The organism is Streptomyces sp. NPDC051677 (assembly GCF_044453465.1).
Taxonomy (GTDB): Bacteria; Actinomycetota; Actinomycetes; order Streptomycetales; family Streptomycetaceae; genus Streptomyces.
On the sequence record NZ_JBITCT010000017.1, the window covers coordinates 1 to 54,266 of the forward strand.

Annotated in this window: 67 protein-coding genes and 1 pseudogene; 22 read left to right on the forward strand and 46 right to left on the reverse strand. The window is 70.9% G+C overall.

Annotated features, from left to right (window positions below):
• Positions 1-636: 636 nt before the first annotated feature.
• The 19 genes from ACIBAF_RS21215 to ACIBAF_RS21305 form a co-directional block, all read right to left on the reverse strand.
• Positions 637-2,007: a DUF317 domain-containing protein gene (locus ACIBAF_RS21215; protein ID WP_399464779.1), complete on the reverse strand. Its 1,371-nt coding sequence runs from the start codon at positions 2,005-2,007 to the stop codon at positions 637-639.
• A gap of 64 nt (positions 2,008-2,071) precedes the next feature.
• Positions 2,072-3,211 carry a DnaB-like helicase N-terminal domain-containing protein gene (locus ACIBAF_RS21220; protein ID WP_399464781.1) on the reverse strand — a complete coding sequence of 380 codons (1,140 nt, stop codon included), beginning with the start codon at positions 3,209-3,211 and terminating at the stop codon, positions 2,072-2,074.
• On the reverse strand, positions 3,211-4,488 hold the full coding sequence (locus ACIBAF_RS21225) for a DNA cytosine methyltransferase (protein WP_399464979.1): 1,278 nt from the start codon (positions 4,486-4,488) through the stop codon (positions 3,211-3,213). Before ACIBAF_RS21225 ends, ACIBAF_RS21220 begins: the two co-directional genes overlap by 1 nt.
• A complete protein-coding gene (locus ACIBAF_RS21230) occupies positions 4,488-5,360 on the reverse strand; it encodes a hypothetical protein (RefSeq protein WP_399464782.1) in 873 nt (290 codons plus the stop codon). Before ACIBAF_RS21230 ends, ACIBAF_RS21225 begins: the two co-directional genes overlap by 1 nt.
• A 23-nt stretch (positions 5,361-5,383) precedes the next feature.
• Entirely contained in the window at positions 5,384-6,319 is a 936-nt protein-coding gene (locus ACIBAF_RS21235) for an alpha/beta fold hydrolase (RefSeq protein ID WP_399464783.1), read from the reverse strand.
• A gap of 165 nt (positions 6,320-6,484) precedes the next feature.
• Positions 6,485-6,958: a hypothetical protein gene (locus tag ACIBAF_RS21240; protein WP_399464785.1), complete on the reverse strand. Its 474-nt coding sequence runs from the start codon at positions 6,956-6,958 to the stop codon at positions 6,485-6,487.
• The gene (locus ACIBAF_RS21245) at positions 6,955-7,797 is read right to left on the reverse strand and encodes a hypothetical protein (RefSeq protein ID WP_399464787.1); all 843 of its coding nucleotides are present in this window, start codon (positions 7,795-7,797) and stop codon (positions 6,955-6,957) included. Before ACIBAF_RS21245 ends, ACIBAF_RS21240 begins: the two co-directional genes overlap by 4 nt.
• A 25-nt stretch (positions 7,798-7,822) precedes the next feature.
• Positions 7,823-8,422 (reverse strand): hypothetical protein, encoded by a 600-nt coding sequence (locus tag ACIBAF_RS21250; protein WP_399464788.1) that lies wholly within the window; start codon positions 8,420-8,422, stop codon positions 7,823-7,825.
• 19 nt (positions 8,423-8,441) lie between these two features.
• Positions 8,442-8,921 (reverse strand): hypothetical protein, encoded by a 480-nt coding sequence (locus ACIBAF_RS21255; protein ID WP_399464789.1) that lies wholly within the window; start codon positions 8,919-8,921, stop codon positions 8,442-8,444.
• Positions 8,922-9,013: 92 nt separating this feature from the next.
• Positions 9,014-10,807 (reverse strand): type IV secretory system conjugative DNA transfer family protein, encoded by a 1,794-nt coding sequence (locus ACIBAF_RS21260; RefSeq protein WP_399464790.1) that lies wholly within the window; start codon positions 10,805-10,807, stop codon positions 9,014-9,016.
• A gap of 35 nt (positions 10,808-10,842) precedes the next feature.
• Entirely contained in the window at positions 10,843-11,589 is a 747-nt protein-coding gene (locus ACIBAF_RS21265) for a DUF317 domain-containing protein (RefSeq protein WP_399464791.1), read from the reverse strand.
• Positions 11,590-11,607: 18 nt separating this feature from the next.
• A complete protein-coding gene (locus ACIBAF_RS21270) occupies positions 11,608-12,156 on the reverse strand; it encodes a hypothetical protein (protein WP_399464792.1) in 549 nt (182 codons plus the stop codon).
• Positions 12,157-12,232: 76 nt separating this feature from the next.
• A complete protein-coding gene (locus ACIBAF_RS21275) occupies positions 12,233-13,060 on the reverse strand; it encodes a DUF317 domain-containing protein (protein WP_399464793.1) in 828 nt (275 codons plus the stop codon).
• Positions 13,051-13,407 (reverse strand): hypothetical protein, encoded by a 357-nt coding sequence (locus ACIBAF_RS21280; RefSeq protein ID WP_399464794.1) that lies wholly within the window; start codon positions 13,405-13,407, stop codon positions 13,051-13,053. Before ACIBAF_RS21280 ends, ACIBAF_RS21275 begins: the two co-directional genes overlap by 10 nt.
• Before the next feature lie 31 nt (positions 13,408-13,438).
• A complete protein-coding gene (locus ACIBAF_RS21285) occupies positions 13,439-14,242 on the reverse strand; it encodes a DUF317 domain-containing protein (RefSeq protein WP_399464795.1) in 804 nt (267 codons plus the stop codon).
• Complete coding sequence (locus ACIBAF_RS21290) at positions 14,239-14,619, reverse strand: hypothetical protein (RefSeq protein WP_399464796.1); 381 nt, start codon at positions 14,617-14,619, stop codon at positions 14,239-14,241. The genes ACIBAF_RS21285 and ACIBAF_RS21290 overlap by 4 nt, the downstream gene beginning before the upstream one ends.
• Before the next feature lie 24 nt (positions 14,620-14,643).
• The gene (locus tag ACIBAF_RS21295; protein WP_399464797.1) at positions 14,644-14,805 is read right to left on the reverse strand and encodes a hypothetical protein; all 162 of its coding nucleotides are present in this window, start codon (positions 14,803-14,805) and stop codon (positions 14,644-14,646) included.
• 96 nt (positions 14,806-14,901) lie between these two features.
• Complete coding sequence (locus tag ACIBAF_RS21300) at positions 14,902-15,303, reverse strand: hypothetical protein (protein WP_399464798.1); 402 nt, start codon at positions 15,301-15,303, stop codon at positions 14,902-14,904.
• Complete coding sequence (locus ACIBAF_RS21305; protein ID WP_399464799.1) at positions 15,303-16,082, reverse strand: hypothetical protein; 780 nt, start codon at positions 16,080-16,082, stop codon at positions 15,303-15,305. Before ACIBAF_RS21305 ends, ACIBAF_RS21300 begins: the two co-directional genes overlap by 1 nt.
• 198 nt (positions 16,083-16,280) lie before the next feature.
• Here ACIBAF_RS21305 and ACIBAF_RS21310 point away from each other — a divergent pair, with 198 nt between their 5' ends.
• On the forward strand, positions 16,281-16,517 hold the full coding sequence (locus tag ACIBAF_RS21310; RefSeq protein WP_399464800.1) for a hypothetical protein: 237 nt from the start codon (positions 16,281-16,283) through the stop codon (positions 16,515-16,517).
• Here ACIBAF_RS21310 and ACIBAF_RS21315 read toward each other — a convergent pair.
• The 14 genes from ACIBAF_RS21315 to ACIBAF_RS21380 form a co-directional block, all read right to left on the reverse strand.
• A complete protein-coding gene (locus ACIBAF_RS21315) occupies positions 16,509-17,375 on the reverse strand; it encodes a relaxase/mobilization nuclease (protein WP_399464801.1) in 867 nt (288 codons plus the stop codon). The genes ACIBAF_RS21310 and ACIBAF_RS21315 overlap by 9 nt on opposite strands.
• Entirely contained in the window at positions 17,372-18,151 is a 780-nt protein-coding gene (locus ACIBAF_RS21320) for a hypothetical protein (protein ID WP_399464802.1), read from the reverse strand. Before ACIBAF_RS21320 ends, ACIBAF_RS21315 begins: the two co-directional genes overlap by 4 nt.
• Positions 18,148-18,585: a hypothetical protein gene (locus tag ACIBAF_RS21325; protein ID WP_399464803.1), complete on the reverse strand. Its 438-nt coding sequence runs from the start codon at positions 18,583-18,585 to the stop codon at positions 18,148-18,150. The genes ACIBAF_RS21320 and ACIBAF_RS21325 overlap by 4 nt, the downstream gene beginning before the upstream one ends.
• 102 nt (positions 18,586-18,687) lie before the next feature.
• Positions 18,688-19,188 (reverse strand): hypothetical protein, encoded by a 501-nt coding sequence (locus ACIBAF_RS21330; protein WP_399464804.1) that lies wholly within the window; start codon positions 19,186-19,188, stop codon positions 18,688-18,690.
• 52 nt (positions 19,189-19,240) lie between these two features.
• Positions 19,241-20,338, reverse strand: a complete 1,098-nt coding sequence (locus ACIBAF_RS21335) for a hypothetical protein (protein WP_399464805.1) — start codon at positions 20,336-20,338, stop codon at positions 19,241-19,243.
• Between the two features lie 88 nt (positions 20,339-20,426).
• Positions 20,427-20,768, reverse strand: coding sequence for a hypothetical protein (locus ACIBAF_RS21340; protein WP_399464806.1), 342 nt, complete (start codon positions 20,766-20,768; stop codon positions 20,427-20,429).
• A gap of 448 nt (positions 20,769-21,216) precedes the next feature.
• Complete coding sequence (locus tag ACIBAF_RS21345; RefSeq protein ID WP_399464808.1) at positions 21,217-21,750, reverse strand: hypothetical protein; 534 nt, start codon at positions 21,748-21,750, stop codon at positions 21,217-21,219.
• Positions 21,750-22,502 carry a glycosyltransferase family 2 protein gene (locus ACIBAF_RS21350; protein ID WP_399464980.1) on the reverse strand — a complete coding sequence of 251 codons (753 nt, stop codon included), beginning with the start codon at positions 22,500-22,502 and terminating at the stop codon, positions 21,750-21,752. Before ACIBAF_RS21350 ends, ACIBAF_RS21345 begins: the two co-directional genes overlap by 1 nt.
• Before the next feature lie 54 nt (positions 22,503-22,556).
• The gene (locus ACIBAF_RS21355; protein WP_399464981.1) at positions 22,557-23,072 is read right to left on the reverse strand and encodes a hypothetical protein; all 516 of its coding nucleotides are present in this window, start codon (positions 23,070-23,072) and stop codon (positions 22,557-22,559) included.
• A gap of 124 nt (positions 23,073-23,196) precedes the next feature.
• Entirely contained in the window at positions 23,197-23,733 is a 537-nt protein-coding gene (locus ACIBAF_RS21360) for a hypothetical protein (RefSeq protein ID WP_399464810.1), read from the reverse strand.
• Positions 23,730-24,461 (reverse strand): hypothetical protein, encoded by a 732-nt coding sequence (locus ACIBAF_RS21365; RefSeq protein ID WP_399464811.1) that lies wholly within the window; start codon positions 24,459-24,461, stop codon positions 23,730-23,732. The genes ACIBAF_RS21360 and ACIBAF_RS21365 overlap by 4 nt, the downstream gene beginning before the upstream one ends.
• A gap of 2 nt (positions 24,462-24,463) precedes the next feature.
• A complete protein-coding gene (locus tag ACIBAF_RS21370) occupies positions 24,464-25,462 on the reverse strand; it encodes a hypothetical protein (protein ID WP_399464813.1) in 999 nt (332 codons plus the stop codon).
• A 96-nt stretch (positions 25,463-25,558) separates the two neighbouring features.
• Complete coding sequence (locus ACIBAF_RS21375; protein WP_399464814.1) at positions 25,559-26,098, reverse strand: hypothetical protein; 540 nt, start codon at positions 26,096-26,098, stop codon at positions 25,559-25,561.
• 30 nt (positions 26,099-26,128) lie between these two features.
• Positions 26,129-26,917 carry a hypothetical protein gene (locus tag ACIBAF_RS21380; protein ID WP_399464815.1) on the reverse strand — a complete coding sequence of 263 codons (789 nt, stop codon included), beginning with the start codon at positions 26,915-26,917 and terminating at the stop codon, positions 26,129-26,131.
• A 70-nt stretch (positions 26,918-26,987) separates the two neighbouring features.
• Here ACIBAF_RS21380 and ACIBAF_RS21385 point away from each other — a divergent pair, with 70 nt between their 5' ends.
• Positions 26,988-27,386 (forward strand): hypothetical protein, encoded by a 399-nt coding sequence (locus ACIBAF_RS21385; protein ID WP_399464816.1) that lies wholly within the window; start codon positions 26,988-26,990, stop codon positions 27,384-27,386.
• 12 nt (positions 27,387-27,398) lie between these two features.
• Here the strand turns inward: ACIBAF_RS21385 and ACIBAF_RS21390 are convergent, their stop codons facing one another.
• The 12 genes and pseudogenes from ACIBAF_RS21390 to ACIBAF_RS21445 form a co-directional block, all read right to left on the reverse strand.
• The gene (locus ACIBAF_RS21390) at positions 27,399-27,803 is read right to left on the reverse strand and encodes a hypothetical protein (protein ID WP_399464817.1); all 405 of its coding nucleotides are present in this window, start codon (positions 27,801-27,803) and stop codon (positions 27,399-27,401) included.
• Between the two features lie 312 nt (positions 27,804-28,115).
• Positions 28,116-28,805: a hypothetical protein gene (locus ACIBAF_RS21395; protein WP_399464818.1), complete on the reverse strand. Its 690-nt coding sequence runs from the start codon at positions 28,803-28,805 to the stop codon at positions 28,116-28,118.
• 230 nt (positions 28,806-29,035) lie between these two features.
• Entirely contained in the window at positions 29,036-29,545 is a 510-nt protein-coding gene (locus tag ACIBAF_RS21400) for a hypothetical protein (protein WP_399464819.1), read from the reverse strand.
• The gene (locus ACIBAF_RS21405) at positions 29,542-29,964 is read right to left on the reverse strand and encodes a hypothetical protein (protein WP_399464820.1); all 423 of its coding nucleotides are present in this window, start codon (positions 29,962-29,964) and stop codon (positions 29,542-29,544) included. The genes ACIBAF_RS21400 and ACIBAF_RS21405 overlap by 4 nt, the downstream gene beginning before the upstream one ends.
• 264 nt (positions 29,965-30,228) lie before the next feature.
• Positions 30,229-30,354, reverse strand: a pseudogene (locus tag ACIBAF_RS21410) (hypothetical protein); the annotation flags it as partial.
• Positions 30,355-30,413: 59 nt separating this feature from the next.
• Positions 30,414-31,928 (reverse strand): VirB4 family type IV secretion system protein, encoded by a 1,515-nt coding sequence (locus tag ACIBAF_RS21415; RefSeq protein ID WP_399464821.1) that lies wholly within the window; start codon positions 31,926-31,928, stop codon positions 30,414-30,416.
• A gap of 28 nt (positions 31,929-31,956) precedes the next feature.
• A complete protein-coding gene (locus ACIBAF_RS21420; RefSeq protein WP_399464822.1) occupies positions 31,957-32,412 on the reverse strand; it encodes a DUF6238 family protein in 456 nt (151 codons plus the stop codon).
• A gap of 59 nt (positions 32,413-32,471) precedes the next feature.
• Entirely contained in the window at positions 32,472-33,944 is a 1,473-nt protein-coding gene (locus ACIBAF_RS21425; RefSeq protein WP_399464823.1) for an SCO6880 family protein, read from the reverse strand.
• Positions 33,945-34,027: 83 nt separating this feature from the next.
• Positions 34,028-35,407 (reverse strand): ATP-binding protein, encoded by a 1,380-nt coding sequence (locus ACIBAF_RS21430; RefSeq protein WP_399464824.1) that lies wholly within the window; start codon positions 35,405-35,407, stop codon positions 34,028-34,030.
• 15 nt (positions 35,408-35,422) lie between these two features.
• Positions 35,423-36,112 (reverse strand): hypothetical protein, encoded by a 690-nt coding sequence (locus ACIBAF_RS21435; RefSeq protein WP_399464825.1) that lies wholly within the window; start codon positions 36,110-36,112, stop codon positions 35,423-35,425.
• A complete protein-coding gene (locus tag ACIBAF_RS21440) occupies positions 36,112-36,423 on the reverse strand; it encodes a DUF6112 family protein (protein ID WP_362754260.1) in 312 nt (103 codons plus the stop codon). The genes ACIBAF_RS21435 and ACIBAF_RS21440 overlap by 1 nt, the downstream gene beginning before the upstream one ends.
• Before the next feature lie 95 nt (positions 36,424-36,518).
• A complete protein-coding gene (locus ACIBAF_RS21445; protein ID WP_399464826.1) occupies positions 36,519-37,637 on the reverse strand; it encodes a C40 family peptidase in 1,119 nt (372 codons plus the stop codon).
• Positions 37,638-38,149: 512 nt separating this feature from the next.
• Here ACIBAF_RS21445 and ACIBAF_RS21450 point away from each other — a divergent pair.
• From ACIBAF_RS21450 to ACIBAF_RS21545, 20 genes are all read left to right on the forward strand, one after another.
• Positions 38,150-38,905, forward strand: coding sequence for a DNA-methyltransferase (locus ACIBAF_RS21450; protein WP_399464828.1), 756 nt, complete (start codon positions 38,150-38,152; stop codon positions 38,903-38,905).
• Between the two features lie 236 nt (positions 38,906-39,141).
• Positions 39,142-39,699: a DUF4913 domain-containing protein gene (locus tag ACIBAF_RS21455; RefSeq protein WP_399464982.1), complete on the forward strand. Its 558-nt coding sequence runs from the start codon at positions 39,142-39,144 to the stop codon at positions 39,697-39,699.
• Positions 39,696-40,175, forward strand: coding sequence for a hypothetical protein (locus ACIBAF_RS21460; protein ID WP_399464829.1), 480 nt, complete (start codon positions 39,696-39,698; stop codon positions 40,173-40,175). Before ACIBAF_RS21455 ends, ACIBAF_RS21460 begins: the two co-directional genes overlap by 4 nt.
• A 199-nt stretch (positions 40,176-40,374) precedes the next feature.
• Positions 40,375-40,887, forward strand: a complete 513-nt coding sequence (locus ACIBAF_RS21465) for a hypothetical protein (RefSeq protein WP_399464831.1) — start codon at positions 40,375-40,377, stop codon at positions 40,885-40,887.
• 26 nt (positions 40,888-40,913) lie between these two features.
• Entirely contained in the window at positions 40,914-41,636 is a 723-nt protein-coding gene (locus ACIBAF_RS21470; protein ID WP_399464832.1) for a hypothetical protein, read from the forward strand.
• Between the two features lie 149 nt (positions 41,637-41,785).
• Positions 41,786-42,139, forward strand: coding sequence for an SH3 domain-containing protein (locus ACIBAF_RS21475; RefSeq protein WP_399464834.1), 354 nt, complete (start codon positions 41,786-41,788; stop codon positions 42,137-42,139).
• Between the two features lie 108 nt (positions 42,140-42,247).
• On the forward strand, positions 42,248-42,712 hold the full coding sequence (locus ACIBAF_RS21480) for a hypothetical protein (protein WP_399464835.1): 465 nt from the start codon (positions 42,248-42,250) through the stop codon (positions 42,710-42,712).
• Positions 42,709-43,158 (forward strand): hypothetical protein, encoded by a 450-nt coding sequence (locus ACIBAF_RS21485; RefSeq protein WP_399464836.1) that lies wholly within the window; start codon positions 42,709-42,711, stop codon positions 43,156-43,158. Before ACIBAF_RS21480 ends, ACIBAF_RS21485 begins: the two co-directional genes overlap by 4 nt.
• Before the next feature lie 13 nt (positions 43,159-43,171).
• A complete protein-coding gene (locus tag ACIBAF_RS21490; protein ID WP_399464838.1) occupies positions 43,172-43,585 on the forward strand; it encodes a hypothetical protein in 414 nt (137 codons plus the stop codon).
• A 42-nt stretch (positions 43,586-43,627) separates the two neighbouring features.
• A complete protein-coding gene (locus ACIBAF_RS21495) occupies positions 43,628-44,488 on the forward strand; it encodes a winged helix-turn-helix transcriptional regulator (RefSeq protein ID WP_399464840.1) in 861 nt (286 codons plus the stop codon).
• Positions 44,485-44,967: a hypothetical protein gene (locus tag ACIBAF_RS21500; protein ID WP_399464841.1), complete on the forward strand. Its 483-nt coding sequence runs from the start codon at positions 44,485-44,487 to the stop codon at positions 44,965-44,967. The genes ACIBAF_RS21495 and ACIBAF_RS21500 overlap by 4 nt, the downstream gene beginning before the upstream one ends.
• Positions 44,968-45,050: 83 nt before the next feature.
• Positions 45,051-46,190 (forward strand): MFS transporter, encoded by a 1,140-nt coding sequence (locus tag ACIBAF_RS21505; RefSeq protein WP_399464983.1) that lies wholly within the window; start codon positions 45,051-45,053, stop codon positions 46,188-46,190.
• Between the two features lie 32 nt (positions 46,191-46,222).
• Positions 46,223-46,399: a hypothetical protein gene (locus ACIBAF_RS21510; protein WP_399464842.1), complete on the forward strand. Its 177-nt coding sequence runs from the start codon at positions 46,223-46,225 to the stop codon at positions 46,397-46,399.
• Positions 46,396-46,548, forward strand: a complete 153-nt coding sequence (locus ACIBAF_RS21515) for a hypothetical protein (protein ID WP_399464843.1) — start codon at positions 46,396-46,398, stop codon at positions 46,546-46,548. The genes ACIBAF_RS21510 and ACIBAF_RS21515 overlap by 4 nt, the downstream gene beginning before the upstream one ends.
• Before the next feature lie 91 nt (positions 46,549-46,639).
• Entirely contained in the window at positions 46,640-47,863 is a 1,224-nt protein-coding gene (locus ACIBAF_RS21520) for an ATP-grasp domain-containing protein (RefSeq protein WP_399464985.1), read from the forward strand.
• Positions 47,860-49,017, forward strand: coding sequence for an MFS transporter (locus tag ACIBAF_RS21525; protein ID WP_399464844.1), 1,158 nt, complete (start codon positions 47,860-47,862; stop codon positions 49,015-49,017). The genes ACIBAF_RS21520 and ACIBAF_RS21525 overlap by 4 nt, the downstream gene beginning before the upstream one ends.
• Positions 49,014-49,646 carry an HAD-IA family hydrolase gene (locus tag ACIBAF_RS21530; RefSeq protein ID WP_399464845.1) on the forward strand — a complete coding sequence of 211 codons (633 nt, stop codon included), beginning with the start codon at positions 49,014-49,016 and terminating at the stop codon, positions 49,644-49,646. Before ACIBAF_RS21525 ends, ACIBAF_RS21530 begins: the two co-directional genes overlap by 4 nt.
• A gap of 33 nt (positions 49,647-49,679) precedes the next feature.
• Complete coding sequence (locus tag ACIBAF_RS21535; RefSeq protein ID WP_399464847.1) at positions 49,680-50,546, forward strand: DUF317 domain-containing protein; 867 nt, start codon at positions 49,680-49,682, stop codon at positions 50,544-50,546.
• Between the two features lie 37 nt (positions 50,547-50,583).
• The gene (locus ACIBAF_RS21540) at positions 50,584-51,078 is read left to right on the forward strand and encodes a hypothetical protein (protein WP_399464848.1); all 495 of its coding nucleotides are present in this window, start codon (positions 50,584-50,586) and stop codon (positions 51,076-51,078) included.
• 61 nt (positions 51,079-51,139) lie between these two features.
• Positions 51,140-52,174, forward strand: coding sequence for a SpaA isopeptide-forming pilin-related protein (locus ACIBAF_RS21545; protein ID WP_399464849.1), 1,035 nt, complete (start codon positions 51,140-51,142; stop codon positions 52,172-52,174).
• Positions 52,175-52,728: 554 nt separating this feature from the next.
• On the opposite strand, the gene ACIBAF_RS21550 is transcribed toward ACIBAF_RS21545, so the two are convergent.
• Entirely contained in the window at positions 52,729-54,012 is a 1,284-nt protein-coding gene (locus ACIBAF_RS21550) for an MFS transporter (RefSeq protein WP_399464851.1), read from the reverse strand.
• Between the last annotated feature and the right edge of the window lie 254 nt (positions 54,013-54,266).

Here is a 54,266-nt window from a genome sequence, read left to right on the forward strand (position 1 = left end):
GGCTCCCGGCTCCCGGCTCCCGGCTCCCGGCTCCCGGCTCCCGGCTCCCGGCTCCCGGCTCCCGGCTCCCGGCTCCCGGCTCCCGGCTCCCGGCTCCCGGCTCAAGTATTTATTATATCCTGCCCCATGGGGTGCGCCAATCAGCGGAAAACGAAGCTTGTGCAAGTCTCCGCCTCGATTTGTAGCGAGAGCGAGGTCGAAATTCTCCGCGACGGCGACCTGCCAAGGAATCGTCAGCATTCCCCGGCGGAGCAAGAAATCGGATACGCCTCCGTCCAAGGCGGAGGAATCTGTGCAGGAGAAGACAACCTGAATCCGATCGTCGCCGTCGAAGACCGCAAGAAGGTCCAGGAGCCGGGTGGCTGACGTGATGTTGTGCACAACACCGAGAACCCTCCGCTGCGGCGAGACGGTCATCCAAAGCCGCGCGTCCGGTCTGAGCGGCAACGGCAGCCGGTCAGCGTTTGCCACCTGTCAACTCCTGCCTCCCATCATTCTGCGGTGACGCCGTCGCGCCGCCACCGGTCTCACCATAGTCTCGCTCCCGAAGCCCGATCCCCTGCCCGTCGGTTTTCGATGACCGATGCCCGGCCAACTGTGCGCAGTGACCGAGGGCTGGGCACGGGTCAAACTCCCTCAGCGGGATCGGCTCGACTGCGCTGTTGTTGCTCTGTGGGGCGGTCCTGTGGGGGCGGTGGTGAGGTGCGCGGGGTGCTTCACCTCCACGGGGGTGTACGTCCGATGCCCGGTGCCGTGGGCGAGGTTCTCGGCGAGGTCGGCCAGCAGCACGCTGGGGGTGTAGCGGGATGCCGTGACGGTCCAGTTGGGGTGGTCGATGCTGGGGCCGGCCCAGATGGTCCAGGTGGCGAGCGTGCTGTGCGGCGTCTGGGCGGCGAAGGCGTCGAACTGGATACCGACGTCCCCGGACGGGGTTGTCCAGCGGATCCAGCGTCCGTCGACGGTGTGCTTCCATCCGGCGTCGGTGAGGGGTTTGGTGGCGGCGGTGACGGTCTTCTCGTCGACGGGGCTGCCGATGGCGGTGTCCCATGCGTCGCCTTCGGCGAGGTGGTGCAGCAGGGCCTGGAGCACGGGGGCGGGGGTGGTGCCGGTCGCGGTGAGGTGCCACATCCGGTCGGAGACGGGTGTCTCGTATGCGGCCACGGTCCAGGCGGCCTCACGCGGATCGGTTTCGTGGACGCGTTCGATGCGCAGAGTCTGTGATTCGTGGATCGCGTGGCTGGTGTCGTCGGTCCAGGTGCGCCACTTTTCCCAGTCGCCGTGTGCGGCGAGGAACTGGTCGAGGAGGACGTCGTGGTCGCCGGCATCGGCGGCATAGGCCGGCACGATCTCCGGTTTCTGGGCGGGCGGTTCGGCTGTTGTGGTCGGTGTGTCGAGCGTGGTGTGGGCTTCGGCGGCGGCGCGTTCGGTGTCGGTCATGGGCGCGGGGCCGGGGCGCATGGTGTCGTGGTGGAGGCGTTCGAAGGCGGTGAGGGCCTGGGCGGGCGAGTCGAAGGTGTCGGCGATCTGTCGCAGGTGGTTCTCGCCGTGGAGGTAGACGCTCTTGCCGTTGTCGCGGTAGGTGGCGACGGCGACGGTGGTGCCGTTGTCGTGGGCGTGGGCGTGGATGATGAGCCGGCCGTGGCGGATGTCGTCGTGGATCTTCTGGGCTTCGTTGGAGTTCTCTCGGATTTCCGCTCGGGTGTACCAGGGCATCGAGTGGTTGGCACAGGTCCACTCCTCATCGATCGCTTCACGGAGCCGGGGGGTGATCTCGGTGATGAAGCCGTCTGCGGCCAGGGCCTGTACGGCCTTCTCGGCCCAGTAGGGCTCCTCGTGGTCGATGCGGGCCATGACCAGGATTTCGTCGTCGAGACCCTCGAACCCGCGGGCGATCAGCGCAGCGCGGGCCGGCTCTCGTTGGGGGCCGGTGATTGTGGCGGTTACGGCGCTGGTGTGGGTGGGGTGCGTGTCGAGGCGGACGTGCGTCTCGGCGGAGGAGGTTGTCACGAAGGGGTGCTCGCTTCTGCCGGTGGCCGGATTGTTGAAGGGCCAGCCACCAGCGGGTTCGGGGTCAGCGGGAGATACGGGCGGGTGGCGCCGTCGTTCGTGGCGGGCCGGCCCGGGGCGGCGCGGCGGCCCTGGTGGGCGCGGGAGCGAGCGTGGTCGTGGGTGCGGGTGAGGTGGCGTGGTGCCAACGGGCGCGTGCGGCGGACAGTTCGGCGAGCGCGCGGCGGCTGCCGAGGATGAGCTGGTACGGCGTCATCGCCGGGTCATCGGTGAACGCCTCGATGCGCAGGCTCACGTGACGCGCGGTCGCGAGGACGGAGCGCTGGAGGATCCGCTCGCCCCAGTACTCAGCGGAACCGGCCGGTGCGCTGAGGAGGTCGAGCAGCTCTGCCGGTTCGGCCCCAGATGCGAGGAGACCGCGCTGCTGGGCCTCCCACAGGACGGTGACCGGGTCAACGGGGGCACGGCGCCGGGCCAGAGCGGTCAGGCACTGCCACAGCCCGGCGTGCAGAGGGTGGGCGAAATCGTCGGCGGTCAGCCACCGCATCTGCTCGACGTCAGCAGGGTGCGCCGTCGCGGTCGCGAGCAGCAGCCGCTCCTCCTCGACCGCTTCCTTATCGTTGTCGGAGTTGGTCGCCGACGGGGGTGCGGGGGTGCGGGGCAGGGAGCCGGAGTGCGACGGGAACCTGGCGGCGATGTCGTCCACGGCGCGGGCGAGGGCGTCGGCTTCGGCGAGGGTAGTGGGCACCGGGTGCGGGAGCGTGCCGTCCGTCGCGGTATGCGCGAGGCGCTCGGCGTGGGCGCGCAGGGTACGGAGGGCATGCTCGGTCTCGACCATCCGGGCGTACGCGGACGCGTGCCGGGGCAACGGGCAGATCTGGATGAGCGTGTGCAGGTAGGAGGCGGTCAGCCCGCGGGCGTGCTCGCGGGCGGCGGTGAGTACTGCGTTCAGCCAGGTGGTGTCCTTGGCGTGGTGGTTCGGGTCGGGGGCCGGCAGGGCGCGGATTGCGGCGAACAGGGCGCCGTGCGCGTAGTTAGAGAACGAGGCGGGCTCGATCCCGGCGATGTCAGTGAGGCGGTGGGGTTCGAGGAGGAGGGCGCCGAGGAGGGCCTGTTCGGCGTAGTACACGGGCTGGGGCGGATGCGTGTCGGGCAGGTCGTCGAGGTCGTCCTCGGGTTCGTCGGGGGCGGGGGTGAGGGGCATTAGGCGGCCAGGGTGAAGTCGTCGGGGTTGAGGGATACGCGCAGGTGCGGGGCGAGGAGGTGGCCGGCGAGCAGCGGGGGCACGGCGTTGCCGATCTGGGAGAACTGCTGGCCCTTGTTTCCCTGCCACGGGTAGTCGGCGGGGAAGGTCTGGAGGAGGCCGGCCTCGCGTGCGGTGATCCGGATCGGCTCCGGCGCGGGCGGCGTGGCCTCCGTCTCGTTCTCCGGCGGGGTGCCGACAGGCTCGGCGATCCAGGTGCACTCGTTCGCGCGGTGCCCGAAGAACAGCGTCCCGGCCGGCTCCTCGATCGATCTGACAGTGGCGTTGGCCTGGTTGTTGCTGCGCAGCGACCAGGACCAGCGGTGCGCCTCCGCGGTGAAGGTCGGAGCGGGGGCGTCGGCCAGCCGGTTGTCCCGGACTCCGTACCGGGTGACCCAGCCTGCTCCCTCCCGGCGGGACTGCAGGACGATCCCGTCAGCGCGGGGTGCCCAGGTGCCCCGGTCGCGGGCGTCGGAGAGGGTCTTGCGCGAGCCGGAAGGGAAGGGCTCGGGGCCGCCTCCTGGTCCACCGCCGGCACACACCGTGGGGACGGGCCGGTCGGTGGCACCCCAGCCGAGGGCCTCAGCCATGGACACCCAGCGGGAGCGGCCCGGCCCAAACAGCGACTCGGGCTCGGCGACCTGGGCATGGGTGGGCGCGGGCGGTTCGGCCGTACGGACCCGGGAGGCGAGCAGGATGGCGCGCTTTCGCGTCTGGGGTACGCCGTAGTCGGCGGCGTTGAGGATGCCGGTCCACACGGAGAATCCCCACCGACGGAGGATGGCCGCGTACTGGCGCCACAGCGGCAGCACGTCGGGGACCTCCTCCATGGCGACCCACTCCGGCTGGCCCACCGTGTTCAGGGCGTTTAGGTAGCGCATGGGCTCGGCGGCCAGCAGGCTGCGCTCGTCCTGGCAGGAGGCGAGCAGCTTGGCTCGGGTGTCGCGGCCGGCGGCGAGATCCGCGACAGCCTGGTGCACCAGCGGCTGGTCCACCAGGCCGAGGCGCTTGCCGGCCATCGACCACGCCTGACACGGCGGACTCGCGATCAGCCCGACGGTCCGTCCGAGGAAAGGCCAGACGGGATACATGGCCACGTCCGTGCGAATCGTCAACTGCCCTGCTGCCGCACGGGTCTTGCAGGCCCACTCGTCCCATTCCAGGCCCACGTCCCGGACGCCGAGGACGTTCAGTGCGTGGCTCCATCCACCCGGTCCCGCAAACAGGTCCAGGGTGATCAAGAGGCCAGTCCGAAGTCGTCCTGCACCGGCTCGACTTCACCGCGGCAGGCCCACGGTGAACAGCCATCGATGACGCCCTGCTCCAGCTCCTCAAGGTCCGGTCCGGTGTCGGTGAGTTCCTGCTGCATCGCTGCCCATTCGGCGGCGGTGACGTGGTCGATCGGGGCTTCGCTGAGAGGGACGCGGGAGCGGTGGAGAAACGCCTCACCGAGCAGCCTGCTGCCGGTGGCGTTGGCTCGGGCGTTTCCCTGGCGGATGGCCGCGTCGAACTCCACCACGTCCTCCCATTCCTCAGGGGAGTTGTCGCGGATATTTCGCCATTGGGCGTTTCCGTGGAACGGGCACCCGAGGCAGCTCGACTTCGGCGTGTCGGCCAGTCCGAGCGAGGTCAGGTAGCGCATGCAGTCGGAGCGCGACCAGCCCATGTCGATGAGCGGATGCCGGTTGCGCATGTACTGCACGTCGGCGTCCTTGGCCCGATGGAATTCATCGGTGGAAATGCCGACCCACTGCTCGACGAACACGCCCTTGGGAATGCGTGCCGGATAGGGAAAACCGAGTAGTTCCCGGACCTTCTTCTTGATCGGCTTTATTTTATATTCCCCGGTGCATTGGCGCCTGGTCATGCCGGGCCTGCCGTCCTTATTGAGGACGTAGAGCGGCATGGAGGCGAAACGGTGGTCCGGGTCCAGGGCGTCCTTGCGAATGTTTCCCGAGGAGACGCGCAGAAGGGGTATGCCTGCGGGCTCGGCTATTTCGCGTTGCAGGCGGTCCAGGTGTGCATAGACGGCCCTGGGTTCCCAGCCCGTGTCGGCGAAAATCGCGTAGTCGACCTTCGGGAGAACGCCTTCGGCTGACAGAGCGAGCATAGCGCTGGACTGAATCCCTGCGCCTAGTGAAATTGCTCGGAAAGCGGGAAGTTCGGAAATGACGGGTCCTTCGGGAGGTGAGAGTCAGAGTGCGGCCCGGCGGCGAGCTGGGCGATGCGGGCGCTGATGAGTGCCGGGTGGCGGATGGGCAGGGCATGCGTGGTGCGGGGCAGGATCTCCAGGCGGGCGCCGGACAGGCGGTCGGCCAGCTGTGCGCTGTGGGCGGCGGGGATGTGCTGGTCGTCTGCGCCGGCCATCAGCAGCAGCCGCCCGCCGAGCTGCTCCAGCGCGGGCAGGTGGCGGGCCCGATAGCGGCGCAGGGACTGCCAGAGCGCTGCGAGATCGGCCGTGGGGGTGTGGCGTACGCCGTGGCGGCACGGCGGCGGTCCATCAGGCGCGGTGCCGGGGCGGGGTGTGAGGGTGTAGCGGTGGGTGTCGGGCAGCAGGCGTCGCACCCGGTCCACGGCCTGGGGTGCGTGGGTGCAGGTCAGGGCGAACAGGCTGCGTCCGGCGGCCAGCAGCAGGGCGCGCGGGCTCCGGCCGGGCATAACGCTCGCGCCGTGGGCGGTGGCCGACAGCAGCACCATGCCCCGGAGCCGGGGCAGGAGCTGGGAGTGCAGGGCGGCGATTTCCTGCAGAATGAGGGCGCCCAGGGAGTGGCCGGCAAGCACCAGCGGTCCGGTGGGGGCGAGGGCGCGCAGGATGTGGTGCAGGTCGTCGGCGAGCTGCTCGATGGTCAGCGGTGCTTGGCCGCGCGGGGTGCGGCCGTGCGCGCGCTGGTCGTAGCGCAGCACGTTGAAGCCCAGGCTGGTCAGGTGCCGGGTGTGGAGGCGCCACAGGTCGGCGGTGACCGACGCGCCGTGCACCAGCACGATCGTCGCGCCGTCGGACCGCGGGCGGGCTGGGGTGTCGCGGTAGACGGACAGCGCAGTGCCGTCAGCGGCGGAGACCGACAACACCTCCGTGCAGAACGCGGATTGAGCACAGAGGGACTCCGGAAAGGGGGATTGGGGCCAGCCGTGCGCCGTCCACGCGGCGCTGTCGTGGGAAGTCGTCCGGCCCGCATGGCGGCTGGTCACGTGAAACGGGCGGGCGGAGAAGCGTGGCTTCTCGGGCCCGGCTGCTCAGCGGCGGCTGGCACTTGGTGTGCTGCCGTCCTGAGCGGTGGGGTGTGAGGTGAATTGCCGCGGCGGAGTGGGTGGCCACAGCCGGGTTGCAGAGGACGGGTAGGTGGCCTGGGCGTGGTAGTTGAGGACGGCCAGTCCCTTGTGGGTCAGGGCCAGGCGTTGGCTGAGGAGGGACGTGGGGTGGGCGGTGTGGTCGCGGTAGGCCAGGCCCTTGCGTTCCAGGATGTGCCACGTGGTGATCGCGATGTGCGACGAGGTCTGGGTGTCCACGTACGGCGAGCCGTTGGTCCGCTGCCGGACTCGACTGGGTGTCCGGGCGAGAACCCGCAGGGCGGCGCGCTGCTGCCACGTCATACGGCGTGCGATGGCGGACAACTCGGCGGCGGAGAAGGGCGGTTCGGCAGGACCGCAGGGCTGGGGGTCGCCGTGCCCGGTGGAAGGAGACGGCGGGTCAGGTGGGTTGGTTGTCATCGCGTACGTCCCGCCAACTGCTTCGCTGCTGGAGGCGTCACCGCCGCTGTTCGGGTGGGGGCCGTGGTGGGCTTGTGCTGAGCGAGGGCACGGTGGCCTTCGGCGGTGATGCGGAGGCGCTGGCCCTGGTGCAAAGGCGTCGTGGTGTCCACAGCGACGAGTCCTCGCTTGATCAGGGCGTTGAGGGTGGCGACGTTCACGGTGGCCCGGTCCTTGTCGATGGCCTTGGGCACGCCATATCGGCTGATCACATAACGGGTGCCGCCGCCTGCGGACAGCCGGGCGAGGACGGCGTACTGGCTGTCCGTGATCTTCGGCGGCGGGGTCGCCTGGCTCTGGTTCTGTTCGGCGTGTTGCTTCAGGTCCCGGGTGATGCCGCTGGCGAGGTAGTAGCAGCCGGTGTGGGCCAGGTCGAGCTGGTGGGCGGCATCCGCGAGGTGCCCTGCCATGGCCGGGACCGCCTCCGCGTGCCGTGCCTGGCGCACGGCCGCTTCATCGGTCGGCGGGCCGGGGAACGCGGCGCCCTCCAGCGGATTGGCCTCCAGCGCGCAGGCCAGGTCGGATGCGGCGATGCTGGCGGCCAAGGCGACGGAGGCAAGCGCCTCCAGAGTCGGGCGGCTGCCGGGGACCGCGGTGTACTGGCTGCCGTCGAGGGCACCGAGGCGTTCCATGGCCTGTTGGACCAGCTCGTGGGTGGCCACGATTTTCGACGTGAGCTGCTGCCGGGCGTCGGTGCCGGGTGTCAGGGTGAGCGAGCGGATCTCGCTGTGCAGGTCCTCGAAATCGCTGCCGAGCTGCCGCAGGCGGGCGATCTCGGCGTTCAGATCGATCTGTTGCATGGTGCTGTTCCGGGGGAAGAGGTGGTCAGCGGCGGCGCCGCTGGGCCTGGTCCAGGGAGGGCAGCGCCGGCGCGGACGGAGGGCGAGAGGGCGCGGGCGGGATGCCCTGGAGGGTTGGGATCCCGAGGTCGACGCGCACGCGGACGCCGTAGGAGTAGAGGTGGGTCTCTGCGCGGATGACCGCATTCACGGCGTCGGATTCGCTCAGCCCGGCAGGGAGTGTGTACTCCTGCGATGCCTTGGTGGGCGTGAAGCCGTTCTGGGCGAGGACATCGCCGGCGCGGTCCGTGAGGGCGGTGGCGGTGACTGTGCCGTCGCGGAAGCGGATGGTCGCCTCGGGTTCGGCACCGTTGGCGCCGCTGGGGTGGCGCGTGGTCCAGGCGAGGTCGACGAGGTCCAGGGTGTGGGCCATGAGCCCGTAGGCCGCGACACCGGCGCGTTCGTGCGCGTCCTCGCCCGTCTGGGGTGGCAGGAGGTAGAGCGTGCGGCCCTGGTGCTCGCGGGCGGTGAACCCCGCCCCGGTCAGCATGCGGGCGGCGTTGCGGATAGGGCGGTTGACGATGACGAAGGTCCATCCGTCGTCGGTCGAGCCGATGAAGACGTCGTGGTGGTCGGTGATGGCCATGGCAGTCCGGGTGGTCGGGTCAGCGGCGAGGCGGGCGTGGGGTGGTGCGCGCCGCTGTGGTGGGCGGTGGTGGAGTGGAAACGTTGGATTCAGGTGCGGGGTTGAGGCCGGTCAGTGAGGCGCGGGCCTCGTCCAGGGCCTGGTGGGCGTGGCTCAGGTGCACGTGCAGGTCCCTGTGGCGGTCGATCGCGTCGAGTTGCCAGTCGAGGGAGGCTCGGGCGCCGGGCTTGGCGCGTGCGGCGAGCGGGGTGAGGGCCAGGGTGTAGTGGGCCACGGCACGGCCGACATGTCCTGCGGTCTGGCTGAGGGTCTCGGCCGGATGCCGGGCGGAGGAGATCTGCTGGTCCTCGTTGAGGTGGCGGTGGGCGTCTCCGGCGAGGCGGATGGCGAGGTGGCCGAGCAGCTCGATGTGGCGCAGGGCGGTGAAGAACCCACCGGGGCCGCCAGCGATTTGGTGTTCGCGGATGTCGGCGATGACCGCGTCGAGCGCAGCGTGCACAGTCAGATCGTCGAGATCGCTGGGTTCATACGGGGCGATGAGCCGTCTCCTGACGGAAGTTGCGGAAGAACAGGACGCTCAGGACCGGGCTCCTAGGCCGCGGGCCCGAAGTCGCTCTGTTTCGGCGCTGCCTTGGCTACGGCGCGGGCGGTGATGGCCTTTGAGGCGCGGGCGGAGGCGGCGGCCAGCTCGTCGGCGCCGGGCTCCAGGTACCAGGGGCGCAGGTCGAGCATGGCGGCGCGCATGCCGGTGGCGAAGCACAGGGCGGTGCCCTTGGGCAGGGCGCGGATCGCGTCGGCGGGCAGGATCCGCTCCTGCCGCATCGACACGGAGGTCGACGGGCCGGACTCGGAGCGGGAGGTGGAGGTGGTCTCCACGTCGTGGTCGCCAATGAGCCGGCTCAGCTTGTCGGCGAAGTCCGGGTCGTCGATGCCGGAGCCGATGACCTTGATGGTGGAGGCGGACCACATGGCGTCCATGCCCGCGTCACCCCAGACTTTCTGGCCCTGGCGGTAGGACTGGAGGATGGTGATCGGGATGATGCCGCGCGAGCCCAAGTGGCTGTACAGGTCGGGGAGATCGCTGATCTTGCAGACGTTGGCGGCCTCGTCGAGGATCGCGAGCATCGGCGGGTCGAGACGCCCGCCGGCGCGTTCGGCCTGCGCGGTCGCCGCCCGCATCACGGAGTCCGCGCACGCGGCGATCAACGCTGATGCTCCTCCTCCGCCGTCCTTCGACAGCAGGTAGAGCGTGTCGGTGGAGGTGACGAACTGAGACGGGCGGAACTCCGGAAGATCTTTCTGTGGGGTGACCCACGCGGCGATCTCGCTGTTCAGCAGCGCGGCGGCGTACTGGCGGGCCGTCTCATAGATGCCGTCCCTGGTCTCCGGCGGGCCTTCCACGGTGCCCTTGAGCTGCGCGGAGACGGCCGTGAGGCGGTGGTCCCGGAGGATGTCCAGCGGTGTGCGGTCTGCGGGGAACGCCAGCCACTGCATCACGTCCGTGATCGGGCGGTCGTCGAGCGCGGCAGCGAGGAAGAGCTGGGACAGGATGTTCGATCCGGCCTTGGACCAGAAGTCGCCCTGCTGGCTCGCGTCCACGGAGGCGGCGAGGAAGTGGCCGGCCAGGCGTCCGGCCCCGTCCAGCGTCTTGGCGTCGGCGAGGGGGTTCCACCACATCTCGCGGGCGGCGTGTGCGATGTGCTGCGGATCCATCGACCAGACCCGGCCCACTCCGGCGCGGGCGTCGAGGGTGGCGGTATACGCGTCGCCGGCGGCCTTGTTGGAGGTCAGCAGAACCGGTCCTGGGGCGGCCAGGATGGACGGGATCGCGAGGCTGGTCGTCTTGCCGGAGCGCGGCGCCATGATCGCCACCGCGACGTCCTCGTACCCCATGCGGACCTCGTGCCGTGTGCCCTGCAGGTTGCCGAGGAGGATGCCGGTGTCCTTCGCATCGATGTGCTTGGCGGTCTTCAGACTCGGACGCAGGGAGCGGGCCTTGGCGGTGATCGCTTTGGCCATCAGGGGCTCGATGTCCTTCGGCTTCGCCATCCCGGCGATCTTCTTCTTCCGGCCGCCACCGCGGTTCTTGTGGCGGGAGAACAGCACGCCGGCCACGGCACCGAGCGCGAGCAGGGCTGTGATCGGGACGATGCGAGCGCCGATCAACAGGGACGTTTCTCCGGCCTGCGGCCAGAGCTGGTCGGGATGGAGGAGGGCCGTGGTCGGCTGGTAGGGCGCCCAGTCGTGTCCGGTGGCCCAGGCGGTGATGTTGCCGCTGAGCCAGGCGAGGTGAGACAGGGGTACGACGACGCCGAGCACTCCCAGAAGGAGGCGGAAGGCGACGTCGTACCCGTCGGTGGAGGAGCTGTTAGCGGGAGAAGGCAAAGGGAATGAGCGCTTCCGGGAGGCGGTGACGGCGATCAGCGGGTGTGGCCCGGGTTGGTCGGAGGACGTCGCGGGGCAGGCGGGGCGGCACGTCGGGCGGCTAGGGCGTGCACCCGGTCCTCCAGGGCCAAGGCGACCTGGACGGCAGGCAGTTCCCGGTACGTGCGGATGATGAGCTTGGTGCCGTAGCCGCGGATGCTGAGTGCGTTGCCGGTGTGTGGGAGGGGGCTGGGGTCGGCGAGCGCGCGGGTGAACGCGGTGACCAGGTGCAGTGGGGTGTGCTCACCGAAGCGGGCTTGCCACACCGGTCCCTGGCTCTCACTGAGTAGGGTGGTGGTCCACCAGCAGTTGGACGTTGCGCTGACGTAGTGCTCGACGTGGGCCTTGCCGTCGGGCGAGACGAGCCCGTCCTTGTCGGGAAGGGGCGTCCAGCCGGCCTTCATGAGCGGCTCGTAGGGGCCGACGTCGACGGCAGCGTCTGCGGCCGGGTCGGTCAGGGCGTCGGTCAGGGCTGCGATGCTTTCGACCGGGGTACGGGCCCCGAAGCTGGCGTACCAGGCCGGCCGGTCCCGCTCGGGCGCGTGATGCAGGGTCCACCACTGCCCGTCGGGATCGGGCTCCAGACGCAAGCGGGCCTTCTGGCCGGGGCTGGAGAGGATCACGCGCGGCTGCAGGGGGTCGTGGCCGTAGCTCCAGCCACAGGCGCGGTGCAGGGGGACGGTGACCCATGCGGGATCGCCGGCGCCGGCCAGGTGACGCGGGGCGACGAAGTCGACCTCCACAGGGCGTCTGAGGCACGGTCACCTGCGCACCGTGCCGGCGTGGCCGGTTGCGGGGGCCGCGGTCGTGGTCGGCGGCGGGGCCAAGGTGGAGGGGGCGTGCCGGGCGGCGGTGTTGATGTCGCCGATGGCGTGGCCGTGGGTGGCCCAGTCGTCGAGGGAGCTCCACGCTTCGGCGTAGTGAGCGGCGAGGACGTCATCGAACACCGGGGTGCCAGGGTGGGCGTCGGCGGGGAGGCTGTCGCGGGTCTGAAGCCACTTCTCGTGCAGGGCATCGAGGCGGTCGAGCGCTTCGTGCAGAACACCGAGTTGCCACACCCAGCGGCTTTGCACCGTACGGGCAGGCAGGTGCGTGAGCTGGATCTGGGCGGTGGCCAGGAGATGGTGCGCGCCGTCGCGGACGCTCTCGAACGCCTCGGCGGTCGCTGCGTCGCGCAGGCTCGCGCGCCGGCCGTAGGCGTCCTCGTCGTAGGGCCAGCCGTCGAGGTCGGTGTGCTCGTCGGAGTACGCGTCCCAGGAGTCGAGGATCTTCTGGCTGTCGCGCAGGAAGCGGCCGAGCTGTTTGAGCAACGCGCGGTGGGCATTGGAGGGTGCGGGAATGGCGGTTTCCTTGGGAGGTGACGGGGTTCGGAGTACGGCCGGTGGGTCAGCGCCGGACGGGAGGTGCTGCGGCCTTGGGTGGCGGCCCGAGGGGCTGGGTAGTGGCCGGCCGCTGGCGGCGGCGCGCGGCGCGTGCCTGGATGCGCAGGGCATCGAGGCGGGCGGTGTGCGCGTCGACCACCTGCTGCGGGCTGAGCGGGCTCAGCTCCTTGACGGCGCTGTAGTGGGCGGTGCGCTCGAACATGCCGCGCTGGAGCGGGGCGGTGTCGGTGAGTGTGGTGACGAACACGCTGACCAGGTGGGAGGGCGTGTGATGGTCGAACCAGGCGTGCCAGATCCGGGGGCCCACGGGATGGCCGTGTCCGTGCTCACGCGTCTCGATGTGCCAGGACGGCGTATCGCGGTCGCCGAGGGAACGCAGCTCGATGTGGCACATGCCGTCCGGCGAGTGGGCGCTGTTCTGTTGGTCGAGCTTCCAGGCGGCCGAGGACAGTGCCTGCCAGGGGCCCGGGGGCTCGGCGCGCGGCGGGCAGAGGAGGGCGTCGGTGACGCTGGCCAGGATCTCGGCGGGGACGAGTTCGCCGAACTCGGCGTACCAGTCCGGTTCGGTGTCGGTGGGCTCGGCCCGCAGCCGCCACCAGGCGGAGGTGGCGGACTGCGGGTCGAGCTGCAGGCTGTGACGGCCATCGGGGCTGCGCAGGACGATTTCCGCGCTCAGCGGGTCGGATGTGCGGGTCCATCCGACGGCTGCGAGGCCGTGGGTGACGTGGCGGGCGTCGCCGGGGCCGGCGAGGTGGCGTGGACTGGTGTCGAAGGGGATCTGCCAGGCGCGCTTGTCGGCGAACTCGGCGAGCTGCCGCTCGCTCACCGGCATCGGCTGCACTCCGGCGTGTTCGGGGAGTCGTTGTCGAGCAGGGTGCGCAGGTCGTCGAGGACGTAGTGGAGGGTGTGCTGGTCGGTCTGCTCCCACGCGGCGGTGCGCAGCTCCGCGATCAGGAGGTGCGTCTCGGGTGTGCGCGGGGTGTTCGGGTGGTCGAGTACGGCGCGGGCGAGGGCGCGCAGGGTGTCGCCGAGCTGGACGGGGACGCCGGTGTACTCATCCAGCAGCGGCTCGACAAGGGCGAGTGCCTCGGCGGGGTTGGGGGCGTCGTGCAGGTACTCGGTGAGCCGGGACAGGGTTTCGGTGGCGGTGTGGATGTCGTCCGGGGTGAGTGCGGGCACAGGGCTCCTTGAAAAGGGAGAAGGGGGCCGGTCAGCGGCGGGCGCGGGGGCGGCCGGCGCTGGCGTGGGGGCGGGTCGTGGTGCGGGGCTGGCTGGCAGCCCAGGAGTTGCGGGCCCAGGTGGCGGCGCGGCCGGCGTGGACGCGGGCCTGCTGCCAGGCGCTGAGCTGGGAGGGGAGAACGGAGACGGAGGTGGTGCGGATCCGCGTGCTGTGCGGGACACGGCCCCGCGGGCGCATCACGGGGTCGGGGCTGGCGAGCGCTTCGGAGAAGGCTTGGACCAGATGCATGGGGGTGGAGGCGGTGAAGCTGGCTGTCCAGCCGTTGCCCTGCTCATCCTGTGCCCCAGACCACCAGATGGCCTGGCCGCTGCGGTCGTGGTGGAACTGCATCCAGGCTGCCCCGTCGGGGCTCGTGGCGATGAAGTGTTCGTCGCCGCGGTCGGTCTTCCAGTGTTGCTCCTGGAGCGGCGCCCAGACGTTGGGGGCGTGCGCGCTGCGGGGGCGGGTGAGGGCGTCGGTGAGTCCGGCGACGATCTCCACCGGCGTCTGCCGGCCCAAGGACACCGTCCATTCGTCCTGGTGAGCGGTGGCCTTGCTGTGGATCGTCCAACCGCCTGGCAGCATGTAGGGGTTGTAGCCGATCCGGATCGTGCGGTCGGGGCTGTCGAGAACGAGCGGGCCGTTGCGCTTGGACTTGTCCTGCCACCCGCAGGCGCGCAGGAACTCCGAGACGTGCCTGAGGTCGCCGCCCCCGGCGAGGGCACGGGGCTGGACGAGGTAGTGCTGCTCTGCTTGCTCGCCCGGCCCCCAGCCCTGCCACTGTTTTCGCTTCACCGGCGCCGCCGTACGACGAGCGGCGCAGCGGTCGGGGGCTTGGCCGTCACGGCGGGGCGGGCGTGGAGGCGCTGGAGGGTGTCGGTGTGCTCGTCGAGATCCAGGCCGATGTCATGCAGTTCGTTGGCGGCCCGGCCGAGGGCGAGCCACACCTCCGCGGGCAGGGAGCCGCGTTCGGTCTGAGTTTTGGCGAAGACGCTGCCGGTGGCCACGAGGTGGGTGAAACGGCCGAGGACTCCGTCTTCGGGGTTAAGGACACGTGCGATGACGCGGGTGGCCTCACCTGCCGGGAGTAGTACGAGGTGGTCGGAGAGTTGGCCGAGCTGACGGGCGATCTCGTCGGCCAGCCGGTCCGGGTTCGGGGCGGGGTGGGGCATAGCCCTCCGGGGCGGGATTGAGGGTCAGTGGTGGTGGCGGTGGCCGATCCGCCGGGCTTCGTCGAGGCTGGCCTCGGGGTGTGCGCCGGTCGGCGGAACGATCCGGCGGGGGCCGGTGGGAATGCAGGCGCGCAGATAGCGGCGGAACAGGGCGGTGGCGAGGCGGGGTGTGAGGCGGCGGGACATCGGCGGTGGTGTGCGGGGTGCTACGGGCTTCTCCGGTCGGTGCTGCGGCGGCCCCGGGGCGGCCCCGGCACGTGCCAGGGCCGCCGTTCGGGCCTATTAGGGGGCACGCCGAGGCGAAGCGGTGACTGCGGCTGCTGGAGCAGGTTTCGGGGGCTGGGGCCGTACCTGGCGGGTGCATATGTCGTGCACGGCCTGTTGATAAACGACGGGGTCGAAGAGGTAGTCAGGAAGGAAGACCTCGTATCCGGCCGTGATCAGTGCGGGGACGGCTCGGGTTGCGAGCTGCTTCTTCTCGTCCTCGGTGAGGTGCGCCGGCGCCTCGTGCCAGATGTAGACGGGCCCGGCCGTCACTGCGGTCTTGCGCTCGAAACCGAGACGGTCGAGCAGGGCGAGGAGCTCCTCGGGCGCACCGGTGGGGGTGTCGGCGTGAACGGTGTCGGTCAAGGGCTTGCAGTAGATCTCGACGTCGGTACCTTCGTCGTCGGCGCGGTTGCCCATCACCGGGTCCGCAGGGTCGAGGTGCGTCTCTGGGGCGGCGGGGCCGCCGGCGCGGTGGACGTGGGCGCGGGCCGCGCCGCAGGGTGCTGGAGCGCGGTGGTGAGGCCCTGGGCGGCGAGCTGCTCGCCCATCTTGCGGACGGCTCGGGCCTGGACGGCGGTGTCGTCCCCGTTCAGCCGGTAGGTGCCGGTCTGCTCGTCGTGGACGAAGCCGTTGGCGACCAGGACGGCGGCGACCATGTTGCTGGTGGGGGCCGTGGCGAGGCTGCCGTCGGCCTGCCAGGTGAGCACGACCCGCTCCGCCTGGGACGGCTGGGTAGCGTCGGGCTGGCGGGCCAGGCCAATGGAGTTGTGCCGGACCTGGGTGAGCGCGGCGTCGTAGCGGGCCAGCAGGTCACCGGCGACCGTCTCGGCGCTCAGGAACGGGTCGTCGCTCAGCGCGATGCCGTCCGGCTCGCGCATCCCGCCAAACGCCTGCCCGGGGATGTCACGGGGGGCGACGGCGGCGACGAGGAAGCCGTCCCGCTCGTCGTGCCGGTCGATGACAACCAGCTGGGCGCCGTCCTTGCGGGTCAGCACGGCCGCGTGCCGGATCGGGTGCGCGGCGAGGGATTCGGCGACGAGGTCCATGTCCCAGATGTGGTCGGCCAGTTCGGCGAGATCGTCCTTGCGCTCGGGCGGGTGGTAGGTACTGCTCCAGGTGCCGGGCAGTTCGCCGGCGAGGACGTCGGCGAACGAGGCGAGGCGGCCGGGATCGGAGTCGTGGTCGTGGTCGTGCAATGTCTTCCTTAGTAATGGAGCGGGCGGGGGTGAGGGGCGCAGGCCCGCGATGCCGGAGGCGGGGTCGGCACGTGCGCTGCCGTGGCGGGTGGAAGCATCCAGCGGACGCTTCGCGCTCTGCGCCGGGCACCTGCCCGGTGCAGGTGCTGCGGGCGGGCCGATCGGCGAGCTGGGCGACCTGGGCACCGAGCGGGGCAGGTGCTGGTCGGTATCGAACGCCTCGTCGCAGTCGATGTGATAGCCGACGGCCACAGCCGGGCCACGGCGTTGGTGGCAGGTCTCGTGGACGCGGACGACGGGCCCGAAGCCGCAGCGCTGCAGGATGCTGTGGGCTTCGGGGTCTGCGCCGCGAGCGAGGACCTCACCGGAGTGGGGATTCGGCGGAAACCCGGGAAGCGGACGGCACGCAGCAAGAGCGGGGGCCTACTACGGTGATCGTCGCGTGTGCCGCCCATCCGGTGGTGCGGTGGCGATGCCGTGCCGAGAGACGGCGCCCGGTGGGCGAGCCGCGAGGTGGGCGGTGGTGGCGTCGAGGTCCTGCTGGATGTCGTAAAGCCGGTGAGCGATCAGCTCCAGGCGGTGCGCCGTGCCGGGGCTGCCGGCACCCGGCTGGCGTGCGACCCGATAGGCGGTGTGCTCGATGAGGCCGCGCACGGTGGCCAGCGGCCCGGACTGCTCGTCGGTGAGCTGCGCCAGGACCGTCGCGAGCTGAGTCGACGCGCTCGGGACGGGCCGGGCGACGGCCTGGCGCTCAGGGGCTGTGCGTACGGGGGTGAGGTGCAGCTCGTTCTCGATGCGGCGGGCTTCATCCGAGAGCCGTCGGAGCAGGCTGGTGGGCTGCGGCTGCCAGGTGCCGTCGAGCCGGATCAGGTTGGCGATCAGGTCGAGGCGGCCGGGTTGGGCCTGGACGCCGATCCAGCGGCAGCCGCCTTCGTCGCCGGGGATCTCGATCCCGGCGGCACGGGCGAGGCGGTGGGCGGCCTCAGCCCACTCCGGACCGGTCAGATCACGGTCGTCGGGGTGGAGACGGACGTCGAGGTGGAAGATCGCCCGCCGATCGCCCCGCGGGCCGACGGCGAACGGGTGCTCCACCAGCGGGTCGTCGAGGTGCTCGGCCCACTGGGCGGACGTCCAGATCGCCTGCTCGTCGTCCAGGGTGTAAAAGTCCAGGCCCGGCCAGTAGGCGATGACAGTGTGCTCGGTCAGGCCCTCCTCCGCCGAAACGTTCCGGTCCAGCGCCTGGCTGAGCGGGTGCTGGGCGGAGATGCTGCGCTCGTTGAGGCGTGGGATCACGTCTGTGTGCCTCCGCTGGTTCGTGCGGACAGCGACACCTCACCGACGGCGGCGATCAGGGAACGCTCGCGCACCAGATCCGCGTGCACCGACACATCACCCGGCGGCAGCAGGTCCAGCGCGCGGTCGATCGCCGCAAGCCCCTCCTCGTACCGGCCGAGCTGACGCAACGCGCCGGCCTTTCTGAAGAGCACGATCGGATCGGTCCGTGCGGCGAACGGCGGCCGGGCGGCGAGGTCGAGAATGCGCTCGGCGCGCTGGGGCAGGTGCTGACCGAGCCACAGGCCGTGCAGCAGCACGTGCAGGGTCTTGGCGTGCTCGTCGGCCTGGTCGAGGACCTCGTCCAAGAGGGCCAGGCCCTCGGGCCGTGACTGGCCCAGCAGCGCGAAGGCGTACAGGGCGCGGCTGTAGCAGTCCAGCCCCGCGCGTGCGGCTGCGGGGAGTCGCTCGACGAGCGACTGCAGACTGGGGCATCGGAAGTCGTAGCGCAGGCCGCTCAGGTACAGGTGCCGGTACGTGCGGGCGGTGACCGGGTCGGGGCCGGCGGCGGTGACCTGCTCGGGCAGTAGCAGGCCAAGGGCGCTGTGTCCTGCAGCGCGGGCCGCCCAGGCGGCATCCGCGCACACCTCGGCCGATTCCCGCCAGTCGGCGTCGAGTTCGCGCAGATCGGCTGCCAGACGGGCGGGCCAGCGTGCGTCTGCCGGCGTCAGGGTGGCCCGGGTGCGGGCGTACGCGAGGGCCAGGGTTCGGCCGGGGTGGCGGACGGGAAGACTCACCGGCCGTCCCGGGCGTCGTTGACGTGCACGAGCTGGCCGAGGGCCGTGGTGGTGTACCAGCCGCAGTCGATCAGCTCGTTGCGGGAGGCGTACTTCGGCAGGAGGTAGTCCTCCATGGCGCGAAGGTAGATCAGGCAGTCCGGGCACCGGCGCTTCAGGTGGACCATGTAGCGGGGGTGGGCGGTGAGGTACGACTGCTGGCCGCCGGTCGCGTCGCGCAGCCGCCATCCGTCCTCGTCGGTCGGGGTGTGCCACGAGGAGGCGACCACGCGCATGGCGTCTCCCCACAGTTCCCCGCCAGCCACGCCCTTGAGGACGACGACCTGGTCGCCGGCGTGGAAGTGCCGGTGGGTGATGTCCCGGGCGGGAGTGAGCGGATCGGGCGTCGGCGTGAAGGCCGGAGTCGGCGGAGGGGTCCAAGAGGGCGGGAGCATGCAGGTCCTTCCACGCGGTGCGGGGTGGCGGTGGGAGGATCAATGGTCCGCAGGATCGCCGGTTTGGCTAACCGGCGATGGTCGGCTATGTTCCCGCCGTCGTCAGCGGTACGGGTTCTCCGTCCCGCGGTCGGACTCGCTGGCGGCGTCGAGGAGTTCGACCAGGTCAGAGCCCTCTGCGTCCCGCTGGTCGATCCACCAGCCTGCCCTCGTGATGGTGCGGGCCTTCTCTTCCAGCACCGCCCAGTCCGCCTCGCCCCAGGTGCCTTCGACGACAAGGGCGGTGTGCGCGGCGCTCATCAGCTGGTGGCGGGAGCGCTCGCCCCAGTCCAGCGCCCTCTCGGGTCCTTCCAGCGGCGGCATGTCGAACTTCTCGGCCCACTCGGCCGCGGCCTGCTGTTCCTCGGCGCGCTTGGCCGCGAGCCACTGCTCCTTGGACTCGGTGTCGGCGTCGCGGGCGGCCTTCCAGCAGTCAGAGCATTCCCGTCCAGCGAGCCAGCGGGCGAACCCCGCCCGCCGGTCGGCCGGGCGGTCGGACAGGTCATGGACGACCTCATGGCCGCAAGGAGCATGCTCGATCGTCCATCTCGTACGGACTGCCATGGTTTGGATCTCCTCAAGTAGGTGGATGTGGAGTCGGGTTGGGGTCGTGGCTCTAGCGGTGGCGCGCGGGCGACGGGCCACGGGCGGGAGGCGCTGGCGGCGTTGTGTCCAGGGCCGGGCGCGGGCGGACCTGTGGCCTGGGAGTGCGATGGGGCGGCAGGACGGCGACACTCGCGCCGAGGTCCTCGGCCGTCTCGTGCACTTCGCGGGTGAGGAAGTCGAGGTGTCGGCCGAGGGCGGCGAGCCGGGCGGCGATCTGCTGGCCCCGCACGGTGTCCAGGGCGTGGGCGAACTGGCCTGCGGTCTCCAGGAGTTCCTGGAGTCGGACCAGCGGGCCCGCGTTGTAGCCGTGCTGGGTGGCGGTGAGCAGGACCTCGGCAACGTCACCTGCCGCTCGGGCTTCGGTGACGTCCCGGATCAGTTCCTGCAGGGACACCTCGGGCGCGGCCTCCGGGCGGTTGAATCGGGAGACGTCCGGCCGTAGCACGCCGGGCGGGACCGCGGACGGCAGTGCCTGCCCGGCGATGTATTCGTTGGCGTAGTGCCCGATCACCTGCCAGCCCGGCGCATCCGGATCGCCGGACAGTGCGATCACGGTCGAGGTGTCATCCTCGATCAGGTGGGCGATGGTGATGAGTCGGCCGTCGGCGGCGTACCACGACTCGATCAGATCCAGCTCGCCCCGCCGCTGCGCCGCGTGGGCCATATCGGTCCACATCTGCTGTTCCTCGTCGGTCAGCGGGATTTCGCGCTGCTGGTGCTGGTCGGCGAGTTCGGTGGCGAGATAGCTGTGGTCCGCCCAGAAGGCGAGGTGCGGCCACACGGCCGTGTGCTGCGCGCGCTCGGCGGTAGAGCCGGGTTCGGCAGGCTGGTCGAGGACCTTCGCGATCTCGCTGTGGGAGGCGGCGAGGCTGTCGAGCAGGATCCGCCATGCGGCGGTGTGGCGGGCGGGCGGCAGCGCGTCGAGGGCGCGGCGGGCCGCGGCGAGCAGTTCGCCTGCGTGCGGGACCAGGTAGGTGGCGTATGCCTGGAGGGCTGCCTGGTCGCGGTGGGCGCGGGCTGCTGCTTCGGCGTTGTGGTGGACGGTCTGCCCGTGGCGGTCCCGGGTGGCATCGAGCGCGGTCTCGACCTCACGGCCGATGCGAATCATGCGAATTCGGAAGTCCCGTGCTTTCCAGGCCAGTTCGCTCGCGGTGGGAGTGGGCGGGTTGGGGATCGGTTGCTCCTGGCGGTTGCGGTCAGTGGCGTGTCCGGCGTCCTGCCGGCGGTGCCTGTGCGGTCATCGCCGGCCGGTGCGTCGGGGCGGACGGGGTGGACTGGCCGGGGCGCGAAACGCGCAGGTCGGGGTCGAGGTGAACCGAGTAGCGGGCGGCCACCAGCATCTCGGCGGCCCAGCTGGCGTGTTCGTTCTCCCAGGTGCGCCCGAGGTCGAAGGGCAGCCGGATCCACTGCCCGCGCAGCGTCGGATAGGTCTCGAATCCGGCGCGGGCCAGGATGCTCGCGGCGAACGCGTCGTACGGTCCTTCGACTTCGACCTCGCCGCCTTCGCCCCGGGTGATGCGGATCGGCTCGCTGGTCATGTTCACCGGCTCCGTCCTTGACCGGCAGTCGGGGCGTGGCTGGCGGCGGCAGGCGGTGCCGCCGGCGCGGTGTTGGCCAAGGCGGAGATGCGGGAGGGGCGAACGGTGGCGGCCTGCGCGATGCGGGAGCGCCGTTCAGCCAGGCTGTTGCTGGTCGTCGGCCGGGCAGGAGCCGATGCACGGGCGGGGTCGAGCGCGCTGTCGTCCCGCACGCGGTAGCCGAGGCTGCGCAGGTCGTGGACGGCTTGGCGGGTACGGCGCAGCCCGTCGCGTTCTGGCTCGGTGAGCCGGTACAGGCCAGGAGAGAAGGGGATGGGCTCGAACTGCTCGCGGAGGAGGAACCATTCGGCGAGGTGGGGGGTGAAGTTCGCGTCGGCGGAGGCGACGAAGCCGTGTTCGGGATGGGCGCGGAAGTGGAAGTGGTCGGACAGAGAGGGATCCTTATCGGTCAGTGGCGGTTCTGCTGCCGTGTCTGCGGGACGGCAGCCGGCTGGGTTCGCAGGCCGGTCGTTCGCGGTGTGGACGGCCCAGCCGGTGCCGGTGTGGAGGGCGCGCGCAGGGCGGCGGCGGTGTGCCGCAGACGGGCGCGGGCCGCGACGTATTTCTCGGCCGTCATGATCCGCAGGACCTCAGGGTCGTTACGCAGAGGCGAGTGGGCGAGGTCCTCCACGGCCTCGCGCTGGAAGCCGGTCGTGGCGTAGGTCAGGGCCTCGGCGAGTGTGTCCAGAGCTCGGGCGATACCTGCGGCGGCCCGGGCGAGCCGGGTCAGGGCGGCGCGTTCGGGCGGGTAGACCGTCTGCGGTGTGGTGAACCGTTCCTGCGCGCGTTCGATGGCGTGCTGCAGATGGTGGGCCAGCACGCCGATGTCGTCGGTGAGCGTGACCAGGTCGACGGTGTCGGGGCTGGTGGGGAATTGGGCGGCCAGCTCGTCCAGACGCCGGGCCAGGTAATCGAGCGTGGCCGGGGTGACGGAGGACGACATCAGACAACCCCGGCCACACTGCTTGTCTCTGGGGCGCAGAGGGCGGCTCGCAGGCTGCGTCCGTAGTTCCACGCATGCCGCCGAGCCTGCGGCTCCAGGACGTCATAGACGTCCTGGTGAGTCATCTGGCCGGGGTGTTTGCGGTACCGGTAGACCGGCAGGCGCAGCAGGATCCCGGGGGCGAGGCTGGTGACGCCGACGGCGGCCATGTAGTCCTCGCCCTGGACCAGGCCGCCCATCGGCGCCGCACGCACGAGGTCGGTGCGGGCCAGGAGGGTGGTCGGCCCGATGGGGATGGTGTCGGACGGGGACTTCCAGTACGTCCACACGTCGCCGGCCTCGTGCCGGCCGGGCGGCGTCGGGCAGCGCCACAGCGTTGTCGTTCCGTCCGGGTGGAGGTCCTGGCTGTATCCGGCACACCAGCCCACCCCGGTCGCTTCCAGGGTGTGCAGCCGTACGGCCATGGCGTCGTCGGTGAACTCGTCATCGTCATCGGCCCAGTTGACGTAGGGGGTGCGGACGTCGTTCAGGGCGAGGTTGCGGGCGCAGGCCGCGCCGACCGGGCGGGGCAGCACGAGGGTGCGGACACGCGGGTCACTCGCGAGCGGCGCGGGCAGAAGCTTGGGGTCGGCGCCGTCGATGGCGATCACGGCTTCCCAGGGCACGCTCTGCCGGGTGAGGCTGGCGTGCATGGCTTCCAGGTAGCCGAGCCGGTCCTCGCGCAGGCGGGTGGCGATGACGACCGTGATCAGGGGCGATGCGGGAGTGGGCAGGGCAATTCCTCCGGGAAGGCGGGCGAGGAGCGTTTAGCGGCGAGCGGCGGGGCGGGCCGGGGAGCCGATCGCTGGGCGCGTGGTGGGGGTGGCCTGGGGCGGGGCGGCGCGCAGGGGAGTGAGGACGGGGGCGTGTGCGGTGGAGGACCAGTGGGCGGGGCTGTCGCTGAAGACAGTGCGCGGGTCGGTGTTCCAGTCCACGACCGGGCCTGCGTCCTCGTGGAGCAGGCTGATCACTCCGATCCCGTGCGGGCGCAGGATGTAGCCCCACTGCAGGTCCTGCTCGATGGCGGTCGCATCGGTGACCGTCATCCGTACCGGCGGGGAGCCGTCCGGGGTGATCAGGTTGTCCAGGGTGCGGCTGGGCCAGTGTTCGCCGCCGGTCAGCGCGGCGACGAGCGCGGGCGGGGCGCCGTCGAGGAGATCGGTGCCCAGCTCCTCCCAGCCGACGGCGACATCGTCCGCGAGAAACCGGGACATGGCTTCCAGGTCGCGGCGGAAGCGGTGCTGGAACGCGGTCAGGAGCAGGGGCAGGTGGTGGCTCGGCACGCCGTCGAGATGGACGTAGATGCCGCTGTAGCCCAGGCCGGTGGGGCGGGCGACGAAAGAGCGGGTCGACAAAGGCGGGTCTCCCAGTGGGCACGGGCGGATGCGGCGGGGTGTTCGCTGAGACTCAGGGACGCCGACGGGTAGGGTGCGGACCACCGGTGTCGGGGGCGCGGCCGTGCTCTGCTGCCAGCACTGGCAGGGGTACCGCGCCAGCCCGGGGGGCGTCGGGTGTGGTGACGGCGTGCAGGGCCCGGTTGAGGCTGCGCAGGGCGGCGGCGTGGCCGAGTGTCGCGTTCAGCCGGTTCTCCACAGGTTCGTCTCCCCTGGCGTGGGAGGTGAGCCGGTGGGCGTCGGCAAGACCGGTCACGGCCGTGCCAAGGTGCGTGGCGGCGCGGCTGCTGTGCGCAAGCGCGGCGGCCAGACGGGACAGGTACTGACATCCGACGTCGGTGCCGGCGAGGGAACTCTCGGCAGTCTGGCGCAGGTCGGAGACGAGACCGGACGTCAGGTTGTGCACGGCGACGAGCTGGTCGAGCACGGGCACCAAGTCCGCCTGGGCAGTGCCCGCCTCCGGCAGGACCACAAGCCCCGCAGTCTCCTTTACACGGCGCTGCCACAGACACAGGCGTGCGGACACGAAGTCGGCGTGGGGACGGCTCATCGGCTCGGTCCCTTCGGCAGATTCGCCGCCGGGACGGGCTCGGTCGAGGGGGCGCCGAGGGCGAGGCTGGACCGTACGGATACGTGGAAGCCCAGGTGCCGGAGGCGTTCAAGGCTCTTGATGAGCTGGCGGCGGGTCTGCGCCTCGGTGAGGGTGTCCGGCAGATGGCATTCGCCCGTGGCGGCATCGAGCAGGAAGCCGCCCCGCGCGAGCAGCTCGATCAGAGCACGGATGTAAGTGGTGCGAATGCGCGGACTGCGCTCGGCATCGAAGGTGACCTGCACCTGAAGGTGGCCCGGGCTGCCCGCACGCAGTGCGGGCAGCGAGGCGAAGCGGTACTCCAGCAGCATCCGCCGGTGCACCGCCGCCGCAGCCCGGACGGGATCGGCCGATACCGCGATGCCGCGGGGACCGGGCAGGCCCATCACGTGCTCCTGCTGGCAGCCAGCGGGCAGCAGCGGCAGCACGAGGAACTGCTCGGCTCGGTGCGGCCGGGGCAGGACGTACAGCTGCAGGCCGTACGGGGAGGTGAGCACGCACCGCTGGACATCGGCCGCGTCGAAAGCGGCGTACGCCAGCGGGCCGCTGTGCCAGATCCGGTGGCTGCCGGCCTCCTGCGCCACGAGGCTGGTGGGTTCTCCAGCCTGCCAGCGGCCGGGCAGGTGCTCGGCGAGCGAGGCGGCGAAGCCTGACACGGGCGGGAGCGGTTGCTGATGCGCGTGGCTCATGCTCACGCTGCCGAGGAAGTGGACAGGCCCTCGGCATCGGTGCGGCGGCAGGTGTAGCCGATCAGCTTCGACTTGTCCGGCGTCGTCGGGACACTGGCGACGTCGGAGCAAGTGAAGGTGTAGGTGAAGTACGGACTCGGCTTGTCCCCCAGCCAGGCCCGGTCGTCCTTCCCCGGAACGATCTGCAGCCCGGAATGGGCGACAGCATCGCGCTGGGTGTGCGTGTGCGCGAAGACGACCAGGGCTCCACCGTCGGCGGTCCTGAGAGCGTAGCTGCCAGTGAACTCGGTGGCGGCGGCGGAGAACTGGGTGGTGCCGCGGCTGCCGAACTTGTGGATCGTGTCGTCGTGCACCTTGATCTGCCGGGTGGACGTCTTCGTCGTGGTGAAGACCTTCTTGCCGGTCAGGTCGCCTCCGGTGGCGAAGTTGTCCAGGACAGCGTCACGCAGGACGTCGACCGGGGCGGCCACGTTCTTGGTGGAGGTGGCGTCGACCGCGGTGGCGTAGCCGTCCGCGTCGAGAGCGATCTTCGGGACCTGCTTCTTGTCGTCGAGGTCGACGGCGGCGACCATCGCCCACCGCTGCGTCTTGGCCTGCTCGGCCATGATCAGGACGCGGGCGTACTTGTTGTTCTTGCCGCTGTAGGTGACGGCGGCGAACCACTTGGGCTGTCCGGTGGTGAAGCGGGGGATGTAGACGTCGGTGGAGGCAAGGTTGTACGACCACGGCTTGTACTTCTCGCGGTCGGCCTTGGGCAGGCCCTCGTCGTGCTTGTAGTCCGCGACCGACATCGCGTACAGCGGGCCGTCCTCGATGGTGTCGAGGAGCTTGCGGTTGTTGTGCGCGTTGGCCTCGTTGTTGATCTTGGAGTAGTGGGCGATCTGGGCGAGGGCTTCCTTCTTCGTCAGCGCCGGCTCGGCGGTCGGCTCGGGGGAAGCGGTGCGTGTGACCCGAGCCGTGGCGCCGTTGTCGGTGCCACCGGGGGCGCCGCAGGCGGACACGGTCAGCGCGACGGACGCGGCGGCGGTGAGCAGGAGAGCGGAACGGCGGGCGGAAGTGTGCAGGGGAATGACGGTTCTCCGAAGAATGCGGGTGGGTCAGCGGTTACGCGATGCGGCAGCGGAAGCTGCGGGTGGTCGCGGCACGGTCGCGGCGGGTGTCACCTGGGTGTCCGCGGTAGCGCGCAGCTGCTTCGCGGCGTGGGCGAGGTGCGTACGGGCGTCGCCGAGGCGGTCCACGAGGTGCTGGTGCGTGGCGGCGATCGACCGGTCGCGGGCGGGGCCGGGCTGCTGGTGGGCGAGGTGGGCGAGGTGGGCCAGGAGGCCAAGCTGGTGGACTGCGGCGCCGAGGGCGGCGAGCGCGGCACCAGTGGGCTCGGCCGCCCGGGCGAGCGCGAGGGTGGTGCGGCGGTCGGTGGCTGTGGGCTGGTGGGGGTAGCGGGTGGCGGCCCGGTGGCGGAAGGCGCTCTCCCCGGCCAGGTAGCCCAGAAGGCGGGCCAGATGGCGGACTTCGTCGTCCAGGATCTCGCTCAGGGCCGGGTCCGGTTGGATCTGGTCGGTGAGCGGGAGGTGGTCGGCAACGGTGTTGATCCGGTCGGCCATGTCGTGCAGCAGCATCCGCTGGTCGAGATCAGACACCAGAGGCAACTCCAGGATGTGCGGGGGCGTCTACCGTCGTGCTGAGGACGGCGTGCCCGCTGTTGGCTGCGTGGCGGGCGCTGCTGTGGGCGGGCGGGTCGGTGGGCCTGCGGAGGCGGGGGTGGCGTGGCGGAAGTTGACGCCAATGCCCTGGGCGGTGAGCAGCTGGACGGCGCTCTGGATGAGCAGGGCGCGGTCGCTGCTGCTGTAGGACGCGGGCAGGACGAAGGCAGCCTCGTGCGGGCTGTACTGGAAACGGCAGCCGTACAGCACCATGCGGGCGTCTTCGGGCACCGACCTATACGGTGCGCCCACCACGCCGTCCGAGTACCACACCAGCGTGAGGGTCTCGGTGACCTCTGGTGCGGCGGGACGGTGCGGCGGCTCGGGCTGGACGCGGGCGTTGTGGTGGACCGCGTCCACGGCCCGGTGGTAGCGGGGCAGCACGCGGCGTGCGACCGCGGCGGCGGCACGGACTGGGTCGTTGGGCACGGCGATGCCGTTCGGCTCGTCCACGTAGCGGAAGTGGTGCGGCTTGAACCCCTCGGGCTCGAGTGGGGCGACCAGGTACTGGTGGGGGAAACGGGGGCGTTCGGTGACGCAGAGCTGTTCGTCGTCCGGCCCGTGGAGGAGTGCGACGGGCGCATTGGGGAAGTCGAGGAGCGCCGAGTGGGTGGTACCGCAGTCCCAGACCCGGTCGGCGACCGGCCGGTGGTCTTGGGGAGCGGGGAAGCCTTCGTACTTGCGATACCACTGCCCAGGCAGGTGCTGGGCGAGTGTGGTGGCGAAGGTGGGCAGGTCGGTGCGGGGTTGAGGCATGGGCTCTCGGTGGTTTTCAGGGGGCGTGGCCGGCGGGACGTGCAGACGGCGGCGGCAGAGCGGGGGCGATGTGGGCCGTGGCGTAGTAGTCGGCCACGGCTTCCTGCCAGCTTCGGCGCTGTGGGAGGGCGAGGGCCTGCATGCGTTCGGCAGCGACGTGCAGGTCTTCGCCGAGCCTGCGCAGTGTGAGTGCGGCGCTCTGGAGGGCGTGGTAGAGGTGGAAGCCGTCCTGGCGTTCGGATGCCTTGGCCGTCTTGGCTGCCGCTTCGAAGAAGCCTTCGAGATCGTGGAGGAGTCCCTCGGTGGGCTCCAGGACCTGGTGGAGGAGCTGGGCGGCTTCGTCGTAGGAGCGGGCTGCGTTCAGCTGGTCGGTGAGATCACGTACGGCCTGGGCGGCGGAGTACCGGCTGGCAGAGGTGTCGGGCTGGGGTGGCAGGCGGGTTTCTCCGGTTTCAGCAGCGGTCGGTGATGGTGGTTCGGGTCAACGCCGTGGCCGTCCCGGACCTGGCTGCTGCCTGGGCGGCGGTGGAGCCGGAGGCGTGTCGTGGGCTGCGCGAGCCTGCTGGGTGAGCGCGTCGATGTCCGGGGGCGGGTCGTAGTGGGCGCGCAGGATCTGCAGGTCGGCGTCGGCGGCCATGGCCACGGCGGTCTTGATCCGGCTGGCGGCATCCCTGAGCAGCTTGGGCGGGGAGCCGGGGGAGGCGCCGCGGTTCTGTCGGCGCCATTGCGCGGCGGCGGCCAGGTAGTCGACGACCGTGTTGAGGAGGGGTTCGGCGGCGTCCAGCAGGGCGTTGGTGACCGTGCTGAACTCGGCGGGAGTCGTGGCTGCGGCCAGCGCCGTCAGGTACGGGTCCAGGTCCGGCACGGGCAACGGCTCGTTGGGCAACGGGTGTTGGGTGCGGAAGCCTTCAGCGTCTCGCTTCGCCCAGCGGTACAGGTCGTCGGTGGTGGCGGACCGTGTGTGGTAGGCGTGGATCTGTTCGGCGGTCCGGCCTGCGTTGTCGTACAGCTCGAAGTCGGGGTGCTGCAGTGCGGTCTCCTGTCTGGCAGTGGGGACGGCGATCGTCCCGGGGGTGGAGCTGTCAGGGGCGTGGCGTCGTGCGGGATGCGGAGTTCTGAGGTGTGCGAGGAGGGCGGCGTCGCCCGTCGAGGAAGCGCTGCACGTGACAACTGCTGCAACCGGTGTGGCAGGGACTGTTCAGCGGGTTCGGGCACGTGGACCTCGTGGAATCGGCATTGCGGGGGCGGCATTGCTTGCCACCGTGGGCGGGGATGGAGTTGCCGGCACTGAACCAGGCGGGCCGAAAGCTTCCGTGCCGCCGACCAGGGAGGGGCGGCCGTCGAGTTCGTCGAGCCATCTCAGGAGCCGGGGCAGGTTCTTGTCGGGCCCGTACGCGAGGTAGGTGCCGTCGGCGGTGTCGCAGCCGAACCACTCGGCGATGCCCAGGCGCATCCGGGAATTGACGCGACCCATGTGCACGTTCTTGCCGCGGGCTTTCGCCTCGCGAGCCAGCCGCTCGGCGATAGGGCCGAGCTTCCACTGGGTTGATCCGGCCAGGAACAGAACGTCGAACGCGTCCCACGGCAGCAACCCGGGTGCATCGCAGCCGTCTTGGGCCGCATAGGCCGCCGGGACGCCCAGCTCGCGGATACGGGCCAGCCACGGCAGGGACTCCGCGAGGGTGCCGGCAGCGTCGAAGGGCTGGTCCGGGGCGAGCGCCCACAGGCAGCGGTCCAGCCCGTACCGCTCAACGGTCCGGCTCAGCCAGGCGAACCACGCATCGGTGCCTGGCCAGTAGCGGCCCTTGCCGTCGCTGCCGAACTTCGAGTTGTCGCAGGCATACAGGGCGCCGTCCGGGATGCGGCTGCCTTGTGCCGGAGTCGTCATGCAGCGCATCCGTCCGGCGCTCATCGCTGCCCGCACCTCAGGTCCCGAGGGAGTGCCGAGGTACAGCACGGCGCACCTTGCGAACGGCGAGGCGGGCCGTCATCGGGCCAACCCTCGTCAAGCCGTCGGATGGGTGAGGGCGGGAGACGGCAGTCCACGGACGTCTTGCCGGTGGGGTCGTGGGTTCGCTGCTGGCCAGGCGGGACGCCCAGGCCCGCAGTTCGTGGGAGTCACGATCCAAACAAGTCGCCCTGGTCGGCGTCGTCTTCGGTCCAGCCGAAGACCACGCGTTCCAGGTCTCCGAGGTAGACGACGTCGCGATGGGCGCGGAAGGCGTCGAGGACTTCGTCCGCGTAGTCCTGTATCTCGTTGTCCGCCTGGTCGACGCGCGTCCGGTTATTCCTCGACAGCCGGCGCCATTGCACGACGTCGGAGTCGGTGGCGCGGTTCATCCAGACCCAGACGCCGTTGCCCAGCTTGAATACGTACTCGGGGTGGAAGAAGCGGCCGGTTCGGCTGTGGCGACGGGGGTTGCGCTGTTCGCCGAACCCGGTGACGAGGCTCTGGGCAAGTTTGTCCAGGGCGGCGGCTTTGACGTGCGGGTCGAGGTCCTCGCGCGCGATCTGCTCGCGTACCGCGTCGGTGAGCTGGCGCTTGTGGAAACGGCCGTCGGCGTCGGTGAGCTTGAGCGCGGTCTGCTCAACGATGTGCCGCAGGCGCATCTCGGCGGTGGTCGTCACGGCAGGTCACGCTCCTGCCAGACCTGGTCCATCTCGGTCAGCGCCGTCATGGCGTGGGCGATGGTTTCGCGGGTGATGGGTGTTCCGCTGGCGTACTCGGGGTCGTAGCGGCTGAACGTCCGGGTCCCGCGGGCCTGGGCGAGCGGCGGCACGACCTCGTCCAGCAGCCGGGTGGCCACCCGGCGCTGCCGCTTGTCCTCCTCAACGCGTTCGGTGCGCTCGGCCCACGCGCCGGCCAGGGTCAGGTCGCCCTCGACGACCCGGTCGGCCAGCTCGGGATCCTCCTCCCGCAGCCGGGCGAGCTGGACCTCGGCGCTGTTGGCCTTGGCCTTGTTCTCCTGTGCGACGGCGTACGCCTCGTTCAGCCCGGTGGCGCCGCTGATGACCGGGTCCACGAGGTCGGGCGCGTGCTGGAGCACGACATTCGCCTTGCCTACGGTGCCCAGCGAGATTCCCAGCTGTTCACTCAGTGAACGGGAGGACTGTTCACTCGGTGAACGGCCGCTCTGTTCACTCAGTGAACAGGCTTTGGCTGTGATCATCGCAATCTGGCCCTTGGTCAGATTGCGTCGGTGGACGTTTGCCGACAGGGCGTAGCGGTCGGGGTCGTCACCGTCGTATGTGGTGTACGCGGGTTCGACGCCGGCGATCTCGCATGCCTTCAGACGGTTGCGTCCGTCGATGACTCGGCCGCTGCGGTCCAGCACGACCGGGTACAGCAGGCCCTGCTCCTTGATGTCGTCGGCGAGGGTGTTGAGGTCGTCCTCGTCGAGTGCGGGGAAGAGCAGGATGGTCGGATGGAACTGGATGGTGTGCTCCTAACTGATTGATCGTGTTGGGTGGGCGGCGGCCGGAACTCGCGGGAGTTTCAGTGCATGCGGGCGTCGGTGTCGAACAGCTGCAGCTCGTGCGGGTGGAGGAGGTGCTGGACGATGAAGGACCGGCCGGCGACCTTCCACAGGCCCCGTCCTCGGTTGAGGTGGGCGATGGCGTCGGTCTCGACCGAGGTGAGTCCCAGCAGGGAGGCTGCGGCGTGGAGTTGGTCGGTCTCCTGCCGGTAGATGATGCGGGTGGAGCAGTCGGCCAGCAGGCCCTCGGCCAGGGCGCGGCCCTGGGAGCCGGCGTCGCCGGCGGTGAGCAGGTCGGAGAGCCGGTGGATGACCATGAGGTTCGCGATGCCCAGGCCGCGGGAGAGCTTCCACTGGGCCTGCATGCGCTGCAGCAGGCCGGGGTGGCGCATCAGCCGCCAGGCTTCGTCGTAGACGATCCAGCGCCGGCCGCCGTTCGGGTCGGTGAGGGCGGACTCCATCCACGCGGAGGCGCACGTCATGGCGAGGACGAGGGCGGTGTCGTCGCCGGACCCGCCGAGCCGGGACAGGTCGATGGTGAGCATCGGGCTGCCTGGGTCGAAGGCGACGGTGGAGGGTGCGTCGAACATGCCGGCGAGGTCACCGTGGACCAGGCGGCGCATGGCGTGGGCGAGGTCGCGGGCCGCCTCACCGAGCCGCCCCGACATCATCCCGGCCGCCTCGTCGAGCTGCTCGGGGTTGTTGAGCGCGGAGGCGACGTCGCCGAGGAGCGGCGTGCGGCCTGTGTCGGCGGCGCGGGTGACGACGACGTCCAGGGCGACGTCGAGAGCCGTGTGCTCCATCGGCAGCAGGTCCCGGCCGAGAATGGTCCGGGCCAGTGACCCCAGCAGAAGGAGGCGGCGCTTGCGGATCTCTCCTACCCAGTCGGCTTCGGCGACGGAGGCGGGCCGGGGGGCTGCGTCCAGCGGGTTGAGCCTGCCGGGCAGTCCGGGGCCGAGGGCGACGGAGGTGCCGCCCAGTGCGTTGGCGACCGGCGTCCACTCGCCCTTGGGGTCACAGGGGACGTAGACGCGGTAGCCGAAGGCGATGGACCGGAGGGCGAAGCTCTTGGCCAGTGCGCTCTTGCCCTGGCCGATGACGCCGGCGAGAAGGAGGTTGGGGTTGGTGAAGCCCTCGACCTTGCCGTACAGGGCGAACGGGTCGAAGACGAAGGAGGCTTCGGCGTGGACGTCGCGGCCGATGTAGATGCCCTCGGCGCCGAGCCCTCCTTCGGCGAGGAAGGGATATGCGCCCGCGGCGATGGCGGTGGTCATGCGGTGGGCCGGCAGTTTCAGCCGGTTGCCGCGGGCGGAGGCAGGTCCGGGCCGCCCGGTCGGCGGGTAGAGGGCGGTGGGCATGTCGTGCTCGGCCGCGCTCGGGCTTGCCGGGTGGGCGCTGGCTTCGGCGCGGGCCTTGGCCGCGGCCTCCGCGAGCTGCTGGCGGGCCGCGCGGCGGGCGGCGCGGTCGGTGCCGTGGGGGGTGAACACCGGGCTGGCGGAGGCGCGGCGGGCGCGACGGTCGGGCCGGTGGCTCATCAGAGGCCCTCGATTCGGCGGGTGGTGTTCATCGCACGCATGCGGTGGTGTGCGGGCGGTTGAGATCGGTGGGGGTGGTCTTGCGGCGGACGATGTGTCCGGCTGCCAGGTGGCGCTGGCAGATCGTGAGGACCGGCGGTCCCTCCGGGAGCCGTTCCGGATGACATTCGCTCGCATCCGAGGTGGAGGCGGGCAGGAGGTGGAAGGCGGAGTGGACCTCGGCGGTCGCCTGCCACAGCCGGGCGTGCGCGGTGGCGAGGTGTCGGCCTGCGGCGGGATGCGGGGGGCGGGCGGATTCGGCGAGCTGGTCGAGGAGTTGATGCAGGGCGGTGAGGTGGGCGTGCAGCACGTCGAGGTGCACGCGGTCCACCACCGCTGAAGCGGGAGGCGCTGACCGGGCGAGGGCACGGGTGTGATGGCGGATGCCGGCGCTCGCGGCCCGGAGGTAGGGGTGCGCGTCGTCCGGACGCGTACGAGAGGTCAAAGGGGTTGTGTTCCTTCCTGTCGCCGTGTGGGGACAGGGGCGGGCTGTGAGTGCATGCCTCACAGAGCGGTTCGGGCGAGGGGCAGCGCGGCGAGGGCGAAGGCGTCGGGCTGCTGGTAGTTGAGGCGGCGCAGGTCGACGCCGGCGGTGACGGCGGCGGTCTCGATCTGCGCGCAGGCCGCGTCCAGGAGGGCGTCGGTGGCGGCGGTGACGGTGACCAGGCCGGTCAGGGCGACGTCGGCGTGCCCGGCGATGAGCTGGCGCTCGCGCTGTTTGACATCGGCGTACTCGACGGAGTCTTCCTCGCTGTCGACCTGGCCGCGGCGGGCGCGTTCGTTGGCGTCGGCGATGATCGCCGCCTTCTTGCGCTGGACGTCCCGCAGCGCGGACTCCAGCCCCTGCGGCACGTAGATAAGGGACAGGCTGCGGCGGACGCCGGCGGTGAACATGATCCCGTGCAGGAACCCGGCCCCCATCTCGGTCCGCGGCCAGTTCTCCACCCAATACGTGGCGTGGCGGGCGGTGTCGGTGGCGAGCCGGTCGTACTCCTCGACCTGGACGACGGGCCCGGCGGCTGCGGGGTCCGCTTCGGCGCGGCCAGTCTGGGACCAGTGCTGGAGCGCGGCGAGAGCCCTGGGGTCGTAGGCGGTGCGGATGACGGCGGCGATCTCCCGGGCGCTCAGCCATCCGGTGACCATGAGGCCGGCGTTGCGGGCGGCCTGGGCGATGGAGGCGGTGGTCTGCTCCATGACGGTGAATGCGCCCGGAAGCCCTCCGCCGGCCTGGTTGATCAGCCGCTTGGCGGCTTTGAGGTCGAGGGAGATGGCGAGGTAGGTCTCGTGCGGGGCGGCGGCGGGGCCGGCGGAGGCGACCAGTTCGGAGTAGATCTGCCCGGCGACGGGTGTCTGGGGCTGGCCGTGCTGGGCCCAGTGGCGGGTGAGGGTGTCGCCGGAGTCGGGGACGGTGCGTTCCAGGACCTGCACGGTGGCGACGTGCTCGGTGCGGGCGATGCCCGCCAGCGCACGCCCCCAGCCGTTCACGTTGTGGTTCTGGGTTGCGGGGTCGAGCAGGGCGAAGGCCCGGCTGGTGACGCGGGCGATGGCGGTGAGGGTCTGTTGGTGCGGGTCGTGGACGGCGGCGGCGCCGTTGGCGGAGTCGCCGGGGGTGACGACTTTGAGGGAGGCGGCGGTGCCGGGCAGGTGGAGGAGGCCGTCTTGGCGGGGCCGGGTGACGGGCCGGGCGAGATAGAGGGTCTGCCCGGTGCGGCGGCGGTGCGCGTAGCGGGCGACGATCGGCGCCCAGTCGATGAGGGAGCGGCCGTGCCGGCGGATCGCGACGAGCGCGGCGACCGCCGCCCACAGCGGGGTCAGCGCGATGGCGCCGAGGAGACCCGTGGAGACGACGGTCACCAGCGCAAGCGCCAACGCGCTTGATACGAGGATGAGTTGGGAGAGGGAGAGGCCGAGGAGGATGCCGCGGCGGGAGCGGTGCGGGAATTTCACCGTGACCGGGGCGAGGGAGAGAGCAGACAAGGGGCTGGTCCTGGAGGGCGCGGGGAGGCCCGGGGGCGAGAAGGCGATGGGCACGGCCCGCCCCCGGGGATTCGGTCAGATGGTCAGAGGCCGGTCGGGGGCGGCGGCGGGGATCCCGTGCCGCTGCTCCCGGCGCTCTGCGTGCCGGAGGGCGGCGGGGCCCCCTGCGGCGGCGGGCTCGTGGTCGGCGGGGCTGACCGCCATCCGCCGGCTTGGTTTGCTGCGGCGCCCGATCCGTGGCCGCCCGTCCCCGGGGTGCCGCCTACCTGGCCGCTGGTGTCGTCGGTGACGCTGGTCGGCGGCGGCTGTACAGCCTTCTCCAGGCCGGACTTGGCGGCGTCGCCACCGGGCGAGGCACCGGTCCCGCCGCTCTGGGAACCCTGCTGGCCTGCCGGGCTGGATGCGATGTCGCCAGGGAAGCCGCCGCCACCTGGAATCGTGTCCGGACCCTGCGGGGCGGAGCCACCTGCGGCGCCGGCTCCCGCGGCGGCGCCGCCGGTTCCTGCGGTGGCCGCCATCGCGGCTGCCTTCTTGCCGACGTTCTGGGCGTGCTGCTTGGCGAGCTGGGCACCGGCGCCGCCGGCACGGTGAAGGGTTTCTCCGTCGGACCCTTCGGCAGCCCAGTGGACGAACTTGAAGGTCGCGTACGGGCACAGCAGAACCAGGATCATGATCACGATGCCTGCGAGGACGTCGGCGAGCGCGCCCAGGCCGTCCTTCGCCTCGGTCTTGCCCATGGCGGCGATCCCGAGCACGAAGATGATCGTCATCAGGAGTTTGGAGACGATGAGGGTGGCGGTGGCCTCGACCCAGCCCTTGCGCCAGCGGCGTGCGACTTCCCAGCCGCCGCCGGCTCCGGCGAACACGGCCAGGGTGACGAGCACGAGAATGCCCACCTTGCGCACCATCATCACGCACCAGTACAGGACGGCGCCGATGGAGGCTCCCAGGGCGGCGAACACGGCGACGAGCCAGCCGAGTCCGGCGAGTCCGGGAAGCTGGTTGACCTTGACCATGCGGCGGACCGCGGAGGCGATGTCGGTGTTCGCGGCCTGGAACAGGCCGGCGGACAGGGCGTCGACCACTTCGATCGCGACAGTGGTCAGGGCGATGGCGGCGAAGGCGAAGATCACGCCGGATGCGGTGCCGGTGAACGCCTGCCTTAGGGCCTGCCCGTCGCGTCTGATCGCGGCGCGGATGAGCTGGGCGCAGAACGTGGCTACGAGAACGACCAGGCCGATAGGGAGGATGGTCTCGTAGTTGTCGCGGAACCAGCTCGCGTTGAGGTCGACGCGGGTGGTGACGTCGACGGCCTTGGAGGCGAGGTCGGCGGTGGCGGCGGCGAGTTCGCCGGCGCTTTTGGCCATCCAGTCGCCGATCGCCTTGCCGGGGTCGGAGGCGAAATCTACGGCTTCGCCGACCGTGCAGACGGTGTCCGCGAGGGGGAGGTCACAAAACCCCATGAGGACTCCTTTCGGTCAGGGCGCGACGCGCGGGGCGATGGCGACGAGTGAGCAGTCGGCCGAGGGGCGGCACTGCACGGCGAGGGTGATGGAGCGGTCCTCCGCCCCCTGGCCGCCCTTGGCCCAGGCGAGCGTCTGCTTGCCGGTGACGGTCACGGCGTAGATGTACGCCTTGGTGATCGCCGAAGGGTCATCGGCCAGGGCCTGCTTGAACGCGGCCGGGTAATGGCCCTCGGTGATGGACACGGTGGCGTACTGCTTCTGATCGGCCATCCGCGACCACAGCGTCGGATCCGGCATCTGCGCGGAGACCGACGCCCAGTCGCCGTACTCGCTCTCCTTCGTCATCCACGCCTCCATGCCGGCAAGCTGCTGCTCGTGGCTGGTGGTGCGGGTGTCGTAGGACCAGAGCATCGCCGCGGCGGCCTGGGCGAACGCGAGGGGATCGGAGATCCGCGGCGGCTGGGGAACTGACCCTGTCTCAGCTTCCGGTTTCTGCGTACGGCCCGACGGCGCCGTGCTCGGTGATGAGGACCCTGCGGGGCTGCTGGAGGAGCGGTGTTGCTGTCCGCCGTGGCCGGTGAAGTAGGCGGTCGCGCCAGCGATGGCGAGCAGGCAGGCCAGGGCGATCGCGACCAGGGTGAGGCGGCGGCGTGGAGACCAGCTGACGCTGTATCCCGACGGGGAGAAGAGGCGCGTGCGCATCAGTGGACCTGGGAGCCGAGGGCGGAGAAGAACGCGACGATGCCGTTGGCGGCACCGAGGCCGAGTGCGGCGCCGGCCGCCACGACGGCGCCCTTCTTCCCGTTCGCCTCGGCCTGGTGGCCACCGGAGTGGTGGCCCCATGCCCAGACGCCGAGGGAGACGGCGAGCGCGCCGACGACGGCCACGATGCCGAAGAGGTTGATGCTGTTGACGACGTTCTTCAGCACCGACAGGCCCGGCAGGCCGCCTCCCTTGGGGGAGATGCCCGGGTCGTACGCGAGCTGGATGAAGCGGTCGGCGAGTGGGGTCATGGGTATGACGAGGCTCCTTGCGTGCGCAGGCCAAAGGGCCCGGCAGAGGGGAAGAGGAGAAAGGGGAGGGGCATGACGGGCGGGAGAGGCCGGCGTCAGACGACGCGGCGCGCGGCGAGGACGTCCCAGTCCTTGATCGCGGTGATCCGGACGGGCTTGGATGTGCGCGGGGCCTCGATGACGAGGCCCTCGCCGAGGTACATGCCGACGTGCTCGGGGCGCGCGGCACTGCCGCGGCTGAAGAGCAGGTCACCGGGTTTCAGGGCCTTCATGGCGACAGCCTTGCCCTCGTTGACCTGCGTGTACGTGGTCCGGGTGAGCTGGATGCCGGCGTGGGCGTATGCCTGCTGCATCAGCGAGCTGCAGTCGCAGCGGCCCATCGGGTCGGGTCCGTGCGGCGCGGTGCAGCTGCCGCCCCACTGATACATCGTGCCGAGCTGCTGCATCGCCCAGACGATCGCCTTGCGGGCCCGCGGGTCGGTCCCCGCGGGGATCTTGTAGCCCTTCGGGACGGCGCCTTCGGGGATCGGACCGAACGAGGAACCGTCGTCGGTGCTGCAGCCGGACGTCGAGGGGGTGGCCTCAGTGCTCTTGCCGGCACTGTCCTTGCCGGCGCCGGGGAAGGTTTCGGCAATGGCCTTCTGCAGCACGGTCGCCAGCGGTTCCCACTGCGCGTACGCGTCCGGATAGCCGGACCTCTGCACGGCCTGAGCCGCCTGCGTGAGGGTCATCTGCTGCCAGCCGTCGACCTTCAGCAAGTGCTTGTAGAACTGCTCGGAGGCGTAGACCGGGTCGTGGATCTCCTCAGCGGTGCCCCACCCCTGGCTGGGGCGTTGCTGGAACAGACCCAGCGAATCGCGGTCCCCAGCACCGAGGTTGCGCAGCCGGGACTCCTGCATCGCGGTGGCGACCGCGATGATCTGGCCCTTCTTCGGCACGTCGAGGCTGATGCCGGTGGCGACGATGGTCTGAGCGTTGGGGATCTGCTCAGCGGGCAGGGTGAGGCCCTCGATGTGGACGTCCTTGGCGGAGGCGCCGTCGAGGATCTTGGTGACCTGATCGGCGACAGCGTTCGTGTCCAGGTCGGTCATGCATTGGAACGCGCTGCTCCTGGCCTGGGCGGCTTCGCTGGAGGAGGCCATCATCATGGCCGCGCCGCCGAGGAGGAAGGGGGAGAGGAAGACGACGCCAATACCGGCGGCGAGCGACTTCAACCGGTACGGCCCGCTCGCGCGGCGCCGTTGCGGGGCAGGGACGGGGAACGAGGCGTCATGGACGTGTCCTTCAAGGTGCGGTGCCGGACTGCCGCGTACGCGAGGCGTGGTGGAAGGGAACGCGGCAGGCCGGCGGTGGGCGATAGGGGCGGGCCGGCACGGGCGAGTTGCCGCTCGCAGAACGGGCCGGGCCGTGAACTAGGTATGCCGGGGCAGGGGAAACCTCCGCGAGGCGTGGTGGGGATGGGCCAGCGGCGGTGTGCGCCGGGCGGTTGAAAAACTGTAGGCCCGGATCGCCGGTTGACCAAAAAGCCGGCGTGAGGGGTCGGAATCCGACCCCTTGTCAGTGCACTTTTTGGTTGACCGGCGTTATGCCTCTACAGTTTTTGGACTCCCCTCGCTCTTCCCTGGTCTGTGGCCTTGGGCTTCTGCATGCCTGATTTCCGCCCGCGGGGTTCCGCGTGCGCGACGGGGGTTTTCCCGCACTCTCCCACCCGAATCGGGGTACCTCTTTGCCTTTTTCCCTGCACCACGGCGACGCGCTGAGCGTTCTCGCCACCCTGCCGGATGACTGCGTCGACTCGGTCATCACCGACCCGCCGTACAACTCCGGCGGTCGGACCGCGAAGGAGCGCACCTCCCGCAGCGCGAAGGAAAAGTACACGTCCGCCGACGCCGGCCACGGCCTGGCCGACTTCACTGGCGAGAACATGGACCAGCGCAGTTACGGCTTCTGGCTCACGCAGATCATGACCGAGGCCCAGCGGCTGACGAAGACCGGCGGGACGGCGCTGCTGTTCACCGACTGGCGTCAGCTGCCCATCACGACGGATGCGATCCAGGCAGCCGGCTGGCTGTGGCGCGGGGTGCTGGCCTGGCACAAGCCACAGGCCAGACCCCAGAAGGGCCGGTTCACACAGAACTGTGAGTTCATCGTCTGGGCGTCCAACGGGCCGATCGACGCCTCCCGTAACGCCGTCTATCTGCCCGGCCTGTACTCGGCTTCGCAGCCCTCGGGCGCCAAGCGCCAGCACATCACGCAAAAGCCCGTCGAGGTGATGCGCGAACTGGTCAAGATAGCCCCGCCGGGCGGAACCGTGCTCGACTTCTGCGCCGGCTCCGGCTCCACGGGCGTCGCCGCGCTACTGGAAGGCCGCGACTTCATCGGCGTGGAGAAGACCAAGCACTACGCCACCATCGCGACCGACCGGCTCACCGAGACCGTCCGTCAGACCCTCACCCAGGATGACGTCGTCCTGACCGCCTGAGTCATCAAAGCCGTTCACTGAAGTGAATTTGGGGCCCTTGCCCAGATGTCGCCCGGGCGCCTCCCCAACAGCCGTCCGCACATTGTCGAGGGCCCGTCTTTCCCTTCTTCCCGGCTTCAAGGAGGCCCGTCTTTTTCATGCCTGAATCCGTAGAACCCCACGGCGATGGGGAGTTGGACCCGATAAGGATTCCGGATCCCCACCTCGAAGGAATCGAGGCCCGCGTCCGGAAGCTCATGGAGCAGTCCGCCCAGCAGGCCCAGCAGCTCGACCACCTCGCCGCCGGGCCGACTCCAGGCCCATCACCGTTCGCCGCGTTCGGCATGCCGGGGCTCGGTGGCCCCACCCCGGCCGCTCCGCCCGAGCCGCGCCCGATTCTGGAGCTGGAGGGCGAGGAGTACGAGGACGAACTGGACGCCCTGAGCGACTGGGTCGACGACTTCCTGATGCCGGTGTATGGAGGCGAGGTCACGACGGCGGCACCCTGGTGCCTGCAGTGGCAGGAGCACGACGACGTCGTGGCCTGGCTCCACGCGCTGTGGCTCGCCTACCAGCAGCACAAGGATCCCGAAGCCGGCCTGAGCGGGCTGTTCGTATGGCACCGGGACTTCCTCACCCACGCCATCGCGGCGATCCGGGCGCCCGGCGGTCCGCTGTCGGCGTGCATGACCTCTCCGGAGCGGCCCGCGCACCGGCTCCTGCCCGGCCCGCCGCCCTCGGCCCGCACGGAGAAGACGGACCCGGCCGAGACCGGGACACCCGGCTCCGGTAAGCCGGGCGAGCCGACGTCATGAGCGCGGGGCAGCCGGCTTTCGGCCTCAGCTTCGATCCCCGGGCTCTGACCGACCTTCTCCAGGCCCCCAGCGACATCCGCGACCTGACGCTCGCGTACCTGCAGGACGTGGTGAACGCCGAGCGGTTCGGGATCAAGCTGACCGGCGACCTGGAGGGCTACCGCAAGTTGTTCGTGGATTCCCGCAAGGAGTGGCGTGTCGTCTACGCCGTGCGCCCCGCACCGCCGACGTCCGCGCACCGCAACGACATCCACGTCGTGGCCGTCCGGCCACGAGCGGGCAACGACGTCTACGACACCGTCGGGCAACGCCTGGGAATGGCCCGCCGGCCCCTGAGCGCCCGCACCCACGCTGCCCGCGCCCGCTCCCCGCAGCTCACCGCTCTCGGGCCCGTGCCGAAGCCGGGACCGCTGCCCTCCGCGATGCCGGGCCTGCCCCGCCCGGCCCACGCTTCCCCGCAGCACCACGCCCGCTGACACCAGGAGCACCCCTATGCCCCCTGATCCCGCGCCGGGAACAGCCCGGCGCGCCATCTCCCCACTCGACCTCCGAGTTGAGGCCGCGACCGGCCACGACATAGACACCCTCTGAGCCTATCGCGACCGCGGCGTCCTCGACGAGCCGCACGCACGCCTGGTCGACCGGCACCGCGAGCTGGCCAAGGCCGAGAGCAGAGTGACCTTCCACCGACAACTCCTGAACCGGCTCACCAGCGGCGAGTTCCCGGTCGACTCCGCCCTGCTCGCTCGGATCGACCGCGCGGCGCATGAACTGGAGGAGGCCGCCGGTGAACGCGACGCTGCCACGGCGTCAGTGATCGCAGCCCTGGAGCCGATCGAGCATCTCGCCCGCACCACTCAGCCGGACGGTCACGAACCGCTTCCGGCAGCCGACCAGGCGGCGCTGCTGGCCATCGCCGGCGGCGCCAAGCTGCACGAGCATCTCCTGTCCGGCCGGATGTCCGTGGCCACCGCCTCCGGCACCCGGATCCCGTACACCCACCTGCAGCGGCTCGAAGCGGCCGGGCTGGTCTCCCGCGACACCAGCCACCCGGTCCACGCCGGGCAGCCGGTCGCCTTGACCGACGCCGCCCGCGCCGCACTGGCCGACAGCCGCCCGCCCCCGACCGCCGCCCCGGCCAGTGCCCGGCCCGGCGCCTGGCCGACCGCCGCCAGTCGCCGCCGCTGACCCCCGCCCACCTAGCGAAAGGCCCTATGTCCCCACCCGAACCGGACTTTCGGCTGGACGACTTCGAGGCCGCCGACGAGCGGACCGAGGAGGCGTTCTCGCACGCGATCGGGATAGAGCAGGACATGCTCACCGCACTCGCCGAGCACCACACCCCCGACGGGGCGCAGAGCTACTACATCCTGCACAACCGCGCCGTCACCTGGGGCATCCCAGGTGAACCGCAGCTCGTCGCCTTGCACCTGCAGCGGGACATGGAGCGACGGACGTTCCGCTTCGAGCACGCACAACTGCCCCTGCCCGCGATGGCGCAGTCCTGGCTCATTCACCGCGGCTGCCCACCAGATGCCATCGGCCTCATGCCCGGCATGGGAACCGCGCCTGCGGATGAGACGACCCGCGCGCTGGAGCAGCGGCTCATGGACGACGGGGATCACTTCGCGCTCCTGCACAGCTACACCCGGGACGACCCCGACGACATGACCACCGTCGTCGTCCTGCGCGCCCTCGATGAGCGCAGCCCCGCGCCATTCCGCGTACTGCACGAGGAAGCGGACACCGACGCGGGGACCCACACGCTGCGCGAGGGCGGCTTCGCCACCGTCGCCGAAGCCCTCCAGTGGTGCGCCAACCGCCTGGGCGGAGAGGCCGCCCCTTTGCCCCCCGTGCGGCTCATGGCCCGCTCCACCGGGCCCTCGGGCACGGTGCCGGCACCCCCTGCGCAGCGCCCGCCAGGCCGAAACCGCTGACCCTCAAATCCGCTGAGCGGGCCGAAACATAGCCGACGATCGCCGGTTAGCCAAACCGGCGAATCCGTGGACTCTTATACCGCCGGCGGGGCGAAAGCCCCGTCCGCCTCACTCGGCATTCCCATTCCCTGCATGGAGGTTACTTCCGCATGCGCTCCACTCGAATAGTGATCTCCGCCGCGATGTTCGGCGCACTCGCTCTGCCATTGCTGTCCGCCCCCACCGCCAGCGCGACACCTGTCGCCACCGCGGCGACCGTCTCCAGCGCCAGCAGTTGCCGGACCAGCCCGCCGCTCCCCTACACGGTCCACACGAAGGCCGTGACCATCCGCTCCAAGGCGTCGGTGAAGTCCACCAGCTTGGGCATCCTCTACCGCGGTCACAAGTTCACCGTCCACAAGACCAGCGGGAACTGGCACTACATCACTGACAAGACCACCGGTGTGAAGGGCTGGGTTTCCGGCACCTACGTCTACCGCGACGTCCGCATGTGCCTCGACTGATCAAATCCCTCAACTCCGAACAGTAATAGACGAGTTGATCCGTCCTTATTCGTTGTCCTTCTCCATGGAAGGCCATCATTTCCCGTGCCTTTTGAAAAGGAGTTCTCTGTGTCCGACGGCATAGAGGATGTCGTGGGCGTGCTCACCGAACAGATCGAGCGCCGCTTCGCGATGAGCATGGACGAACTGACCGCCGCGGTCGCCGCGGCGCCGGACGCGAACCCCGAAGCCACCGACATCGTCAAGTGGCACGGGCTCCTCACCGAGTCCCAGGCGGCGCTCGGGCGTGCCGAGGACGACCTCCTCGCCGCGCTTCAGAGGCAGCCCAGCGAGGTCGACGACCCGACGCTGGACCTCGCTCACCGCGTCAATGCGGCCGTGACCACGCGTGACGGGCGGGCCCTGGTCGTGCGCTGGCTCCTTGACCCCGACGCTCCGGGGAAGAAGGACCTCGCTGCCGAGCGTCTGGCCCGCCTCAATCGTGGGTCCCGCCCGGGCCCGGCTGTGCCCACCAGCGCGCCGGTTGCCCGGCCCGCGACGGCGCCCGCCACCGGCCGAGGAGCCCTGCGGTGAACGTCCGCGACAAGCCCTGCACTCAAGACGGCAGGCTCCGGGAAGTCTTCGGCGCCCCGGTCGCCGACCTGTACGAGACGGCCGCCGGCCCGGACGCCTCCGCCGCGCTGACCCGGGCGCTTGAGATCCGCTCGTTCCTGGCCCTGGCCGAGGAACAGGTCGCCCGGATCTGCCAGCGCGTGCACGAGGCGATGAGGCCCGGGCACGACATGGACGAACTGTCCGCGGACCAGCTGCGGATGGACGCGCAGTGGCTGGAGGCGGCGCTCAGCGCCCGCGACGGCTACCGCACCGCCCTCGGCGACCTGCTGCGCACCATGCCGCCGCCGGGCCAGCAGACCCGACCGGTCCGCATGACCCAGCAGACGATCACCACCACCCTGCCCCCTGCCACCGCCGCCCCGGCACCCCAGCGTGCCGGGGCGGCCCGGGAGCGCCGACCGTGAAAGACCCCGCCGCTTGCCCCACCCCACGTCCGCCCAGATTGGCTCACGCATCGAGGAGTTGTACGGCGCTGCGCTGACCGACCTCGAAGCCCACGCCCAGGACCAGCCGCCCGGCATGCTCGCCGCGCTCCTTGGCAGCCACGACCGGCTCGCCTTCGCCGAGCAGAGCATCACCTTCTACCGCGAGCGGCTCGAGCGGCTCGTCCATCCCGAGCGGCAGATCGGCGCCTTCGAGGTGTCGCACATCTTCGACTGCGCCCGTCGCCTCGCCGAAGCCGTCGCTGTCCGCGACACCCAGGCCGCCACCACCCAAGCGGTCCTGCAGAGCCTCGGCCGCACGGACGCGCCGGCATCGCCCACCGCTTCCACGCCTTGTGCTGTTCCCGCTCCGCCCGTGCCGACCGTGAGCGCTGCCCCGAGCCGCTGACCGATCGGGCCCCAGCCCTTCCTCACTCAGGAGTTCCTCCCTTTGGCCACCACAGGTCTGCCACCCGCCGTCGATGCCGATGTCGCCCGGGTCACCGAAGCCCTCCACATGATCACCCCGCGCTGGAACGTGCGGATCCTGCTGGCCCTGAACGAGCCGCCGCAGCGCTACACGCAGATCGCGAACAAGCTGCCCTACCTCCACAGCGGTCAGCTGCACCCGAAGATCCGCTCGCTGTGCGACGCCGGCCTCATCGAGCGCACCGAGCACTCCGCCCACCACGTCACCTACGGCCTGACCCAGCGCGGCCGACAGCTCCTGCCGGTGCTGGCGGCGATCGCCGCCTGGGCCGAGGAGCACCTGGAGCAGCCGGAGCAGTCGCTGTCCGCGATCGAGCAGATCGAGGACAGCCTCACCCTCCTCACCCGCCGACAGGCACCCGCGATCCTGTGGGTGCTCAAGGCGCGCCATGAGGTCAGTGCCCGGGCCCTGGCCCGCATCGTCATCCCCGACGGCTACTGGACCAGCATCTACCCGCCGCTGCGCCAGCTCATGGACGACGGCCTGGTGGTGACCGCGGGCAAGGGCCAGCCCTACCGCCTCTCGCCGGGCGGTGACGGACTCGGTCATGTCTTCGGCGCGCTGTCCATGTGGGCTGCCGGACGGCCGATGGACCACGCGGCGAGGCACCCGCTCTGGGGCCGGCCGGATCGCAGGGCCATGACCGCTCCTGGGACGTGGGTCAGCCACCCGTCCCGGCTTCCGGTCCCCTCCGCCCGTCAGGCACCCGCTGTGCAGACCCATCCCGCCCATCGCCCGGCCTGGCAGAACGGCGACCTGTTCTCCCACGCCACAGCGGCCCGCCCGATACCCGCCCTGTTGGCCGGAGGGGTCCGCCGATGATGCCAGCCCTCTCTCCCCAGCAGCTGCAGGTCGCGTGTACGGAGCTGTCCTCGGCTGGCCTGATTCGCCTGGTCAGCGAGATCGACGACCATGGGGCCATCCCGCCCCGCGCGCTGGCATGCACCCTCACGGACCTCACCAGGGACCAGATCCGGCAGGCCACCGAGCAGGCGGACGCACTCGGACTCCTCGACCGCTCGCATTCCGGCCTCGGGCTCACCCCGGCCGGAGGGGACCTTGCCGACCTCTACGACGCGACCGCCCGCTGGGCCCGGCGCAACAACTACCCGGCACCGGTCTGCGACTTCGCCGGGCGTATCCGCCACACTTTCGCCCTGCTGGGCGAGCCAGCTGCGAATCCTCGCCCCACAGAGGGCGAGGCCGACGCCGAACTCGGCCGTGTCCAGCGGCTGCTGGCCGAATGGATCCACACGCACCAGCCCCCGCAGATCCGCGGCGACCACGGCGTTGCCGCGTGACGCCGGACGCCGTGGAGCGTTCCGCCGCCGTGCTTAGGCGCAGTCTTTATCTGCCGCGCGGGGCGGATGCCGCCGCCTTCGCGATGACCACCTACGGCATCCCCCTGCTCGTCCTGGCCACCACCAGATCGGCGGCCCTGACCGGGCTGGCCTTCGCGCTGGAGTGGATCCCGAGGATAGGGGCGTTCACCGTGGCCGGCACCCTCGTCGACCGCTACGGCACGGCCCGCGTCTTCCGTGCCGCCTGCCTCGCGCGGGCCCTACTCGTGCTCGCCTCCGCCGCCGTTCTCACGGCCCTCGAAGCCCGAACGCTGGCCGCGACGGTCACGGTGATGCTGCTCGCCGCCTCGACCGGTGTACTCACCGAGTTCAGTTTCGTAGCGGCTGAAACGGTCGGCAGTGAGGCAAGCCGGAAGGCCGGCGATAGGGCGCACCGGGTGCAGTCCGTCCTGCTAGGGATCGACCAGACCGCCACTCTGGCCGGGCCAGCGGTCTGCGGCCTGCTTCTGGATCACGGCGGACCGGCGGCCATGCTCGGCACGCTCGCGAGCTTCTCTCTCCTCGCCGCTGCACTCGGTTCCCGCGTGCGCACGGCGCCGGTCGGCGTGGCCTCTGCCAAGCGGGGGCTGCGGGCGGGCTGGGCGATGCTGGGTTCGCTGCCGGCGCTCGCCTGGCTGGTGGGCGGCCTGGTCGTCTCCAACGGAGCTATGGCCCTCCTGCAGGCCGCCGTACCGGTTGTCATCGTCACCGAGATGGACCACTCCAGCGCGGATGTTGGACTCATCTGGTCCGCCGCAGCTGCCGCCTCCCTGCTCGCCATCACCGCCTCCCGCAGGGCGATCGACCGCTGGGGCCTGTGGCTGGTCGGCGCGGTGGCTGCCACGGTCGCAGCTGCAGCGACGTTCGCCGTCGCCCAGGCCGACACCTACCGCGGCTACCTCCTGCTGATCGCCATCGTGATGGCCGGCGAAGGGAGCCTCACGGTCGTCCTGCGCACCCTGCGATCGCGTCTGATCCCGCCCGAGGTGTTCGGCAGCACCCTCGCCGTGACGGTCCTGCTGCTCCTGCTGCCCTTCCCCGCCGCCGGCCTGCTCGTCGCGGCCGTGCCACCAGCGCAGCTCGGGCACGCCATCACCGTTGCCGCCGTCCTGCAGGCCCTCGGCTTCGCGGTCGCCTTCGCGCGCCTGCGCACCCTGCCCGCGCTGCGCACATCGCTGGCCTGACCCTCCCGGTACGGAAGGAGCCTTCGTCGCTCATGTGCACCATCACGCCGACCGGACTGCCCGGCCTCGACCTCCCGCACCACGGTGTGCGGCCGACGATCACCGAGCAGTTCCACGCCTTCGACTCCCAACACCCCTGGGTGGACCGGGCTCTGGAGCAGCTCGTTTCGTCCAGCGCCTCGCGACCGGCGCGACACGGGTCGGCATGAAGGCGCTGTTCGAGGCCCTGCGCTGGCGCCACCCGCACGGCGTGAAGGGCCTCACCAACAACTACACCGCGCTCTACGCGAGACGGCTGCTCGACGCGCACCCGGAGTGTGCCTGCGCCATCGAGGTCCGCCGTCGGCGCAGCCCGTGACCACCAGCCAGCACACCCCATCCGCCCCCAGATCCTCCGAGGAGCCTTCTTGTCCGACCGCCCTGTCGTCCTGGTCGTGGCCGCGGCCGACATGGAAGCCGAGTCGTATCGCCGCTACTGCCTTGAGTCCGTGGCCACCGCCTACGACGTCTTCCTGATCACCAGTGATGAACCCTCGTGGGAGGTGCCGTTCATCCGAGACTGCGTGGTCGTGCCCGACCCCACCGACCAGGCGGCGCTGTCCGCCGCCGGCCGGACTCTGGCCGACCGCTACGAACTGGCCGGCGTGTTCACCTGGACCGAGTGGTACCTCGTCCCGGTCGCCCGCCTCGCTCGCCAGCTCGGCTTGCCCACCACGGCGCCCGAGGTGATGCAGGCATGCCGCAACAAGGCCACCGCGAGGAGCCTGTTCGCCCGCCACGGTGTCCCCTCGACAGCATCGGTGAGCGTGCGCACCCGCCAGGAGGCGCATGCCGCGGCCGAGCGGATCGGCTACCCGGTCGTCCTGAAACCCGCCGCGCACGCGGCGAGCATGGGCGTAATCCGCGTGGACAGCTCCGAACAGGTCACCGTCGCCTACGACTTCGCCGCCCGAGCCGCCGGCCTGGGGACGGAGAGCACGAGCGTGCTGGTCGAGGAATACCTCGACGGACCCGAGGTCTCGGTCGAATGCGTCACCTACCGGGGCCAGACCACCGTAGTCGCCATCACCCGCAAGACCCTCAGCGCACCCCCGTTCTTCGAAGAACTCGCCCACTCGGTCGACGCGTCCGACCCGCTGATCGACGTGGCCGCCCCGGCGGCGCGGGCCGCGATCGACGCGCTCGGCATCACCGACGGCGTCAGCCACGTCGAAATGCGCCTGGTGCACGACCGGCCCCGGCTCATCGAGGTCAACGGCCGCATAGCCGGGGACCTGATCGGCCATCTGGTGCGCCTCGCCACCGGCATCGACCTGCCCCGTGCGGCGGCCGACATCGCCTGCGACCGCGCCCCCGACCTCACCCCCACCCGGAATTCGGCCGCCGCGATCCACATGATCTATCCCGAGACCTCCGGCACCCTGACAGCCCTCCGCTTCGACGGTCCCCGGCCGCCGTGGATGGAGCAGATCTCTTTCCAGCGCAGCGTCGGCGACCGGCTGCTGCTCCCGTCCGAGGGAGACCTGTTCTCCGCCCGAATCGGCTTCCTGATCACCACAGGCCCCTGCGCCGAAGACGCCCGGCACCGCGGCCAGGAGGCGCTGCGCGCCCTCACCTTCGACGTGGCGCCCCACCAGAACGGCCAGGGCACGAGGGTGGATCCCCTCACATGAAGACGGCACTCCTCACGGACCGCCGCAGCCGTGGCTTGCTGACCGGCTACTTTCTCGGCCTCGGCGTGGTGATGGCCATCTGGGGCGCCCGGATGCCGGCCGTTCAGCAGGCCGCCCACCTGAACACCGCCCACCTGGCCCTGGTGCTGCTGGCCGCCGCGCTCGGCATGGTCGCCGGACTGCAGGCCGGAGGCCGTCTTGCCCAGCCAGAGCGCCTTCCTGCCCTGCTCACCTCGGGCGCCGCCGGCCTTGCCGGATGCCTCGCCCTCCTGGGCCGGTGCGACAGCCTGCCGTCCCTGCTCACCGCCGCCCTTGCGTTCGGTATCGCGCACGGTGTGCTGGACGTGGCCGTCAACTCCGCGGCGGTGCGCTGCCAGAACGCCGCAGGCAGACCCATCATGTCCTCGCTCCACGCCGCCTACTCCATCGGCGCCCTCGTAGGAGCCGCCCTGGCAGCCGTCACCGCCCACATTGCGCACAACACCCTCTTCCTCGCCACCGGTCTGGCCCTCACATGCGCCGCGCTCGCTGCCGCCCCCGCAACCCTCTCCCTGAACGGCACGGATCAACCAGCTGCACCCGCCGGCCCCGGGCAGAGCGAGGCGCGGCCGGCAGTCTCCTCCGGGAAGCTGTGGCTGCTGGGCGCACTGGCCGCCTCGTGCCTGCTGGGGGAGGGAGCGGCAGCCGACTGGGCCGCCGTCCACCTGCACAGCCTGGATGCCTCAACGGCCGTGAGCGCAGCCGCGTTCGCCCTCTACAGCGCGGCCATGGCCACCGGACGCCTGACCGGAGACCGGCTCACCACAGCCTTCGGCACCCCCTCGGTCGTACGGGTCGGCGCGATCCTCGCCGGGACCGGGCTTGCCACCGGCGTCGTCACCGCTAGCACGCCGTTGGCGCTGGCCGGCTGGGCCCTGTTCGGGCTCGGCCTGTCCATCACCGTTCCCTGCCTGATCACGGCTGCCGGAGTCGGCGGCCCACGGGCCGTGGCCACGGTCGCCGTCACCGGCTACCTGGGCCTGCTCGCCGGACCTGCCCTCATCGGCGCCCTCGCCACCGTCACCACCCTGTCCACCGCACTGCTGCTGCCCGCCCTGCTCGCAGCCGCCGTCGCAGCGCTGTCCCATCGAGCCCTGGAGAAACCCACCCCTTGACCCTCACCACCGCGAATTCCGCCCTCGACGCTGTGATCCTCGACTACAACGGCGTCATCGGCATCCAACCCGAGACCGAGCAGTGGCGTCACCTCGCCCGCCTCGCCAACCGGCCCGACGACATCGCCTCGTTCCAGAACGCCTTCTGGAACGCCCGCGAGGCGTACGACGCCGGCCAGCTGAGCGACCTGGCGTACTGGGCCCGCGTACTCGGCTACCACCCCGGCCCGCGCATGCTGCGCGAACTGCGCGCCGCCGATACCGCCATGTGGACTCAGGTGGACCACCGCGTTGTCTCCGTCCTACGACGCACCCACCAGCTCGGGCTGCCGATGGTGCTGCTGTCCAACGCCCCGCACCCGCTCAGCGATGTCCTCGACACCCACGACTGGTGCCGCGAGCTGATGACCCAGGCCCTGTACTCAGCCCGGCTGCAGGTGTGCAAGCCGGACCCGGCCGCCTACCGACAGGCCATGGACGCCACCGGCGCCGCAGACCCGCAGCGCGTGCTGTTCGTCGATGACCGGGCGGACAACTGCCGCGCCGCCGCACGCCTCGGGCTGCGCACGCAGCACTACACCGGCCAGCCCGCCCACCTGGAAGCAGCACTGCTGCCCCGCACCAGCTGACCCGACCCCGAACGCCTACCTCTCAGGACCCGCGTGCCAACCCACGACGACCTACACACCATCGACGGGGACGTCTACGTCTCCCCGCGCTATCTCGCCGGCACCACCGGGATCGGCGACCCCGCCCTCGCGCCCCTTCTCGACCTCGGCTGGGAACTGGAGAACGACGACCTCGGCAACGCCTACGTCCACGCACCCGACCGCAAGGTCCGCCTCGGCTACCTGCCCGAAGGCGAGGACGACGGACTGTGGCGCATCAACGCCTACAGCGATCCCTTCGGCCCGCCGGCCTGGGGCGTCTGCTTCAACGACTCCTGCCCGACGGAGTTCGTCACCGCGTTCACCACCGCGCTCGCCAAGGCGTACGAGCAGGGCCCGACCGCCTACCTCGCGACGCCGAAGCCGGGCAGCACGGACCGCGACCCGTTCCTCGCCGCCGTACCACTCATCAACCGCGGCTGGCAGATCGACCACCCCCGGTGGGGCGTCTTCGCGATCCATTCGCCCGACGGCTACGCAGGGCTGGAGTTCACCACCGGACGCCTCAACCCGCAGACGGAGTTGACCACCCGCGACGCCCGCTGGCAGCTGTGGGCCGGCACCTCGATCGACCGCCCGGCCTGGTACGCCACCGCCAGCACCGACACCCCCGTGGCCCTGATCAAGGCCGTCACCGAGTGCGTGTCCGATCCCGCGCCGCTGCCCCGCTGGCGGGAGGAAACGTACAGCTACGTGAAGGGCATGGCCCAGCTCACCCCGGTCATCCCACCCCGGTCCTCGGCCCCGACACCGCTCGACGTCCAGCGTGCCGCCGCCCGCCGCCCGGCCGCCCTTCCTGCTTCCAGCGTCCCGCGCTGGAGTACCACCAGCCGGCCCGCTCTGCCCGGCCCCGGCCGTTGACCACCTGCCACCTCACCGTCCGACCGGAGGCATCCGCTTGGCCCTGTACGCCCGCGAGTTCTTCATGGAGCACCTGAAGCTCCCGTTCACCGAGGCAGGAGTTGTCGGCAGCACCTACTACGCGACCCCCGTTCCCGGCGGCCCGCTGAGGCTGCGAATCGACTTCGCCCGGACCATCCGTGCAGACGAGTACAACGGCCTGCGCCTGGCCACCATCCACCAGGACAGAGGCGAACTCGACGCTGCGGTGCTGCGGTTCGAGGATCACAAGACCTTCGACCACCGCGACGCATCTCAGGGCCGCAGTCCGAGGGAATCGGGGTACGGCACCTTCCAGGAGTTTCGCGACCGTCCCGACTGGGTGCCCTGGGAACACGCCCACACAGACGGACTGCGCAACGCCATCGAGCAGTACGTCTCCGTCTGGTTCCCCGGCGCCTGGAAGACGCCCGCGCCGTCACGTACCTCGGGCCGCACCGCCCGGAAGGCCCCGTCACCGCCGACCGCCCGCAGCGGCACTCGCTCCCGCTGAACCGTCGCAGCCCCGCGCTGCCGCCCCTTCGTCATCCTCTTCTTCGTTAAGGAGTTCCTGCTTGCGCATCACCCCTGCCCGCCGCCTTCCCGTTGCCGCCGCCGTCGCCGCGGCGGTGACCAGCACCCTCACCTGGGCCCCGACCGCAACTGCCCAGCCGACCGAGCCGACGCCCTCCGCTGCTGTCACCGACACGCCCCAGCCCGACGCGGGCAGCATCGGCATTGTCAAGAAGGATCCGGCCGGCGACATCCTTGAAGGCGCGGCCTTCCTCCTCCTCGACGCCGCCGGCCAGGAGACCGGCAGCGGCACCACCGACGCCCAGGGGCAGCTGACCTTCACCGGTCTCGCCCCCGGCGTGTACCGGCTGAAGGAGACCACCTCAGGCAGCCCGCTCCACGATGTCATCGCCGACCAGGACGTCATCGTCACCCCCGGCGCCACCGCCCGCCTGACGATCGTCGACCCGTTCAAGCCCGCCCAGGTTCTGCTGAAGGCCAAGGACAACAAGACCGGCAAGCTCCTGCCCGGCGCCACCGTGAACATCGGCACCGGCGAGAAGACCCTGCTCACCCTCACCACCGGCCCGAAGGGCACCGCCACCGGCGAACTCGCTGTGCCCAGCCGCAAGGCCGAGTTCTGGGTCAAGCAGGTCAAGGCCCCCAAGGGCTACGAACTCTCCAAGCCCGTGAAGACTTTTACTGCCGGACCCGGCGCCCCGGTCACCGTGACCGTCACCAACACCAAGACCGCCACCACGCCCAAGCCCACCGAGAAGCCGACGGACCAGCCGACCGCTAACCCGTCGATGCCCACGGACAGTCCGGCCGGGAGCACTTCTGGCGGGTCCCCGTCCAATCCGCCGGCCACCGGCACACCGGACACTGACACCTCGGTCATCTCGTCAGCGGACGGGACGGATCCCGCGTCACCGAAGACTCCGGTCGGTTCGCTCGCCCACACCGGCGCCGACGCCACCCCGTGGATCCTCGGCGGTGCCGGACTCATGCTCGTCGGCGGCATCGGCGCGATTGTCGCCGCGCGTCGCCGTACGGGCTCCGAGCCCGAGCCGGACGAGAACGCCGACACGAACTGACCGGCCTTCCCCCATGCCAGGCCCCTGGGACCGAGTCCCGGGGGCCTGGCGCGCATCCATGCTCTTGCGCCAATCGTGGGGCTTGGGGGAAGCGCGTTTCCGTAGCGCTGAGTGGGCGCAGCGTGTTCCTTACAGCCAGCCTGCTGTACCACCGCATCCGCAACCTCGGCATGAGCAGCGCCCAGCTCGCCGAGGAAGCCATCCTCCCCGAATCTCTGGTCACCGCCCGGCTCGAGGGGCCCCCGTCACACCCTCCCAGCTCCTGCGCTACGCCCCGGCCCTGCAGTTGTCCGAGGACGTCCTGCTCGCCGCGCTGGAGGGCAAGCGAGACACCGAGTACTGGCCCCTGCCTGTTCCGCCACCGGACCAAGCAGGGCCGTCCCGAGTGACCAACCGCGGCTGGACACGTCGGACGCCCCCGCAGAGCCCCTCCACACTCGTAGGCCCACAGGCCGTACGACCGGGGATCACGCACGACGGAACCCCGACTGTGTTCAGGTTGGGGGCCTGGTTGCTGGTGTTCGGCACGGCTGGCCCAGTCGATGCGGCAGCACCTAAAGGCGCTCGGCGTCACTCCGACCGCCTATTGCCGGACCTTGCGGGCCGGAGGCGACGGGGGTGCAAGAGGCGGAGCCGAGGGCTTCGGCGGTGTCGGCTCCCGGCGCTGAACGGCCGGCTCGGCGCGCCTCGCCCCACCAGCCGACCCCCGTCAGCACCAGGGTGAGGCCGACTCCGGCCAGGATGGCCGTGGACGGTGCCACCGCCTTGAGGAGGGCACCGGCGAGCGACCCTGTCGCCGCGTAGCCTGCACCCGCCGCCGCGTACATCAGGGAGTAACCTGCGGCCAGAGCGCCCGGCGGAAGCGCCTCGCGCAGGGACAGGTTGCGGGTGAGCATCGCACACGACTGGAGTGTGCCCCCCACGACCAGCGCGGCGGCGATCCCGGCCGGGTGAGGCGTTAGCGCCGCGAGGGTCACGCACGCCGATGTCCCGGCCATCAACACCAGGCTGCGGGTGCGCAGCCTCCCGGGCCAGGACCGAAGACCGTGGACGAAGGCGCCGAGCCCCCCGCCCACGGCCATTCCGGTAAGCAGCGGACCGGACCAGCCGACGCCGACTCCGCGCTGTTCGAGCAGGGCCGGCAGCACGAGTTCGGACAGACCGAGCAGGGCCAGACTGGCTGCGCCCGTGACGTACACCGGCCAGGCGCCGGTCAGGAGCCGCAGCAGCGACGCGCTCGTCCGGTCCTCGCCGCCCGTGTCGTCCGCGCCCCAACTGGCCGGAAGCAGCCACAGGCTCGCGACCGACGACGCCATCAGGGCGGCACCGAGAAACAGCGGGGCAGGCGATGCTGCACCGAGGGCCAGACCGGCAACCGCGGCCGGGGAGACGGCCCAGATGCCGGCCGTCAGTATCGACTCGACGGACAGCGCCTGCGCTGTCGCGCGCTCCGGGACGAGCACGGTAAGCAGCGTGCGCAGGCCACCGGTGGCAGCGGCCGGGGCGGCACCGGCGAGACACGCAAACCCGGCGAGGACCGCCGGATGCGCGTCGGGGAACACCCCGAGGCCCGCGAAGGCGGCGGCTCCGACTGCGAGCCCGACGGCCAGGTGAACTCGGGCGCGGTCGGGGCGTAGGCGCATCCCGAGGACGGGGGCGCCGATGATCTCGCCGATGACGTAGGCCGCCGCGAGGATCGCGCCCAGGGAGTAGCCACCGGGACGTTCGCGCACCAGGAAGACCAGGGCCAACGGGGCCATGGCCACCGGCATGCGGGCGCCGACGGTGGTACAGGACCAGATCAGGACCTGCCTCGAGGCGACGTCGCGGTAACTCATGGGACGACGCTAGAGGCCGACACCGACAACGCCCCAGGGGATTTCCGGCGCCTGTGGATATCTCGTGGGCACCCGAGAACTCCTGAGCACCCCCTTCAAAAAGTCAGCCGCGGCACCATGTCCTGTCGGCACAGGTCTTGTCAGTGGCACCTCATACACTCCGCTAATGCGACAGCCAAGGATGATGAGCACCCTGGCCCTGGCCCTCCCAGACACCAGAGCTCACGGGTACGGCGTCTGCAAGGTCGCCCGCA

What these genes read in the sequence shown, in the direction of transcription:
- ACIBAF_RS21220 (WP_399464781.1), bottom strand. Translation starts at nt 3,211, where the DNA reads ATGCCCCTCACCCCCGCCCCCGACGAACCCGAGGACGACCTCGACGAC.
- ACIBAF_RS21505 (WP_399464983.1), top strand. Translation starts at nt 45,051, where the DNA reads ATGACCACCTACGGCATCCCCCTGCTCGTCCTGGCCACCACCAGATCG.
- ACIBAF_RS21245 (WP_399464787.1), bottom strand. Translation starts at nt 7,797, where the DNA reads ATGCAACAGATCGATCTGAACGCCGAGATCGCCCGCCTGCGGCAGCTC.
- ACIBAF_RS21460 (WP_399464829.1), top strand. Translation starts at nt 39,696, where the DNA reads ATGAGCGCGGGGCAGCCGGCTTTCGGCCTCAGCTTCGATCCCCGGGCT.
- ACIBAF_RS21415 (WP_399464821.1), bottom strand. Translation starts at nt 31,928, where the DNA reads ATGAGCCACCGGCCCGACCGTCGCGCCCGCCGCGCCTCCGCCAGCCCG.
- ACIBAF_RS21230 (WP_399464782.1), bottom strand. Translation starts at nt 5,360, where the DNA reads ATGCTCGCTCTGTCAGCCGAAGGCGTTCTCCCGAAGGTCGACTACGCG.
- ACIBAF_RS21510 (WP_399464842.1), top strand. Translation starts at nt 46,223, where the DNA reads ATGTGCACCATCACGCCGACCGGACTGCCCGGCCTCGACCTCCCGCAC.
- ACIBAF_RS21500 (WP_399464841.1), top strand. Translation starts at nt 44,485, where the DNA reads ATGATGCCAGCCCTCTCTCCCCAGCAGCTGCAGGTCGCGTGTACGGAG.
- ACIBAF_RS21475 (WP_399464834.1), top strand. Translation starts at nt 41,786, where the DNA reads ATGCGCTCCACTCGAATAGTGATCTCCGCCGCGATGTTCGGCGCACTC.
- ACIBAF_RS21250 (WP_399464788.1), bottom strand. Translation starts at nt 8,422, where the DNA reads ATGGCCATCACCGACCACCACGACGTCTTCATCGGCTCGACCGACGAC.
- ACIBAF_RS21290 (WP_399464796.1), bottom strand. Translation starts at nt 14,619, where the DNA reads ATGCCCCACCCCGCCCCGAACCCGGACCGGCTGGCCGACGAGATCGCC.
- ACIBAF_RS21435 (WP_399464825.1), bottom strand. Translation starts at nt 36,112, where the DNA reads ATGCGCACGCGCCTCTTCTCCCCGTCGGGATACAGCGTCAGCTGGTCT.
- ACIBAF_RS21325 (WP_399464803.1), bottom strand. Translation starts at nt 18,585, where the DNA reads ATGCTCCCGCCCTCTTGGACCCCTCCGCCGACTCCGGCCTTCACGCCG.
- ACIBAF_RS21395 (WP_399464818.1), bottom strand. Translation starts at nt 28,805, where the DNA reads ATGACGACTCCGGCACAAGGCAGCCGCATCCCGGACGGCGCCCTGTAT.
- ACIBAF_RS21300 (WP_399464798.1), bottom strand. Translation starts at nt 15,303, where the DNA reads ATGGGCAACCGCGCCGACGACGAAGGTACCGACGTCGAGATCTACTGC.
- ACIBAF_RS21440 (WP_362754260.1), bottom strand. Translation starts at nt 36,423, where the DNA reads ATGACCCCACTCGCCGACCGCTTCATCCAGCTCGCGTACGACCCGGGC.
- ACIBAF_RS21335 (WP_399464805.1), bottom strand. Translation starts at nt 20,338, where the DNA reads ATGATTCGCATCGGCCGTGAGGTCGAGACCGCGCTCGATGCCACCCGG.
- ACIBAF_RS21240 (WP_399464785.1), bottom strand. Translation starts at nt 6,958, where the DNA reads ATGACAACCAACCCACCTGACCCGCCGTCTCCTTCCACCGGGCACGGC.
- ACIBAF_RS21360 (WP_399464810.1), bottom strand. Translation starts at nt 23,733, where the DNA reads ATGAGCCGTCCCCACGCCGACTTCGTGTCCGCACGCCTGTGTCTGTGG.
- ACIBAF_RS21520 (WP_399464985.1), top strand. Translation starts at nt 46,640, where the DNA reads ATGGAAGCCGAGTCGTATCGCCGCTACTGCCTTGAGTCCGTGGCCACC.
- ACIBAF_RS21470 (WP_399464832.1), top strand. Translation starts at nt 40,914, where the DNA reads ATGTCCCCACCCGAACCGGACTTTCGGCTGGACGACTTCGAGGCCGCC.
- ACIBAF_RS21455 (WP_399464982.1), top strand. Translation starts at nt 39,142, where the DNA reads ATGGAGCAGTCCGCCCAGCAGGCCCAGCAGCTCGACCACCTCGCCGCC.
- ACIBAF_RS21345 (WP_399464808.1), bottom strand. Translation starts at nt 21,750, where the DNA reads ATGTCGTCCTCCGTCACCCCGGCCACGCTCGATTACCTGGCCCGGCGT.
- ACIBAF_RS21365 (WP_399464811.1), bottom strand. Translation starts at nt 24,461, where the DNA reads ATGAGCCACGCGCATCAGCAACCGCTCCCGCCCGTGTCAGGCTTCGCC.
- ACIBAF_RS21380 (WP_399464815.1), bottom strand. Translation starts at nt 26,917, where the DNA reads ATGCCTCAACCCCGCACCGACCTGCCCACCTTCGCCACCACACTCGCC.
- ACIBAF_RS21515 (WP_399464843.1), top strand. Translation starts at nt 46,396, where the DNA reads ATGAAGGCGCTGTTCGAGGCCCTGCGCTGGCGCCACCCGCACGGCGTG.
- ACIBAF_RS21330 (WP_399464804.1), bottom strand. Translation starts at nt 19,188, where the DNA reads ATGGCAGTCCGTACGAGATGGACGATCGAGCATGCTCCTTGCGGCCAT.
- ACIBAF_RS21295 (WP_399464797.1), bottom strand. Translation starts at nt 14,805, where the DNA reads ATGTCCCGCCGCCTCACACCCCGCCTCGCCACCGCCCTGTTCCGCCGC.
- ACIBAF_RS21550 (WP_399464851.1), bottom strand. Translation starts at nt 54,012, where the DNA reads ATGAGTTACCGCGACGTCGCCTCGAGGCAGGTCCTGATCTGGTCCTGT.
- ACIBAF_RS21275 (WP_399464793.1), bottom strand. Translation starts at nt 13,060, where the DNA reads ATGCCGGTGAGCGAGCGGCAGCTCGCCGAGTTCGCCGACAAGCGCGCC.
- ACIBAF_RS21340 (WP_399464806.1), bottom strand. Translation starts at nt 20,768, where the DNA reads ATGACCAGCGAGCCGATCCGCATCACCCGGGGCGAAGGCGGCGAGGTC.
- ACIBAF_RS21525 (WP_399464844.1), top strand. Translation starts at nt 47,860, where the DNA reads ATGAAGACGGCACTCCTCACGGACCGCCGCAGCCGTGGCTTGCTGACC.
- ACIBAF_RS21430 (WP_399464824.1), bottom strand. Translation starts at nt 35,407, where the DNA reads ATGGGGTTTTGTGACCTCCCCCTCGCGGACACCGTCTGCACGGTCGGC.